This window comes from Streptomyces sp. NPDC046122 (assembly GCF_056429965.1).
In genome coordinates this window covers 119,127-175,416 of sequence record NZ_JBWKLQ010000012.1, presented here as the reverse complement: position 1 = coordinate 175,416, position 56,290 = coordinate 119,127, and the positions used below count along the sequence as shown (strand labels likewise).

The window sequence follows — 56,290 nt, the reverse complement described above, 5'->3', positions numbered from 1 at the left end:
GGGCGAGCGCCTCGGTGAACGTCGCGTACGCCTTCGTGAAGTCGCGCAGGCGCATCTGCAGCGCGCCGAGATTGTGCAGCATGGCGGCCTGGCCGCGGGAGTTGCCCGCGGCCCGGGCGGCGGCCAGTGCCCGCTCGCTGCACTCGCGCCAGTCGTCGAGGTAGTTCCGCGTCTCGAAGAGCACCGCGACGGACATGGTGAGGTCCCACGCGAGGTCGTCCAGGCCGAGGCCGGCCGCCTGGTCGACCACCGCGACCAGCGAAAGCCGCTCGGTCTCCAGCCAGTCCAGCGGGGCGGTGAGCAGCCCGTCGGCGAGCTCGTCGGGCAGCGGATGACGGGGCGTCGCACTGTGGATGATGCTGAAGTCGCCCCCGTAGGCGCGCCGGTGCGCCTGCTCGGCGAGCGAGAGATACGCCCGGAAGGCGCGTTCCCGCGCCGCCTGTCGCTGCTCGGGGGTCTCCTCCGCCTCCGCGCGCTCACGGGCGAACAGCCGCAGCAGGTTCTGGAACCGGTAGCGCGGATGCCCGGTCGCGTCCAGGCCCACCACGTCCAGGAACTGGGCGTCGACCAGCTGCTCGATGAGCCGCTCACCGGTGAGCAGGTCCGTGTCCAGGAGGGCGGCGGCGACCCAGGCGCCGAAGTCCGGCACATCGAGGAGCCCCAGGCTCCGGTAGAGCAGTGCAGTCGGGGCGGACAGGCCGCGGTACGTCAGGGTGAAACTCGCGCGCACCTGCGACTCTCCCGAGCTGAGCTCGTCCAGCCGCAGCCGTTCGTCGCTCAGCCGCCGCACCAGGCGGGACACCGTCCAGTGCGGTTTGGAGGCGAGCCGCGCCCCGGCGATCCGCAGCGCGAGCGGCAGCAGGTCGCACAGCTCGACGAGCCGGTCGGCCGAGGGCGGGTCGGCGGCGACGCGCTCCTCACCGACGATCTTCCCGAGCAGCTCGACCGCCTCGTACGGGGACAGCCTGCCCAGTCGCACCCACGCCTGCGGCGGCCAGGCGAGCATCTCGGACAGCTGCTCCCGGCTGGTGACCAGGACGCAGCATCCTCCGCTGCTGGGAATCAGCGGCCGCACCTGGGCATAGGTCCGTACGTTGTCGAGCACCACCAGCACCCGGCGGTCGGCGAGAAGGCTGCGGTACAGGGCGGCGCGCTCCTCCGGTTCGGCAGGGATCTGCCCGATGGGCACGGAGAGCGAGCGCAGGAAACGGCCGAGAATTTCACCGGCGGTGGTGGGCTCCAGGTGCTCGTCGTAGCCGCGCAGGTCGGCGAAGAGCTGCCCGTCGGGGAACTGTTCCGAGACGCTGTGCGCCCAGTGGATCGCCAGGCACGTCTTGCCGACGCCTCCGACGCCGGTGATCAGCCCGGTGGAGGGGCCGCGTGAGGCCGTACCGACGTCCAGCAGGTCGTCGAGCTGGGCGAGTTCCTCCTTGCGGCCGGCCAGCCCCGGCACGTCCGGCGGCAGCTCCAGCGGGTCGCCGACGGGCTTCGACAGCAGCGCGTCGCCGCTCACGGCCTCGGCCCCGCGCACGGCCAGGGAGGGCTCGTCCTGAAGAATCGCGTTGTGCAGCTCGGAGAGGGCCGGGCCGGGCTCCAGACCGAGCTCGTCGATGAGCCACCGGCGTCCCTCCCGGAAGGTCTCCAGGGCTTCGGCCCGTCTGCCCGACCGGTACTGGGCGGTGATGAGCTGATGACGCGCGCGCTCACGCAGCGGATGCTCGCGGACCATCGCCGCCAGGTCGGGAAGGATCTTCTGGTGGTCGCCGAGCTGCAGATGCACGGCCGTCGCGTTCTCGTACGTGTCGAGCCGCAGCTCCTCCAGCCACTGGGCCTCGTCCTCCACCACCCGCCCGGTCACGCCCGACAGGGGTCTGCCGCGCCACAGCTTCAGCGCGTTCGCGTAGCAGCGTGCCGCCTCGGAGAACCGGTTGTCCCCGACGGCCAGTTCCGCCGCCGCGACGAGCTCGGAGAACTCGTGCGAGTCGAGCCGGTGCATCCCGACGCGCAGCAGGTAGCCGGGATGCGCGGTGGCGATGACCTCTCCGGGGACGCCGGCGGTTTTGAACGCCTTGCGGAGCGCGGCGATGCAGATGGACACCTGGGTGCGCGCCGTGGCCGGCGGGTGATCGCTCCACACGGCCTCGATCAGCGTGTCGACGGGGACGATCCTGCCCGGACTGAGCAGCAGCATCACAAGAATGGTCCGGTGCCGGGGCCCCCCGACGGGCACCCGGGCGTCCCCGGACGTCACTTCAAGGGGCCCTAATACCTTGAAGTTCAGCCGATTCTCCATGCACTCCCCCTGCTCCCGAGCGACGGCAGCGACCGGCCGTGTGACCCGGCAGACCGTCCCACCTGCCGCACCCCCAGCGCTGCCCCGCACCCCCACCCAGCCGTGTCCTGTCGGCCGGGTGCACCTCCCAGGATCGCCCGTCGACGGCAGGAATGCGCGCGTCATGAACGGCGAAGCCGCTGTTATTGAGCCAGTCCCGAGGCAGCCAGGATACGGCGACCCGGCGATCTACCGCCCAGTACGTACGGCTTACTCCAGAGTAAGCGTCAACTGCGCCGCCGGAATGCCGTGGTGCTCCGCAAAGTGCACGGGGAAACGCCGACGGTGTACCGATCGAGGTGATTGAACGCGTAATTGCGCGCGAACGTCTTGGAATCCCCCGCCGGTGGCCCGGGGTGCGCCCCGCGTTCCGTTCACGGGTGCTTGTTCTGCGCCGGTACCGGAATCCGCAGTGTGGCCGTCGCGGTTTTCGACCGAACCGCGGACTGCTTAATGTGAATTCTGTTCATCTTTTATCGGCCGCTTACGGCTGCGGTGACTTCCGGGGCTTCGGCGCTGTCGGCCACTCCGGCGTCGTGCGACGTACCGCGACGCGGGGGCGGCCGGACGGTCGGGGGCGACCCGGCGGGGCGAACGGTGGGAGCGGGTGCCCCTTGCCATGCCAAGTAAGAAGCGCGAAGCTCTACTGGTCCTTACTGAACGCTCGGAATGCGGAGCCCCGCCATGCCCCTTTTACCGGCCACCGGGCCGCAACGCGCCCTCGCCGCCTCCAACTTCGTCAACACCGTGGGCAGTGGTCTCTTCCTGACCGCCGGGGTCCTGTACTTCACCCAGGCGGTGCACCTGCCGGTGACCCGGGTGGGTCTGGGGCTGGGTGTCGCCGGCTTCGTCTCGCTGGCCGTGGGCATCGCCGTCGGCCACCTCGCGGACCGGTGCGAAGCACGCGGCGTCTACGCGGCCACCCTGGTCGTCCAGGCGGTGGCGACGGCGGGCTTCGTACTGGTGGACAGCTTCTGGCCGTTCGTCGTCACCGTGAGCTTGGCGGTCGGGGCGAAGGCGGCCGGTCAGGCGGCCCGCGCTCCGCTCATCAGGCACTACGGAGGAGACCGGCCGCAGGAGTTCCGCGCCCATCTCCGTGCCGTGACCAACATCGGCATCTCCCTCGGCGTCCTGCTGGCGGGCTGGGTCGTCCACATCGGCACGCTCACCGCCTATCACCTCCTGGTCGCCGGCAACGCGATCGCCTTCGCGGCCTCAGCGGCGATCCTGGTCCTCCTGCCACCGGTCACGAGCACGCCCGCGCCCGGCGGTCCCCGGTGGATCGCGCTGCGGGACCGGCCCTACCTGGTGATCACCGCCCTCGAAGGCGTCATGGCCATCCAGTTCAAGGTGCTCACGGTGGCCATTCCGCTCTGGCTCGTGGAGGCGACCACCGCACCGCACTGGCTCGTCGCCGGCACCATGCTCGTCAACACCGTCATGGTCGTCGCGTTCCAGGTGCGAACCAGTCGCGGCATCGACACGCCGGTGAAGGGCGCCGCCGCCTACCGCCGGTCGGGCGCGGCCTTCCTCGTCTCCTGCTCACTCGTCCCGTTGGCCGCCGGGATGCCGGCCTGGGTGGCCGCGACCCTGCTCGTGACCGCCGTGGTGGTGCATACGATCGGTGAACTGTGGCACTCCGCCGCGGGCTTCGAGGTGTCGTTCGTCCTGGCTCCGCGGCATGCCACCGGCCAGTACCTGGGCGTGTTCGGACTGGGCGCCGGGCTGGCCGAAGCGGTGGGGCCGGCTCTGCTCATCGCCCTGTGCCTCACCTGGGGCCGCCCCGGGTGGTACGTCGTGGGAGCGCTGTTCGCCCTGACGGGCCTGGCGGCGCCCCTGGCCGTTCGCGGGGCGCAGCGACACCCGGGCGGCGGGTCGGCCGCGCCCCTGGCGGCCGCGGAAAAGGCGCCGGCCGCCTGACGGCGTACGGTCGGCCGCTCCCCGGCCGGGCGGAGGCGGTCGTCGGCGTACGCGTGCGGGCCGGTCTCACGCGCTCGGGTCGTACGCCAGCAGCCGGGTTTCGGCGGCCGGCAGTCCCTTGGCCCACCAGTGGTCGTAGCGCCGGTACGCCCCGGGGTCACGGGCGGCGAGGAGCGCGGCCAGCGACCCGGCCTCCGCGGCCAGAGCCTCCCACGTGGCGGGGCCCAGCGTGTGGAAGGCGGTGGCCTCGATCCCTCCGCCGACGGGGCGCCAGACCCCGGCGACGTAACCGTCGACCAGCAGGGTGGGCAGCACATCGCCGTTGATGCGCGTCACGTGCTTGCGGTAGGCGGGTGGTACCACCCGGCTCCGGTCGGCGTAGGCCAGCAGAATGCTGTCCCACATCCCCAGCAGCCGCGGCGGCGCCGGGGTGACCCCGCTCGGCCGCGGTGCGCGGGGGACGTCGTACATCACCGTGCCGTCAGGGCCTTCCAGCTGTTCGAGCTCGTCGGTGAGCGCGGCCAACGCCGTTCTGATCCGGGCCCGCTGGATCATCGCGAACTGCGCCATGTCCGCCACCGACGCCGGCCCGAAGCCCTGCAGGTAGCGGCGGATCAGCGTCCGCAGGCCCGCGTCGGCGACGTCCGGGTCCGCCGGCGCCGGCGGCGTGCCGGCCGCCACGTACGACGGCCGGGTCCCGAACGACCAGGGCCCTCCCGTGCCCGCGTGCCACAGCGGCGCGTACTGCCGCAGCATCCGCTGCGCCGCCGGCGCCATCGGGGCGCCGAGCCGCTCCTCCAGCCGGGCCGCCAGCTCCGCGCCGGTCCGGGGGCGGTCGGCGAACTTCAGCAGGTCCGCGACGAGTACGGCGGTCCGGTCCGCCGTGAGCCCGGCCGCCCTGTAGCGCGCGTCACCGAGCCTGGAGGCGTACAGCGTCGGCTCCATGGCCTCACGGAAGGCCCGGTAGTCATCGACGTCGACCGCGTGGAGCGTGAGCCGTATCAGGGTCGCCTTGACCGTCCGGAACCCGGCCAGGGCCGCGTCGAGCGCGGCCGGGTCGAAGCCGCTCAGCCTGTTCCACAGCGCGATGTACGGCGATGCGGGCTGCTGCGCCTGCAGGGCGACCGCACGCCGTACACCGGCGGCGACGTCGAGCGTCTCGCGGCGGAGCAGCAACTGCCGGGCGAGGGTGGCGCGGTTGAGCGCGGGCGCGGAGATCGTCATACCGGGATTCTGTCCGCCCGCCGGGCGACGGGAAAGGCGGGCGCGGCACCCGCCGCCCGGGCGCCGCCGCCCACAGAACACCCAGACCGGGCCGCCGTCCGGGTTACGGCCGCTGGTTGACGTTGATCAGCCAGGTGATGCCGAAGCGGTCCGTGCACATGCCGAAGACATCGCCCCACATCTGCTTCTCCAGCGGGACGGAGACCGTACCGCTGCCGGAGAGCTTGTCCCAGTACCCGCTCAGTTCGCCGGAGTCCTCGCCGCTCACGCTCACCGCGATGTTGTTCCCCGGCTTGTGCTCCATGCCGGGCGGGACGTCGGCGCACATCAGGGTGAAGCCGCTGTCGGTCTCGAGCATGCTGTGCATGATCTTGTCGGAGGCGTCCGCGGCCTGCTCCTCGCCGAACTCGCCGTAGGTGTTGACCGTGAGGGTGCCGCCGAAGACCTCCTTGTAGAACTCCATGGCCTGCCGGGCTTCGCCGTCGAAGCTGATGTACGGATTGAGGCGAGAAGGCACGAGTCTCTCCGTTCCTGATGGAATGTCAGCTTCGACAGCCTAGGCGAGGAACCGCCGACAGGCGGGACGGCTCCCCGGTCGCCGCCTCGGCCGGCCGGGCCGGTGGGCGGACTCCTCACCCGCCGGCGGGGCAGGGGATCACGCCCGGGCGGTCGCGCGGACGGGGTGTCTGCTCAGGACGGAGACCCGGTTGAAGGCGTTGATCGTGATCGCCACCCAGATCACCGCCGAGATCTCGTCGTCGGTGAGGGCCCGGCGGGCCGCGTCGTACGCACGGTCCTGCGCGACGGCGTCCGCGGGCTCGGTGGTGGCCTCCGCCAGGGCGAGTGCCGCGCGCTCCCGCTCCGTGAACACGCCGGTGTCGCGCCAGGCGGCGAGCACGCCCAGGCGCTGGGCGGTCTCTCCGGCGCGTTGCGCGGCCCGGGTGTGGACGTCGAGGCAGTAGGCGCAGCGGTTGATCTGCGACACCCGGATGTTGATCAGTTCCACCAGCGTGCGGTCCAGTCCCGCGCCGGCGGCCACCGCGCGGACGGCTTCCGCCGTCCCGGCCAGTGCGTGGTACGCCTTCGGGCTCTGCTTGTCGATGAAGACCCGCCTGCTCACCGGGCCCGCCGCGTCACTCAATCTGAACTCCCTCACGGGCCGCCTCCGGCCGCTCGCCGTACCGTGCGCCTGAGGTCTATCATCGAATGTGCTTGTTGAATATGCAATTATCTCTGGGGAGAGGGGTGTGCGATGAGCAATGTGGAGACGGATCCCGCCGAGCTGCGCTGCGGCGACGAGCACCGTGACGCGGGGGCGCCGCGGGTCGACGTCCTCTCCGCGCGGGACGTGCCGCTGGGCGGTCCACGGGCGATGACGGTACGCCGCACCCTGCCCCAGCGGGCCCGCACGCTGATCGGCGCCTGGTGCTTCATCGACCACTACGGCCCCGACGACGTCGCCGAATCGGGCGGCATGGCCGTCCCGCCCCACCCCCACACGGGCCTGCAGACGGTGAGCTGGCTGTTCAGCGGGGAGATCGAGCACCGGGACAGCCTGGGCAGCCACGCCTTCGTACGGCCGGGTGAACTGAACCTCATGACCGGTGGGTACGGCATCAGCCACTCGGAGGTCTCCACCGCCCGCACCACCGTCCTGCACGGGGTCCAGCTGTGGGTGGCGCTTCCCGGCGAACACCGCGACGCCGCACGGGACTTCCAGCACTACGCACCCGAACCGGTGCGGGTGGACGGCGCCGAGGTCCGGGTGTTCCTGGGCGCGCTGGCGGGGGACACCTCTCCCGTCCGCACCTTCACGCCCCTGCTCGGCGCCGAACTCGTCCTCGCACCGCGTTCGGCCCTCACGCTCGAGACGCGGACGGACTTCGAGCACGGCCTTCTCGTCGACGAAGGACAGGTCGGCATGGCCGGAACGACGCTGCGCCGGGCCGAGTTGGGCTACCTCGCCCCGGGCGGCGGCACGCTGACGCTGTCGAACGACGCGGACACCGCCGCCCGGGTGATCCTGCTCGGCGGGACGCCGTTCGACGAGCAGATCGTCATGTGGTGGAACTTCGTCGGACGCAGCCACCAGGACATCGTCGAGGCGAGGGAAGCCTGGCAGAACGCGTCCGACCGCTTCGGCACGGTCGGCGGCCACGGTGGCATGCGCCTCCCGGCCCCCGCCCTTCCCCACGCCACCATCGCACCGCGCGCCAACCCGCCCCGCCGCTGAAAGGCACACGATGACGCAGCCCGCCACCGCTCCGACCGTCCGGCGAGTGCACTCCCGGCACCGGTACGAGATCCTCGCCGACGGCGTGAGCGCCGGTCACACCTCGTACCGCGACCGCGAGGACCAGCGCGTCTTCTACCACACCGAGATCGACGACGGCTTCGCCGGCCGGGGCCTGGCCGCGATCCTCGTCCGGCAGGCGCTGGAGGATGTGCGGAGCGCGGGCAAGCGCGTCGTGCCGGTCTGCCCCTATGTGGCGAAGTTCCTCGAGAAGCACGGCGAGTTCGCCGACGTCACCGACCCGGTGACGACCGGGACACTGCGGTGGCTGGACACCGCGCTGACCCGCTGACCGTCCGACCCGCCCGGGGGCGGTACGGGCGCGAGCCCCGCGACGCCCAGCGCCCCCCATGCGCCCTACGGGTTGGTGGTGACTTCGAAGCCCGCGCCGTAGACGTCCCCAGGGTCCGCCGCGTCCCGGGCGCGGAGGTCGGCAAGGATGTTCGCCGAGCTGGTGTAGACGTACGGGGGGAATCCGAGGATGCGGGCCTTCGTGATACCGGCCCACGGCCCGGCGGCCTGGAACCCGTTGGCCTCCGAGGGGTACGCGCTGCCCGGTACGTGCCGGACGGCCGGGCCGCCCGAGTCGCCCGCCTTGTGCGGGGCGTGCGACTGGTAGACACCGCCGGAGTTGTTCGTGATGCGCCCGTACCACACGCCCAACTGGCCGGACACGACCAGCTCGTTGTTGTCGAAGAGCCCGGCGCCGAGGAGGCGCTCGCTGTCGAGCGCGGGCTGCGGGGCGTTCGGGCTGACCGCGCCGCCGGGGACTTCCACCATGCCCGTCTGCTTCAGGTGCGGCCCCTGGGAGGAGAGCGTCACCTCGGGCACCAGCTCGATGATCATGTAGTCCTTGGTCGCGTGCCCCGTCATCGAGCCCTCGGCGCTCTTGAAGTACCGCACGTGACCGATCGGGCCGTACGCGAAGTCCTGGCGGTCGTACACGGGCGCGACGTTCTCGCGGATCTCGCGGTCCGCGTACTCGGCGCCTCCTCCGCAGTGGCCCGCCGATACGGCGATCCTGCGCCCGTAGTCGTCCGTTCCCACGGCCCCGATCGTGCAGAAGGCGTCGGGGGAGGCGGGGTGCGCGAACTGCATGGAGTTGTATACGCGCTTCGCCGCCCTCTCGCCCGGCTCCTGGGCCTGCGCCTGGGCCGCGCCGACCGCCATGGCGGCGGTGACGGCCAGAGCGGTGACGAGGGTGCGCAATGGTCCGAGCATGCGTGGATCCTGTCTGTCGGGGAGCGGGACGGCGAGGTCCGGGATCTCGACCGGGCCGGCCCTCGCCTCGGCGACGACACTCTCCCGTGGCGGCCCGCCGGGGGGCCCGGTCGTCGCAAGTTGGCCGGATCGCCATGGTCGGGTGCTCCCCGCCGGCCGGGGCCGCGGCACGTCATGCACGCGGCCGCCCGCCGCTGCGGGTGATCGGCCGGCGGCCGGCGGTGAGGCGGACGCCGGTGCGAGAGCGGTCCGGGAACACCGGGGCGACCATGGAAGGTATGGAGGCAGCGCAGACGGCGGCCGCTGCGGCGGGCGATTCCCCGCCCGAACCGCAGCGCGATTCCCGTGCGCCGGCGGCGGCGGGAAAGGTGCGGCCGCGGGAAGCGGGGAGGCGCGGGATGAATGAGCCGAACCCGGTCGAGGAGCTCGTCAGCGGCGCGGCCCAGGACGCCGGCGGCTGGCTGGGCGCGCTGCCGGTGGCGCAGGTGGCCACCAGCGCCGACGGAACGATCGTCCGGTGGAACCGGGCCGCCGAGGGGCTGCTCGGCTACAGCCCGCAGGAGGTGACCGGACGGCACATCGCCGAGCTGCTGCACCCGGGCGCGGACAGGAGCCTGGGCCGGTCGTTGTGGGAGGCGGCGTCCGGCGGGCGCGGGGTCATGGGCACGGTCACCGCCTGGCACCGCGACGGGCACCCCGTCGAGCTGGAGATCTGGGCCACCCCCGTCACCGACCGGCACGACGACGCCTCCACGATGCTGCTGTTCGCCGCCGAGGCCCACGCGGCCCGCCGTATTCGCGGATCGTCGGCGGTGTGGGACGGTCTTTTCGCCCGTTCCCCGGTCGGCATCGCCATCCTGGACACGCAGCTGCGGTTCCTCCGGGTCAACCGGGCCCTGGAGCGGATGAACGGCCTGTCGGAGTCGGCCCACGTCGGCCGGCGCCTGTCCCAGCTCCTGCCCGAGGTGAACGCCGAGGACATGGAAAGCGCGATGCGGCAGGTCGTGGACGGCGGGGAGCCGGTCCTCGACCGCCGCCGCATCGGCCGCACCCCCGCCGCGCCCGATCACGACCGGGTGTGGTCGTGCTCGTACGTACGCGTGGAGGACCCGGGCGGCCGGCCCATCGGAGTCATCGCCTCGCTGCTCGACATCACCGACCAGCAGCGCGCCCACACCGAGGCCGAGGCGGGACGGCGCAGGCTCGCACTGCTCAGCGAGGCGTCCATCCGGATCGGTTCCAGCCTGGAGCTGGAGCGCACCGCGCAGGAACTCGCCGATCTCGCCGTCCCCGGCCTCGCCGACGCGGTCACGGTCGACGTCCTGGACACGCTCGCCCACGGCGACGAGCCGGGCATGGGCCTCGCCGGCGGCGTCTCCCTGCGCCGCCTGGGCAAGGCCCCGCTGACCGGCTCCCCGGTCACCGACGTCCTGGCCCCCCTCGGCCGCACCCTCGTCTTCCCGGGCGCCGCGCCCTACACCCAGGCGCTCTCCGACCGCCAGCCGTTTCTGCTGGCCCGCCTCGACGAGAAGGCGATCGCCCCCGCCGCCCGCCACACCAGCAGGCCCGCGCAGCTGCTGCGGCTGGGCGTGCACTCGTTCATGATGGCCCCGCTCTTCGCGCGGGACCTGGTGCTCGGCGTGGCGACGTTCTACCGCACCCGTCCCACCGGTCAGTTCACCGCCGACGACGTGACGCTGGCCGGCGAGCTGGCCGCCCGTGCCGCCCTCAGCATCGACAACGCCCGCCTCTACCACCGGGAACACGACACCGCCCTGACCCTCCAGCGGAGCATGCTGCCGCAGCACATCACCGCGCCCCCCGGGATCGAGGTCGCCCACCGGTACCTGCCCGCCAGCGACGTCAACGAGGTCGGCGGCGACTGGTACGACGTGCTGCACCTGCCCGACGGAAAGGCGGCCCTGCTCATCGGCGACGTCATGGGCCACGGCATCCGGGCCGCCGCCGTGATGGGACGGCTCTCCGCCAGCGTCCGGGCTCTGGCCCGGCTCGACCTCGAGCCCGAGGAACTGCTCTACCAGCTGGAAGCGGCGCTCGACGACCTCGCCGAGCCGATGCTCGCCACCTTCCTCTACGCCGTGATCGACGTGGCCACCGGGCAGTGCCGGATGACCCGGGCCGGTCACCCGCCGCCGGCCACCGTCGGTCCCGACGGCGCCGTCCACCTCCTCGACCTGCCGCCCGGCACGCCGCTCGGCGTCGGCGGCACCCGCTTCACCACCACCGAGACCACTCTGGAACCGGGCAGCCTCCTCGTCCTGTACACCGACGGCCTCATCGAGGCCCGTGACAGCGACATCGACCAACGTCTCGCCGAACTCACCCATGCGCTCGCCCAGCCCCACCCGTCCCTGCCCGGACTGTGCGACAGCCTGCTCACTTATCTCGTGCCGGGTTCGGCCGACGACGACATCGCCCTGCTGATCGCTCGTTACACCGGCCGCCCGACCGCTTCCCACCCGGACGAGGAGCCGTGAGGACACGGACACGAGCCGGCCGGGACCCCTCGCGTGTTACCCGTCGGTAGGCCATGATGTCGGGCAACAACCACACGGCCGGGGGCTGAGGCAGCGGTGACGACGTACGACGAGCAGGCAACGGTGCACGCCTTCCGGGACGACGCCCTGGGAGAGCACGACGCTGTCGGTCTCGCCGAGGCGATCCGGCGGGGTGAGGTCAGTGCCGCCGAGGCGGCCGGGGCCGCGGCGGAGCGGGTACGCGCGGTCGAGGCGCGGCTCAACGCGGTCCAGGTCCACGCCGACGTCCCGGCGCACCTCACCGGGGCGGACGGCGCCTTCGCCGGGGTGCCGACCTTCGTCAAGGACAACACCGACTACCTGGGACTGCCCACCGGCCACGGCAGCGCGGCCTTCACACCGCGCGCCGCGCGACGGCATGCTCCGTTCGGCCGGCAGTTCCTGAGCAGCGGCGTCACGGTGCTGGGCAAGACCCGGCTGCCCGAGTTCGGGTTCAGCCCCACCACGGAGTACGAGGGCGCCGAACCGGTCCGCAACCCCTGGAACACTGCGTACTCGGCGGGCGGTTCGTCGGGCGGCAGCGCGGCGCTCGTCGCCGCCGGCGCGGTGCCGATCGCGCACGCCAACGACGGCGGCGGCTCCATCCGGATCCCCGCCGCCTGCTGCGGGCTCGTCGGTCTCAAGCCGACCCGCGGCCGGGTCGTGGCGAACGCCCAGAGCCGTCAGCTGCCGGTCGACATCGTCTCCGACGGTGTCCTGAGCCGTTCGGTGCGGGACACCGCCGTGTTCCTCGCCGCCGCCGAGCGGTACTGGCGCAATCCGAAGCTGCCGCCGGTCGGGCTGGTCGAAGGCCCTTCGGCCCGGCGGTTGCGCGTCGGGTTCCTGCTGGACTCGCCGAACGGTGTCCGCTCCGACGCCGCCATCCGGGCGGCCGTCACGCGGACCGTGACCGCGCTCGAACGGCTCGGCCACACCGTGGAGCCGGTGGAGCCGGCCATCGACCCGCGCTTCACCGACGACTTCCTCACCTACTGGGGAATGCTGTCGTTCCTCCTCGGCGCCACCGGCCGCACCCTCGGCCCCGACTTCGACCGGCGCCGCATGGACGGCCTCAGCCGGGGGCTGCGCGAGACGTACCTCAAGAACTGGCACGGCACTCCGGGCGTGCTGCGGAGGCTGAAGCGTACGAGGGAGGCGTACGCGGCGGCGTTCCGCGGGCTCGACCTCGTTCTTTCCCCCGTACTCGCCCACACCACGCCGCCGCTCGGACATCTCAGCCCGGCCGTTCCCTGCCCGACGCTGATCGAACGGATCCTCGCCTACGTCGCGTTCACGCCGGTCGACAACGTCGTCGGTACTCCGTCGATCTCGGTGCCCGCCGCGAGCGCGGCCGAGGGCGGGCTGCCCGTCGGTGTCATGTTCTCCGGCCGCCCCGGCAGCGAACGGACGCTGCTGGAGCTCGCGTTCGAGCTGGAGGCGGACCGTCCTTTCCGGCGCATCCAGGACGGCCCGGCCTCGTGATCACCGGCCGGGCACGGCACCGCCCCGCCGGACCGCCTCGTGCGGAGGTCGAGGAGGCCGAGGAGGCCGAGGAGGCCGAGGAGTTTCAGGAGGCCGAGGGGTGCTAGGAAGGCATGTTCTGCTCCGCCCAGACCACCTTGCCGGTGACGGTCCGGCAGGAACCCCACCTGCGGCACAGCATGTTGATGAGCTGAAGCCCCCGGCCGCCCTCGTCGCTGACCTCCGCGTGCTGGATCTGGGGCAGGTCGGGGCCCGTGTCGGAGACCTCCACGACCAGGCGTTCGCCGCGCATCAGCCGCAGCTGACCGGGGCCGTTCCCGTACCGCAGCGCGTTGCCCACGAGCTCGGAGACGACGAGTTCGCACACGTCGGCGAGCTCCCCGAGGCCCCACTCGGCGAGCTGGCCGGTGACGAGGCCACGGGCGGCGGAGGCCGCGGGGCCGTCCTTCGGCAGATCCCACACGCGCAGATCGCCGGGCGGGAGGGAGGAGCCCGCCGCGATGAGGAGCACGGCCTCGTCGAACCGCGCGGCGCCGGCGGGTGCGCAGTCCAGCAGACGCCCCGCCGCGAGCGCCCCGGGGGCGAGGCCGAGCGCCGCTGTGCGCAGGCGGTCCAGCTGGGAGTCCAGGTCCTCGGTCCGGGACTTGAGGAGTCCATCGGTGTACATGACAAGGTGGCTGCCGTCCGGAACCCGCAGCCGCAACGGGTCGTACGGGATCACACCCGCCCCGAGCGGCGCCCCGGTCGGCACCTCCACGAAGGAGGCGGAGCCCGGCCCGTCGACCAGCAGGGGCGGCAGGTGTCCGGCGCTGGCGAGGGTGTAGGTGGAGTCGGCCGGGTCGTAGACCGCGCACAGGCACGTCGCGACCTGTTCGTCCTCCAGGTCGCGGGTGGCCAGGTCGAGTCGCGCCAGGATGCGTTCCGGGGCCATGTCCAGGGTCATCAGGGTGCGGGAGACCGCCCGCAGCCGGCCCATGGTGGCGGCGGCGGGCAGCCCGTGCCCCATGACGTCACCGACCACGAGGGCCGTGCGTCCGCCGGGCAGGGCCACGGCGTCGTACCAGTCGCCCCCCACGCCGTGACCGGCGGTGGACGGCGCGTACTCGGAGTGCACCCGCAGGCCCGGCGTCGACGGGGTCCCGCGCGGCAGGAGACTGCGCTGCAGTGAGACGACGTGCTCGCGCTCGCGTCCGTACATGCGGGCGTTGTCGATGAAGACGGCCGCCTTGGAGGCGAGCTGTTCCGCCAGGGCCAGATCCGTGGAGGAGAACGGCGGCGTGCCGGGGCCCCGGACGAAGTCGGCGCTGCCGAGCAGCACCCCCCGGGCGATCAGGGGCACGGCCAGGTAACTGTGCACCCCGGCGGCGCTCATCTTCACGGCCGCGCTCGCGGAGGGCGCGACGCGGACGAAGTCGTCGTCCCGCATCCGGCTGAGCAGGACCGGCTTGCCCTGGCGCAGGCAGTATCGGTGGAGGAGAGTCTCGTGCTGCGTGTCGCCGCGGACGAAGGTTTCCCCCACCGGCGTCGGCTCCAGGGAGGACAGCTCCTCGATGGCGCACAGTGCCGTGGCCCGCATGGCGGGGATGCCCGTCCCGGTCCACCGGGCGCCCTCGTCGCCGCGCAGTACGCTCTCGAGGATGTCGACGGCCGCGCCGTCGGCGAACCGGGGCACGGTGAACTCGGCAAGCTCCCTGGCGGTGCGCTCCAGGTCCAGGGTGGTGCCGATCCGGGAGGTGGCGGAGTTCAGCCAGGCGAGGCGACTGCGCGTGGTGAACTGGTCCGGCGGCACGAGGCCCCTGCCCCGGCGGAAGCGCGGGCCCGCGCTCCCGGAGCGGTGCGCGGACGCACCGCCGCCTGTCGAGGCCCGGCTGGTCAGGCGCCGTTTGCGGCCGCCGCCGTTCACCGATCCGGCCTCCCGTCGTCTCGATGCCCTTTGCTGCACAGTGTGCCTTGGAAGGGGCCGCCACGCTCCCCGAACGGCAGGGCGGAAAGCACACGTGCCCCTAGAAGAACCCGAGCTTCTTCGGCGAGTACGACACCAGCAGGTTCTTCGTCTGCTGGTAGTGCTCCAGCATCATCTTGTGGTTCTCCCGGCCGATGCCCGACTGCTTGTACCCGCCGAAGGCCGCGTGCGCCGGGTACGCGTGGTAGCAGTTCGTCCAGACGCGTCCGGCCTGGATCGCGCGCCCCGCCCGGTACGCCGTGTTGATGTCCCGCGTCCAGACGCCGGCCCCCAGGCCGTACAGCGTGTCGTTTGCGGTCCTCATCGCGTCCTCGAAGTCGGAGAAGGACGTCACGGCGACGACGGGGCCGAAGATCTCCTCCTGGAAGACGCGCATGCGGTTGTCGCCCTCGAAGATCGTCGGCTGGACGTAGTAGCCGCCGGCCATGTCCCCGCCGGGTTCCAGCCGCCGGCCTCCCGTCAGGACCTTGGCGCCCTCCTGCTGCCCGATCTCCACGTACGACAGGATCTTGTGCAGCTGGTCGCCGGACGCCTGGGCGCCGATCATCGTGTCGGTGTCCAGCGGGTGGCCCGGCGTGATCTGTTCCGTACGGGCGACCGCCGCCTCCAGGAAGTCGCTGTAGTGGCCGCCCTGGATCAGCGCGCGCGACGGGCAGGTGCACACCTCGCCCTGGTTGAGCGCGAACATCGTGAAGCCTTCTAGCGCCTTGTCGCGCAGGTCGTCGTCGACGTTCCAGACGTCGTCGAAGAAGATGTTCGGACTCTTGCCGCCCAGCTCCAGCGTCACCGGCCGGAGGTTCTCGGCGGCGTACCCCATGATCAGCCGACCCGTCGCCGTCTCGCCCGTGAAGGCGATCTTCGCGACGCGCGGGCTGGACGCCAGCGGTTTCCCGGCCTCCTCGCCGAACCCGTTCACGATGTTGACCACGCCCGGCGGCAGCAGGTCGGCGACCAGACTCATCCAGTAGTGGACGGACGCGGGCGTCTGCTCGGCCGGTTTCAGCACGACCGCGTTTCCGGCGGCCAGCGCCGGCGCCAGCTTCCACGTCGCCATCAGAAGGGGGAAGTTCCACGGAATGATCTGCGCGACCACACCGAGCGGCTCGTGGAAGTGGTACGCGACGGTGTCGTCGTCGACCTCGCTGAGCGCACCCTCCTGCGCCCTGAGTACGCCCGCGAAGTACCGGAAGTGGTCGATGGCGAGCGGGATGTCGGCCGCCAGGGTCTCCCTGACCGGCTTCCCGTTCTCCCAGCTCTCCGCGACCGCCAGCTCCTCCAGGCGCGCCTCCATGCGGTCGGCGATCCTCAGCAGGACGTTCGCGCGGTCGCCCGCCGCCGTACGCCCCCACCCGGGAGCGGCGGCGTGCGCCGCGTCGAGGGCGAGTTCGACGTCCTCGGCGGAGCTGCGGGCGACCTCCGTGAAGGGGCGGCCGTTCACGGGGCTCGGGTTCTCGAAATACCGGCCGCGGACCGGCGGGACGTACGCGCCGCCGATCCAGTTGTCGTAACGGGGCTGGTACGAGACGATCGCGCCCTCGCTGCCGGGCGCGGAGTAACGGGTCATCGCGGTGGCCTCCCTCCGGCGCCGCCCGCCGTCGGGCGGCACTCGGCGCGAGGCTAGGAGGCCGTACGTTGCGACCGGGTTGCGGCGGCGGGCCGGCGCGGGCGGTGGCCGGCCCGCAGTGGTCCGGCGTGCCCGGCCGTGACCCCGCGTGCCGTGCCGCGTCCGCCGGATCGCGGGTCCGCCCGCTCGGTCACCTCGCCCTGATCATGTCGGCGCACTTCTCACCGATCATCATCGTGGTGATGCAGGGGTTGACCGCCGGCAGGAAGGGCATCACCGAGGCGTCGGCCACCCGAAGCCCCGCGACGCCCTTGACCCGCAGCTGCGGATCGAGCGGCGAGCGGGCGTCGTCCGCCGCACCCATCCGCACCGTCCCGGCCGGGTGGTAGACGGTGTTGTGGGTCTCGCGGATGTACGCGAACAACTCCTCGTCGGTCGTGGCCCCCGGGCCGGGCGCGAGCTCGGCGCCCGTCCACTCGGCCATCGGCGCCTGTGCGGCGATCTCGCGTGCGAGCCGCAGCCCGTACGTCATCACCCGGACGTCGTGCTCGTGCGTGAAGTACCGGGGGTCGACCTTCGGTTTGTCGCGGTGGTCGCGGCTGCGCAGCCGTACCGTTCCCATGGAGCGCGCCCGGGTGACGTTCGGCGTGAGGCAGAAGGCGTTGTCCGTGGTCGGATAGCCGCGCCGGTAGGTGTTCAGGTCGAAGGGCACGGAGCCGTAGTGGAACATCAGGTCCGGCCGGTCCAGACCGGGCTGAGTGTCGGCGAAGATGCCGATCTCCCACCACTGGGTGGACGACGTGACCATGGGCTGCTTCGCCTCCCACATGATCACGCCCTCCGGGTGGTCCTGGAGATGCGATCCGACGCCGGGGGAGTCGACCCGTACATCGACGCCGCAGTCGCGCAGGTGCCCGGCCGGTCCGATGCCCGACAGCATGAGCAGCTTCGGCGAGTCGATGGCGCCGCAGGCGACGATCACCTCACGCCGGGCCGTGACCGCGCCGGTGTGGATGGTGTCGGGTTCCAGGTACTCGACACCGGTGCAGCGGCGGCCGGCGGGAGCGCCGCCGCTTCCGTTCTCGTCGTCGAACAGCAGCCGTCTGGCCTGCAGCCCGGTGCGCACCTCCAGGTTCGGCCGCTTGCCGAGCACCGGGTGGAGGTACGAGACCGAGGCGGACGACCGGGTGCCGTCGGGGCGGGAGTTGATCTGGAACCAGTGGGCGCCGCGCACGACCGTCGTCCCGGAGTTGAACGGTGTGGTGGGAATGCCGGCGGCCACACACGCTTCGAGCAGCGCCGCGCCGCACGGGTCCTTGGCCGGGACGGTACGGATGGTCACCGGGCCCGAGCGGCCGTGGTGGTCGCCGGGCGCGTCGTTGGTCTCCAGCCGCTGGTAGAGGGGGAAGCAGTCCGCCGCGCTCCAGCCCGTGCAGCCGAGCGCGCCCCACTCGTCGAGGTCTTCGGCCGGCGCCCAGAAGGCGATGCAGGAGTTGTGCGAGGAGCAGCCGCCGAGCACCTTCGCGCGGGCGTGCCGCATGAAGCTGTTGCCGTTCTCCTGGGGCTCCACCGGGTAGTCCCAGTCGTAACCGGACTCCAGCAGGGCCATCCACCGGTCCAGCCGCAGGATGTTGTCGTCTCCCACGTCCGAGGGGCCGGCCTCCACCACGCAGACGGTGACGTCCGGGTCCTCGGTCAGCCGTGCGGCGACGACGGCTCCGGCCGTACCGCCTCCGACCACGACGTAGTCGTACACGGCCGACGGGTTCACTGCGGGCATCGCGTCTCCAGAGTCAGCGGGTCACGGGGCGGCCGACGGCGGGGGAAGGGCGCCCCCGGCGTCGAAGCGGTGCTCGTCCAGGACGCCGGTCTTGTGCCGCTGTACGAACCAGTAGTAGGCGAAGCCGCCGAGGGCGACGATGCCGATGAAGAGGAACGCGCCCCACCGCAGGTACCAGTGCTGCGGCCCGGTGGCGTTGTAGACCTCGGCGCGCGGCCAGGCGAGGTTGACCGCCATGGCCAAGCCCCACAGGACGGCGGCGATGTTGACCGGCAGTCCGAACCTGCCGAGCGAGAAGTTGCCCTCCGCCGGCTGCCACTGGCCGCGCAGCCGCTTGAGCAGCATGGGCGCGGTGACCATGAGGTAGGCCACGTAGATCATGATGATCGCGATGCTCGTGATCACGGAGAAGATCTGCGGCTGGTTGATGTTGATCACCAGGATGACGACGGCCACCACGCCGATCAGCACGGCGGGCACCACGGGCGTCTGGAACCGGGGGCTGACCCGGGCGAGCCGGGAGCCCGCCGGCAGGTTGTTGTCCCGGGCCATGGCGAACATCAGCCGGATGCCGGCGGCGTGCACGGCCAGCACGCAGACCGTGATGGCGACGACCACGGCCCACAGGAAGATCTCGCCGATCGTCGAGCCGAGCGTTTCCAGCACGACGTACTGCAGACCGCCCGTGGACAGCTCCTCCGCGGCCAGGTCCGGCACGGCCATCAGGGCGAACAACAGGATGAGCCCGCCGATGAGGAAGGAGGCGACGAGCGCCCTCAGGATGGCGTGGGGCGCGTTCTTGCCGGGGTTGTGCGACTCCTCGCCGAGCGACGACGCCGTGTCGAAGCCGTACATGACGTACGCGGAGGCCAGCGAGGCGGTCAGGAACGCGCCGAAGTAGCCGAGGCTCTGGCCGCTGCCGAGGCCGTACGTCTCCGTCAGGACGCTGCTGGGGCCCCGGGTGATGTGCGCCGCCAGGAAGACGATCAGTGCGACGGCGGCGATCAGCTCGATGAACACGCCCGCGGAGTTGATCCGGGCCATGAGCTTGACGCCGAAGGCGTTGATGACGGTCGAGAAGAGCACCAGGACCGAGCCGAGGAGCACCGCGTTGGCCGCCGCGTCGGTCTTGCCGCTGCCGTCGCCGACGAACTGGAACCAGTCGTCGATCTGCGGCAGGGTGATCTGGTACGCGAGGGCCACGGCCGACAGCGTCACCATGGTGGCCGTCATCATCATCCAGCCGCCCAGCCAGCCGATGTGCGGGCCGCCCATGGTCTTGGCCCAGTTGTAGACCGAGCCCGCGACGGGATACCGGGCGGCCAGCTCGCAGAAGCACAGCGCCACCATGAGCTGGCCGGCGAAGACCATCGGCCACGACCACCAGTACGCGGGGCCGCCGAAGGACACGCCGAAGTAGAAGAGCTGGAAGGTGCCGGTCAGGATCGAGATGTAGCTGACCCCGGCGGCGAAGGTGTGGAAGTTGCCCAGGGTGCGCTTGAGTTCCGGGCGGTAGCCCAGCTCCCCGAGGGCGTCGTCGTCGTGCTGGGTCTGGGTGCGCGCGGCGGTCTGGGGCTCGGGGGCTTCCGGCGCCCCTCCGGCGGCGTTCGTACTCATTCGAACCACCTCTGCGGAGCCGGGGCGAGGTTGCGCCAGATGTGTTTGGCCTCCTGGTACTCCGCCAGTCCGGCCGGTCCCAGTTCGCGGCCGAAGCCGGACTGCTTCATTCCGCCCCATTCGGCCTGGGGCACGTACGGGTGGAAGTCATTGATCCACAGGGTCCCGGCACGCACCCGGGACGCCACCCGCTGACCCCGCGCCACGTCCTCGGTCCAGACCGCGCCGGTCAGCCCGTAGACGGTGTCGTTGGCGAGTGCGACGGCCTCGGCCTCGTCCCGGAACGTCTCGACGGTGAGCACCGGGCCGAACGACTCGTCCTGCACCACGGACATGCCGGGCGTGCAGTCGTCCAGCACGGTCGGCAGGTAGTAGTAGCCGTCCCGGAGGGCCGGGTCGTCGGGCCGGGCCCCGCCGCAGCGCAGTACCGCGCCCTCCGCGACCCCCGCCGCGACGTACGCCTCGACCTTGTCGCGGTGGGCGGCGGAGATCAGCGGTCCGGTACGGGCGTTCTCGTCGAAGGGGCCGCCGATCGGGATCGCCCGCGCGCGCCGCACCAGTTCCCCGACGAACGCGTCGTGTAGCTCGTCCTGCACCAGCAGCCGGGCGCCGGCCGAACACACCTGACCGGAGTGCAGGAAGACGGCCATCAGGGCATGGTCGACGGCCGCTTCGAAGTCGGCGTCGGCAAAGACGATGTTGGGGTTCTTGCCGCCCAGCTCAAGGGCGACCTTCTTGACCGTCGGGGCGGCGGCCGCCATGATGCGGCGCCCGGTGGCGAGCCCGCCGGTGAACGACACCATGTCGACCCGGGGGTCCTCGGTCAGCGGGGCCCCCGCGGCCGGCCCGGCGCCGAGGACGAGGTTCGCGACACCGTCGGGCAGCCCCGCCTCGGCGAGCAGCTTCATCAGCATGACGGCGGTGTGCGGGGTCAGCTCGCTGGGTTTGAGTACGAACGTGTTGCCCGCTCCGAGCGCCGGAGCGACCTTCCAGGCGGTCTGCAGGAGCGGGTAGTTCCACGGAGTGATCAGCGCGCAGACGCCCACCGGCTCGTGCACCACTCTGCTGTCCACGCCCTTGTTGCCCGTGTCGACGATCCGGTCGGAGCCGCCGGAGGCCGTCAGGTTGCCGAAATAGCGGAAGCAGTTCGCGATGTCGTCCATGTCGTACTCGCTCTCGACGAGCCGCTTCCCGGTGTCCAGGGACTCGGCTCGCGCGAAGGCGTCCTTGTCGCGCTCCAGCAGTGCGGCGACCCGCAGCAGCAGCGCCCCCCGTTCGGCGGCAGGGGTCGTCGGCCAGGGGCCGCTGTCGAACGCGTCCCGCGCCGCGACGACGGCCGCCGCGACGTCCTTGGGGCCCGCTTCGTCGACGGTCGCCACCAGGGAACCGTCGGCGGGGCAGCGGATCTCGCGCACCCCTCCGTCGGCGGCGGCGGTCCAGGCGCCGCCGATGAACAGCTCCGGCATGGGGGCTCCTCCGGGTTCGGCCGGTCGGACGCCGGGGCGGCGCCCCGTCGGGTCACGCAGCGCGGTGTGCCACCGGCGGACAGCGCTCCCTGTACGACACTTCCGGGAACGACACTAAGGAGGCGGGGCGGGGTTCGCAGTACGGAGCGGTCATCCGGCGCAAGCGAGCGAACCGGACACACACTCGCGGCCCCTTCCCCGGCCCCGTCAGGCGCCCTGCCAGGCGTGGAGCTCGCGTACGCGGCTCAGGGCGGCGGGGCGCTGCGGTGCGGGCAGCGCCGAGGCGAGGGCCTCCCAGACGGGAAGGTCGTCCTGGCCCCACGGGCTGTACGCCCAGTCCGCGAGCAGCCCGGGATCCGCGCGGGCGAGCAGTGCCTGCCGCAACTGCTCCGCCAGGCGCTCCCGCACGCGTACCACCTCCGGGGCCCGCGAGGCGGGCAGCAGCGGGCCGGCGTACCCGCTCATGGCGGCGGTCGTCCCGCCGGACGCCAGGCGCCGCCCGACGGCGGCGAAGTCCGTGTCGACGGGCACGGCGAGCCGGTACGGCCGGGACAGGACCAGAGCCGGGCCCACCAGGCGGCGGAGCCGGGCCACCTCGGCGCGCAGGGTGACGGGGGTGACCGCCTCGTCCTCGTACAGGGCGATGACCAGCTCCTCGCCGGTGAGGCCCTCGGGGTGACGGGAGAGCAGCACCAGGATCTCGCTGTGGCGCCGGCTGAGGCGTACCGTGCGGCCCCCGACCGCGAGCAGCGCCTCGTCCCTGCCCAGGGCCACCAGCCGGGGCCGCTCGCGCACAGGGGGTGCGAGGAGCGCGAGCCGTGACTCGGCCGCGCACGCGACCGCCTGGACGAACGCCAGGCTGTGCGGGTGCGCGAGCCCGTTCCCGCCGGTGATGTCGACGGCCCCCAGGAGCCGCCCGGTGTGCGGGTCGTGCACGGGAGCCGCCGCACACGTCCAGGGCTGTACGGGTCTGCTGAAGTGCTCGGCCGCGAACACCTGCACGGGCCGGTCGAGGGCGACGGCGGTGCCCGGCGCGTTCGTGCCCACGGCGGACTCGGCCCAGCGGGCGCCCGGCACGAAGTTCAGCCGCGCAGCGCGCCGCTCGGTCCTGGGGTGCCCCTCGACCCACAGCAGCCGGCCCCGCGTGTCGCACACCGCGAGCAGATGCTCCCCGTCGTGCGCGAAGGCGCCCATCAGCTCGCGGAACAGGGGCATCACCGGCGCCAGCGGATGCTCGTCCCGGTACGTCCCGAGGTCGCCGTCGGCGAGCTCCACACATGCCGTCGTGTCGGGGCTGACGCGGGCCCGCGCGGAACGCCGCCAGGACTCGCCGACGACGGTACGCACCCGCCGCTCCAGTCGCCCCGCCATGGTGAACGCCTCGTGGGCCCGGCGCAGTTCACTGATCCGCGCCCCGGGGTCGGCGCCCGCTTCCAGAGCCACCCATGCATCGCTCACTCCGGCCTCCCGGGCCATCGTGACGGAGCCCGAGCGCCCCGGCAACCACGCCGTCCTCCCGGACGACCGCGGCGCCGCGCACGCTCCGGGACCGGGCTCGACCGGGGCGCGCACCGGCGCGCGCATCCCGTGCCGGGGTGTACCCGCCCCCCCGCACCCCTGGGGCGGGCACCCCCGGAACCCGGGGGCTGCCACCATGGTCGTCCAGGGGTACCCGTCCGTAGTTTCGGGAGCTCGGAGCACTGCTCGGAGCCACCTGAGAACCGGAGACCCCATGCCCCAGGCCGCCGCCGTCGCGGAACCCACGACAGGCTCCGCGGGGAGCGATTTCGCCCCGCTCCTGCGCAGCGTTCGGGATCAGGGCCTCCTGAAGCGACGCACCGGCTGGTACGCGCTGGGCATCGCCGCCAATCTGCTCGCCATGGCCGCCGTCCTCACCGCCGTGGTGTTCGCCGGCGACTCCTGGTGGGCGCTCGCGCTCGCCCCGCCGCTGACCGTGCTGTGGGCCCGTACCGCCTTCGTCGGCCACGACGCGGGACACGCGCAGATAACCGGCGACCGCCGGGTGAGTCTGGCGATCAGCCTCGTCCACAGCAATCTGCTCCTCGGCATGAACCAGGCGTGGTGGAACGACAAGCACGTACGCCACCACGCGAACCCCAATCACATCGACAAGGACCCGGACGTCGGTGTGGGGGCACTGGTGTGGACCGAAGAACAGGCCGCACAGCGGGCGGGCTTCGCCCGTTGGCTCACCCGCCACCAGGCACGCCTGTTCTTCCCGATGCTGCTGCTCGAAGGCATCGCCCTGAAGATCTACGGCTTCCAGTACCTGCGCCGCCTGCCGGTGCGTGAACGCGTACGGGAAGGCTCCCTGCTCGTGGCGCACCTCGTCGGGTACTTCGGCTTCCTGTTCGCCGTTCTGTCGCCGGGCAGGGCCGTCGTGTTCGCGCTCGTGCACCACGCGCTGTTCGGCCTCCACCTCGGCATGGCGTTCGCCCCCAACCACAAGGGGATGGAGATGCCCGACCCCGACGGCGAGCGCTGGGGACATCTGCGCCGGCAGGTCGTGACCTCACGCAACGTACGCGGCGGGGCGCTCACCGACTGGTTCCTCGGCGGCCTCAACTACCAGATCGAGCACCACCTCTTCCCGAGCATGGCGCGCCCGAACCTCCGGCGCGCCCAGCCGCTGGTGCGCGCCCACTGCGCGGCCCTGGGGGTGCCGTACGCGGAGACCGGGCTGATCGACTCGTACCGGCAGGCCCTGCGGCACATGCACGACGTCGGAGCGCCGCTCAGAAACGGTGGTACCGGAAAGAACAGGGCAGGGTAGCGGCCCGGTCGGCGGAACTGTGGCGCGGTCGCGCACGTTGGTGGAGCATGAGGCGGCAGCAGCCGCGAAGGAGGCGTCGAAGATGTCGAAGAGCGCGAAGGTCGCCACCGGTGGCGTCGTGGTCGGAGTCGCCCTGATCTGGCTGGTCGGATTCTGGCCCGCCCTGCTCGTCATGATCGGTGTGCCCGTCGCGGCCTACCTGCTGCTGGACAACTCGCAGCGCCGCAGGCTGCGCGGGATCTCCCGCAAGCAGATCGGCCGCTGAGCCCGCCCCGACCGTGCCGGGATAAGGTCGGAAAGAGATCGAGTACCGGCACGGACGAGGGGGCTTCGACACCATGAGCGGCGCAGTGACGGCGGTCAGCAGCAACGGGGAGTACGCGTTCACCAAGCCGAACCGCGACAGCATCACGCTGGTGGCCGGTCTCGGTGTGGAGGGCGACGTGCACGCGGGGACGACCGTCAAGCACCGTTCCCGCGTCGCGCAGGACCCCACGCAGCCGAACCTGCGCCAGGTGCACCTCATCCACGAGGAACTGTTCGGCGAGCTGAGCCGCGAGGGTTTCACGGTCCGGCCGGGCGAGCTCGGCGAGAACATCACCACCAGCGGCATCGACCTCCTCGGACTGCCCGAGGGCACCCTGCTGCACCTCGGCGCCGAAGCCGTCGTCGAGGTCACCGGCCTGCGCAACCCGTGCATCCAGATCGAGGCCTTCCGGGAGGGCCTCCTGAAGGAGGTCGTCGGCCGGGACGCACAGGGCAACGTCGTCCGCAAGGCCGGGATCATGAGCGTCGTCAAGGTGGGCGGCGCGGTGCGGCCCGGCGACCGGATCGAGGCCGTCCTGCCCGCGGAGCCGCACCGCCCCCTGGAGCGCGTCTGAGCCCCGGCTCAGCCCAGCGCGCAGGAGTTGACCACGTCACCGCCCGCCGGCCTGGCTATCGTCCGGTCCGCGGGCGGAGCGCTGCCCTCCTCGACCCACGCGACGAGCGTGGTGAACGCCGAGCGGTAGCAGGGCAGGATGGGCCGCAGCCGGTCGGGATACGCGTCGTGGAGCGAGTCCACGTGGGTGCCGCCCTCGACGGTGTAGTAGCGGTGCAGCCCGGAGCGGCCCCGCCGGGTCACCATCCGCTCGTACACGTCCGAGTCGGTGGCGATCGGCAGCAGCGTGTCGAGGTCGCCGTGCAGGGTGATCAGGGGCCTGCCGATCCGTCCCGTCAGCGCGACCCGTCCCACCGCGCGACGCACCGACTCGGGGCGCGCGGCGTAGTCGTACTCCGCGTCCGACGCACACGGCGCGAGGATCTCCGGCAGCGTCGCACCGGCCGTGGAGCCGGGGCAGGCCCGGTCGTACGACGGATCGAACTCGGCGCGGTAGATCTTCTGCGTCAGGCCCCAGTACGCCTTCTCGTGGTACGGCCACAGGAACCGCGAACCCGGTGCGAACCCGGCCCGCAGCATGTCCTCGTCGTCCGCCCGGCCGAGACTCCGGGCCACGGTGACGGGCAGGGAGCCGAGGAGACCGCCGCCGTCGGCCGTCCACAGCGCGCCCTCCCAGTCCACCCCGCCGTCGTACAGCTCCGGGTGGTTCTCCAGCTGCCAGCGGGTCAGGTAGCCGCCGTTGGAGATGCCCGTCATGTACGTGCGCCGGGGAGCGTGCCCGTACCACCGCTTGAGCGTGGTGCGGGCCGCACGCGTCAGTTCCGTGGTGCGCCGGTTCCACTCCGCCACGGCGTCCCCGGGCCGCCTGCCGTCCGTGAAGAAGTCGGGGCCGCTGTTCCCCTTGTCGGTCGCCGCGTACGCGAATCCCTGAGCCAGCACCTGGTCGGAGATGAGGGTGTCGGTCGCGTACTGCTTGCGCGTCCCGGGCGCGCCCGTGACGACGAGCCCGCCGTTCCAGTGATCGGGCATGCGGATGACGAACTGCGCGTCGTGCCGCCACCCGTGCGTGATGTTGAAGCGCGAGTCGTCGCGGAAGTAACCGTCGATCTGCGCGCCCGGCACCCCGGAGGGGTTCTTCGTGCCCTTCGCGGACAGCCCCGCCTGGTCGGCCATGTCGGTGTACGCCGTGCCGGCCAGCCCCGCCGTCGTCAGGTCCGGCAGACAGGCCACGCGTTGGTGTTCCGCCCCCGGAACGGCCGGACGGTCCCCCCGAGCGCAGAACGTGGCGTCGGGGGCACGGGCCGCGGCGCCGACGGGGCCGGCGGCGGTCAGAACCATGAGCAGCGCGGCGACGAGCGGGACGCCTCTGGACGGGCGCATGGAAGCCTCCGGGTTCGCTTCGAGACACTTCTGGACGGTTCGAAAAAGGGGGAAGAAGGGGGTGCGGCGCCACATCGTGCTGTCGGACGGACCGTCGAGGCCATGGGCGCGGCCCACACGCCCGGGCGCGCTGGCATGGGTGCCGGACCCGAAAACCCCTTGCCCGCTGATCGACTCTCTGTGACGATGACCGCATGAAGAACGGAAGGGAGGCCACGCGATCCTCCGGTGATCGCTGATGGCCCCGTACGACGCCCCGCACGCCCGGCCCCAGCCCCTGACACCCGAATGGCTGACGGCCCACTTCGACCCCCTGCCCTTCCCCGCGCGAAGGGCCGCACTCGCCCGGTACGGCAGAGCACTCGCCCCGGACGCCTACGCCGCGCTGCACGCCGCCCTCGACGCCGGCGACCCCGGGCAACGTCATACGGCGCTCTTCCTCGCCGTCGTACGCCGGGACATCGGCACGGTCTCCGCGGCCCTCGCGGATCCGCTCCTGCGCCGGCGCGCGCTCGCCGCCGCCATCCGCCTGCCGCTCCATGAACAGGCGCTCACCGCACTCGCCCTGCACGACACCGGCGCCGTACGCCACGACACGTTCCGCGTCCTGCGGGCCGGACGCCGCACCGCACTCGCCGACACCCTGGTGCGGCGTGTCCACGAGCGCCACGGCCCCCGGGACGCGGCGCTGCTGCTGACCGCCTGCTCGGCCCGGATCGCGGCTCTCTGGCTCCGACGCCTGGAACCGCCGGCCGGAGTGCTCGCATCCCTGACCCGCACGGCTCCCCGAGCCGTCGCCGCCTGGCTCGCCGCCGCGCACGAATCCCACAGCGACCAGGAACGCCGGCGCAACACGGCAACCCACAGGACCATCGCCACCGCGGCCGCCGAACGCGACGCGCGGGCCGGGCTGCTGCTGCTCCGCAGGGCCCCCGGCCTGCTCACGGAACGGGCGGCGGTGGCCCTCCTGCGCCACCCTTCCCACGTGCTCCGCATCCTGCGGGCCGCACCCCCCGCACCCGGCGGCGAACCGTACGTACTGCAGTTCACGCCCGGGCCGCTCCCTCCTTCGGTCAGGCGCGCCGTACGGGCGCTGCCGCCCGGGGAACTGGCGGAACTCGTGCGTCTGTGCCGGGCCGCACCGCTCAGGCGCCGCGGGTGGGGCCCGGGTGCGGTGGCGCCCGACGCGCTGCTCCAGCTGCTGCCGGACGACGCGCGGCGCCGGGCCGTCGAGGAGCGCACACGGGGCGACCTCGGGCGCCGCACGACGCTGTCCCACCTGGCCGCCGTCGCCGCTCTGCGGCCCGACGACCGAGCCGCCGCCCTCGCCCCCTGGGTCGAGGAGTTGCGGCACAGCGACAGGTCCTTCCGCCGGGCGGCCGCCGGTCTGCCGCTCGCCTTCGCCGAGCCGCTCCTGCGCGAACAGGCGGAGGACCACCGGCTGCACGTGCGGTTGCCGGCCTGGCCCGCTCTGCTCGCCGCCGCCGAACTCGACGGCGACCCCCGGGAGTACGCCCGGATCGCGGCGTCCTGCGAACGCGCGTGGCACGACCAGAACGAAGTACGCCAGTGCGTTCTCGCCCGGCTGGCCGATGCGCCGCCGCACCTGCTCGCGGCCGTCGGGGAACGCGTGCTGCGCGACGGGGTCATGACCGCCGTCCAGTCGCGCGACTCCACCGCTCCCACCCTCGCCGCCGCCGAGAGGTGGCTGCGCCGCACCGCTCGGAGCGCCGGGGCGCGCGGCGACGGCCCGAGGGCGGCCTTCACCGCCCGGCTGCTGTGCGAGGTGATCGCCGACCCGCGACGGAAGGGACCGCGCGAACCGCTGCGCGTCGACGCCCGTACGGCGCGCTCCGTCTGGTCCTCGGTGGCCACCGGGGAACAGCCGCGTCCGGCAACGCTCACCGCCCTCGCGGAACTGCTCGCCCCGCACCTGGCGGAACTCCCCGCCCTGGAAGCGCTGATGCGTCGTACCGCGGAACAGCACGACGACCCGGACGTCGCCTCCCGCGCGGCGGCGGTGTGGATCGGGCCCCCGGCGACCCGGGAACGCCGCTGCGCGGAACTCGTACGCCTCGACCCGTCCTTCGCGGCGGTCCCACCCGTACTGCGTACGCTCGCCACCCGCCGCACCGATCTGCTCGACGACGTCCTGACAGCCGCCGCGCGCGACGGTCTGCGCGGGCGTCTGAGGCCGCGGGCCACCCCCTGGGCGCCCCGGCTGCGGCCCGGTGACACCGGCCGCTGGCTGCCGCGTCAACGCCGTCAGTGGTCGGCGCACCTCGCGGCGGTCGCCGCCGACGAACGGGCCCCGCTGCGGGAGCGGGCCGACGCGGCGGCGCTCGTGACAACCCCGGACGAACTCACCGCCCTGGCCGAGAGCGCGCCCCAGCCCGTCGCGGCGGCCGCGCTCGGCGCGCTCGGCCGTCTCGGCACGCACGGTACGACCGGACCCGTCACGGCCGGACTGCTGGGCACAGCGCTCCGGCACGCGGGCACGGGCGGCGTCCGGGGACGCGCCGCCATGGCCGCGGTACGCCGCCTCCTCGACGCCGTACCGGACGGCGAGGCCGTCGCGCTGCTGGCGGCCCTCCTGCGCAACCCGGCCCACTCGGTCGGCACCCGGAAGGAGGCGGCCAGGGCGCTTGGATCGTTCACCGGCACAGCCCCTCTGGAAGCGCTCGTCGCGGCCTGGGACGAACCGGCCCAGCACCGGGACGTACGGGTCGCCGTCGCCCCCTTCCTGCTGCGCGCCGTCGGCCGGGCCGGCATCGCCGAGCGGCTGTCGTCGCACCTGCGCACCCCGGCGGTCAGAGAAGCGGTCCTCGGGTCGCGGGCCCCCGGCGCGCCACGGGGGGAGCGCGCCGCCTACGCCGCTTTCCTCGCCGGCCTCCTCGAGGACGGCGACGACGACACGCTGGTGGCCGTCTGCCGCGCCCTGACCACCCGTCTCGGCCCGGAGGGGACCGAGGGGCCCACGGACGCCGTCCGCCTTCTCGCGGAGCTCTTCGTGGACCCGTCCCGGACGGGGGAGGTGTGGCACGAGGCGGTACGGCAGCTCGTGTCCATGCCTCCCACCGCGCACACGCGGACCGTCGTCGCGAGCGTGTTCCGCACGCTCCTGCTCGCGGCGCGCTCGGACGACACGGGCACCCGGGCCGGCGCGCTGCGCCGCATGGACGCCTGCGCCGAGGAACTCGGCGGGCAGCAGCGGCACGCGGGCCGCCGGGCCGTCACCGACGCGGCGATCGACACCCTCGAAGAGGCGGGACTGCTCCGCCGGGCGGTCGCGCTCGCCCTCGAAGCGGCTCTGGGAGCGGTACGCCGGGGAGAGACGGAGCCCGCACGCTGGGAGCGGCTGCTGGAACTGATCGGTGAACGGCCCGAGCGGCTCTCGCTGAGCGGCTCGTTCCACCTCGAACCGGGCGACGGCGTGATGGCCGCGGCCCTCGACGCGTCACGCCTGCTGCGCGGACACGGCTCCGGAGCCGCCGGACGGCTCGCTCTCGCCCTGGTGTGCGCCGCGGGGCGTGCGGCGCGATGGCGCGACCCCTGGCCCGGCGAACTGGCGGCCCTGCGCGAGCACCCGGACGCCGACACGTCCCTGGAAGCGCTCCTCGCCGATCCCGGGAACACGTGCTGAGCGAGCGGGAGTGCCGCCGTCAGGCAGGCCGTACGGCGATCCGGTCGAGAGCCGTCAGCAGGCCGGGCAGCTCGGGTCCCCGCCCCACGGGCAGCACCTCGCCCGGCTCGTCGTCCAGCAGCACGAAGGCGATGTCGTCGGTCCTGGCGACCACGGACCACCCCGGGCCGTCGGCCCGCAGTGTCCGCGCCTCGCCGGACGCGAAGGTCGAGCGCACCCGCCCGGGCGGCGGCGGGGCCTGTACGTAGCCGTGCAGCTCCTCGATCACACGCCGCACACCCCGGTGGGGCGTGTCACCGGAGCCGGCGGACATCTCGCCGTCGTCGATCTGCTCCCGCCAGGCCGCCCACTGGAGGGCGATCTCGTCGGCGCCGAGCCGCCGCTGGGCCGGCCCCCAGGTGCCGGTGTCGGGCGGCGAGAGGAGAACCGGGCCGCTCTCGCCGCCCGCCCCGTCCTCGGGTGCGGGGTCGTGCGGGGCGGGGATGCCCGGAGCGGCCACCGCGAGGTGGAGCGGCCAGCCGGGCAGCCCGGCGACGACCGTGCGCTCGTCGGGCGACAGGTCGTACTCCATGCCGCAGTCCCAGGACGCGATGGCGACCGCCACCAGCGACACGTCGTCGATCACCACGGTCCACCGCGCGCCCGTGCCGTCCTGCCCGAGCACCAGCCCGTACCCGTCGGCGTACGGCTCCAGACCGAGCGCAGCGCAGGCCTGCGGATAGTCGTCACCGAGGACGCTCGGGAACTGCGCGGGCGTCAGCAGCACCGCGGTCAGCACGAACAGTGCGTCCTCGGCGTCCTCGGCACTCTCGGCGGTGTCGGTGTCCGGCCCGGTCACGGCACCCTCCTTCGGATCGGTCGTCGGCGCACCCTAACCAGTGAGTAACCCCCTCGTCGAGGGCGGCGAGGTAACGAGCGGATCAGGCGGCCGGCAGGCCGAGCAGGGCACGGGCCACGCTCTGCGGCGACTCGCCGCTCTCCCGCGCGAGAGCGATCACCGCCCGGCAGGCGAGTTCGTTGACACCGAAGGAGAGGGCCTCCGGCGACACCCAGCCGGCCGCTTCCTCGCTACGGCGCTCGTCGTCCTCCGCACACGCGGCGACGTACACCGCGGCGGCCTCGAAGAGGTTGTGCTGACGCGTTCCCGGGCGCGCCCGCGGCGCACCGGCCGCACCGTCCGTACGCGGCCCCAAGAGCTTGCGGAGTCTGTCCTTCGCGTCGTCGAACATGTGGACCGCCTTCCCCCTGGCTGATTGGTGCACGGATCCTCCATGTGTGTTCTTCCAACGTAGAGTTGGAGGCCGGGCGACAGAAGGGGGCGGTGCGTTGAAGCGCTACGACCGGTTGAAGGAGATCCAGCGCCTCGACCCGGACAAGGACTTCCTGACGATCTACCGGCTCACCGCGACGTACGAGTTCCCCTGGGACTACACCCGCGCACTTGAACTGGCCCTGTACCGCACGTACGCCGTCCCTGCGATCGGCCGCCTCCTCGCCGAGACGGCCGAGCTCACCGACCGTTCCCAGAAGCGCTACGACGACACCGCGCTGCTCCTGGACACCGTCGTGGAGCACGGCTTCGACACCGACGATGGCCGCACCGCGATCCGGCGTATCAACCAGATGCACCGGGCCTACGACATCAGCGACGACGACATGCGCTATGTGCTGTGCACGTTCGTCGTCATGCCGAAGCGCTGGATCGACTCCTACGGCTGGCGACGGCTGTCCGACCACGAGCTGCGGGCAGCTGCCGCGTACTACCGCACGCTCGGACGGCACATGGGCATCACGGACATCCCTCAGTCCTTCGAGGAGTTCGAGCGCTTCCTCGACACGTACGAGGCGGAGCACTTCGGCTGGGACGAGGGGGCGCGCGCGGTCTCCGACGCGACGCTGGCGCTCATGGCGTCCTGGTATCCGCGCCCCCTCGCGCCGCTGGTGCGCGGCGCCGCCCTCGCCCTCCTCGACGACGCCCTCCTGCGGGCCTTCCGCTACGACACTCCGTCGCCCGCCGCCCGGGCGGTGGTCAACGGCGCCCTGCGGCTGCGCGCCCGCGCCGTGCGCCTGCTCCCACCGCGCACCGGGCCCCACTACGCACGGCAGAACCCGGAGATCAAGGGGTACCCGAACGGCTACACGGTCGCGGAACTCGGGACGTTCCCGGCCCCCCGCGCGGGTGGCTGCCCGGTCCCGCACACCGTGCGCCCGGCCGCCGAGTGACGACCGGGCGCGGGCGGCACGGCTCCCGGCTCAGTCCCGGACCGCCAGCGCCAGGTACCTGTCGTCCTCGTCGGTGTAGGACGTCATCCGCCACCCGGCGCCCGCCAGCAGCTTCCGGAGGTTGGGCTCGGCCCTCAGATCGTCCGGTGTGATCCGGCGGCCGTGGCGCGCCGCCAGCGCCGCCCGGCCGACCGGATGGAACAGGGCCAGCAGGCCGCCGGGGCGCACCGCTCTTGCCACCTCGCGCAGATCCGCCGAGGGCTGGGCGAGGTGCGAGATCAGCCCGGCCGCGAAGACGGCGTCCAGGGAGCCCGTCCGTACGGGCAGCCGGGCGACGTCGGCCACGAGCAGCCGGGCGGCGCGATCCCGGCCCGCGTCCACGGCCGCCCGAAGCATGGCCGGCGTGAGGTCCGCGCCCAGCACCGCGCCTTCGGGCCCCACGGCCTTGCGCAGGTACGGCAGCGCGCGGCCGGTGCCGCAGCCCGCGTCGAGCACGGCGTCACCGGCCCGCAGACCGAGATCGGCCACGGCGGCGGCGTACGCCGGCCCGTCGTCGGGGAAGCGGGAGTCCCAGTCCGCGGCGCGGGCCGTGAAGAACTCCTGTACGTGCGTGGGGTCGTCGTGCGTGAGGTCGTTGGCCATGCGTACATCGTCCCTCAGAAGCCCCGGGCTCCGGTGACGGCACCGCAGATCCGGCGCGCATGTTCGAGCGCAGGCCGATCGTTCGGCAATGTATCTCTGTCATATTCGGGCAGCTTTCGAAATGCGCCCCCAATGTGCGCCCCCGTGAGGGCTAGCGTCCCTGAGCCATGGGACACCTGGACCACGCCACCTTCGGCTGGCTGACACCCGCGCTGTCGTACGCGATGGCCGTCATCGGCGCCGCCCTCGCCCTGCGGTGCACCGTCCGCGCGCTGGAAGCGAGCGGACGCTCCCGCCGCAACTGGCTGATCACCGCCGCGTCCGCCCTCGGCACCGGCATCTGGACGATGCACTTCGTCGCCATGCTCGGGTTCGGCGTCGCCGGCACCGAGATCCACTACAACGTTCCCCTGACCGTCCTCAGCCTGATCGTCGCGATCCTCGTCGTCGGCGTCGGCGTGTTCGCCGTCGGATACGGCCGCGACCGCGGCAGGGCGCTGCTCCTCGGCGGCGTCACCACCGGGCTCGGTGTGGCGAGCATGCACTACCTCGGCATGGCAGCGCTGCGCCTCCACGGGTCCGTCTCCTACGACCCGCTCACCGTCGGCCTGTCCGTCGTCATAGCGGTCGTCGCCGCGACCGCCGCTCTGTGGGCGGCCCTGAACATCAAGTCGCCGGTCGCGGTCGCCGTGGCCTCACTCGTCATGGGGGCGGCCGTCAGCAGCATGCACTACACCGGCATGGCCGCCGTAGGCGTCCGCGTCAGTCCATCGGGCGAGGCCCTCCCCGGTGCCACGGCCATGCAGTTCATCTTCCCCCTGGCCGTGGGTCTCGGGTCGTACCTCTTCCTCACCGCGGCCTTCGTGGCGCTGTCGCCCACAGCCCGCGAGCGCGCCGCCTACGCCTCCGCCGAGCGGCCGACCGAAACGGCCGTTCCCTAGAACGGCGCCGCGTCCACCGCACCACTCACCGCACGACCCCGTATCCGGAACGAGGAGGCCATGCGCAGACCCCGCAGGACCCCGGGCGCCGAAACACCACCCCGGTCCGCGCCTCCCGCGCGTGGACGGCGGGCGCACGCCGGCCCGCCCGCCGACGAGAACTCCCGAGCGGCGGGAGGCGACACCCGTACGCGGGCACGTTCCGCCGCCGCTTCCCGGGAACGCCGGCGACTGCGCCCCAGAACGGTGCGGGCGAAGATCGTCTCGTTGCTGATGGTGCCCGTCGTCTCCCTGCTCGCTCTCTGGGCCTTCGCCACCGTCACGACGGCACAGGACGTCGCCGGACAACAGCGGCTCCAACGCGTCGACGAGGAGATACGCCTCCCCATCACCACCACCGTCGCGGAACTCCAGGCGGAGCGCCGTGCCGCGCTCCGCCACCTCGCGTCGCCGGACGACGACCGCGCCGCCGCCCTGCGGCAGCAGGCGAAACGGACCGGCAGCGCGGTGGACGTCCTGCGGCTCGACGACGCGCACACCGTCGCCGACGGCGCGGACCTCCCCGGGGAGGTGGCCTCCAGACTGGGCACGTTCGTGTCCGGCACGGAACGGCTGAGCGCGCTGCGTACCCGGGTCCTCGACGGCGGGGCCGACTGGGACAGGACGTACGCGCAGTACACACGGGTCATCCAGGACGCGTTCGGCGTCCAAGGAGCGCTCACGCGCGTCCAGGACGCGCGGCTCGGCTCCTACGCACGTGTACGGCTCGAGTTCGCCCGGGCCGGCGAGATGCTCGCCCGCGAGGACGCCCTGATCTCCTCCGCGCAGCTCACCCGAAGCTTCGAGGCGCGCCGCCACCGTCAGTTCGCCGGAGCGGCGGCGACCCGCAGAGCCCTCACCGAGTCCGCAGTCGCGGACCTCCCGGCCCCTGAGCGCGAAGCCTGGCGCGCACTCACCCGCGAGCGCGCGTACGGCGGCGTACTCACCGCCGAGGACGAAGTGATCGCCGCGCCGCCCGGCCGGAAGGCCGCGCAAGCCGTTCCCGCCGCGTCCTGGGAAGCCGCCCACACCGCCGTCCGGCGCTCGGCGCGCGACATCGGGGAGCGGGCCGAAAGAGGCGCGAGCGGGCCCGCGGGCCCCCTCGCCCGCGGCGCGTTCACACCGTCCGGAGCGGCCGTACTCCTGGGGCTCGTGGCGGTGGCGGCCTCCCTCGTCATCTCCGTACGCATCGGCCGCCGACTCGTCGGCGAACTCGTCAGCCTGCGCAACAGCGCCCTGGAGATCGCCCGGCGCAAACTCCCGCACGCCATGGACCGGCTCCGCGCCGGCGAAGAGATCGACATCCATGCGGAAGCCCCTCAGGGGCCGCCCTCCGACGACGAGATCGGCCAGGTCGGCGAAGCCCTCGCCACCGTGCACCGCGCGGCCGTCGGCGCCGCCGTGGAACGCGCCGAACTCGCCAGCGGCGTGTCGGGCGTCTTCGTCAACCTCGCCCGGCGCAGCCAGGTCCTCGTCCACCGCCAGCTCAACCTGCTCGACAGCATGGAACGCCGCGCCGACGACCCGGGCGAGCTCGGGGACCTGTTCCGCCTCGACCACCTCACCACCCGCATGCGCCGGCACGCGGAGAGCCTGATCATCCTCTCCGGAGCGGCCCCCGGTCGTGCCTGGCGCATGCCCGTACCGCTCACCAACGTCGTACGCGCCGCCGTGTCCGAGATCGAGGACTACGCGCGCGTGGAAGTGCGCCACCTGCCCGAGGCCGCCGTCGCGGGCACCGCCGTGGCCGACCTGACGCACCTGCTGGCGGAACTCGTCGAGAACGCCGCCCAGTTCTCCCCGCCGCACACCAAAGTGCGCGTGACGGGTGAACCCGTGGGAAACGGCTACGCCCTGGAGATCGAGGACCGCGGGCTCGGCATGGGCCCCCAGTCCCTGTCCGAGGCGAACCGGAGGATCGAGCAGTCCGAGGCGCTCGACCTCTTCGACAGCGACCGGCTCGGCCTCTTCGTGGTCAGCCGGCTCGCCTCCCGCCACGGCATCAAGGTCCACCTGCGCACCTCGCCCTACGGCGGGACGACGGCCGTCGTCCTGCTGCCCGTCGCGCTGCTCAAGAGCGCCGTGACGCAGGCGGCGGACGCGGAGCCGGCGGCCGTTCGCGAGCAGCGGCAGGACGGCGTTCCGGCGCGGGACGAGAACGATCCCCGGTTCGGGCCGTCTCTCGCTTCGCGCGGCGGCCCTGTGCGTACGAACGGGGCCGCCCCCACCGCACAGTCCGCGCGTCCGGCACTCGCCGTACAGCCGCAACCGGAGCCGCAGCCGGAGCCCGGCCCGCGCCGGCCCGCCGGAGTGACGACTCTGCGGCCGCACAGCCGCACGCCCCGGCCGGACGTTCCCGGGAACGACGAGAGCGGGCTCCCGAGAAGGGTCCGGCAGGCCAGTCTCGTTCCGCAACTGCGTGAAGCACCCGCACCGCCCGATCCAGCGTCCTCGGACCCCTCCTCAGACGAGGCCGCGAAGCGACGCACTCCGGAACAGGCGAGGGACCGCATGACGGCCTACCGCAGCGGATGGATCCGCGGCAGAGAAGGAGACCCGAAGTGATCGAGCACGAGCGGACGACCCGCACCGCCCACGGCTCCGGCGAACTCGACTGGCTGCTGGACGACCTGGTGACCAGGGTGGGGGAAGTGCGGCACGCGGTGGTGCTGTCGAACGACGGCCTGGCCGTCGGCGCGTCGAGCGGGCTGAACCGCGAGGACGCCGAACACCTGGCGGCCGTGGCGTCCGGCTTCCACAGCCTCGCCAAGGGGGCCGGCCGTCACTTCCGCGTCGGTGACGTACGCCAGACGCTGGTGGAGATGGACGACGGCCTGCTGTTCGTCGCGGCGGCCGGTGACGGGTCCTGCCTCGCCGTGCTCAGCTCCGCCGCGGCCGACATCGGCCTCATCGCCTACGAGATGGCGCGGCTGGTCAAGCGCGTCGGTGAACACCTGTACACGCCGCCCCGCTTCGCCGCGCAGCCGCCGGCCGCGGGGTGACCGTACGACCGCACAGAAGGCGGGCACCGCACATGACCGAGGACGCAGGCACCGACCCCGCCCTCCAGGGCAGCCACTGGTACGACGCCGAGGCGGGCCCTCTGGTACGCCCGTACGCGATGACCGGTGGCAGGACCGAACCGGGTCCCGGTGGGGCGCGGTTCGACTTCATCGCGCTCGTCGACCTCGCGGAGGAGGCGCCGGACAGCGCCGAGGAATCGCTGCTCGGCCCCGAACACCGCGCCCTGGTGGCGCTGTGCCGCCTGGAGACGCAGTCCGTGGCGGAGCTGTCGGCGGGCGCCGACCTGCCGGTCGGCGTCGTCCGCGTTCTCCTCGGTGACCTGCTCGAGTCCGGCTACGTGAGGGTCAGCCGGCCGGTGCCCCCCGCGCAACTGCCGGACGAACGGATTCTCAAGGAGGTGATCGAGGGCTTGCGCGCCCTCTGAGGCCGACTCCCGCGACCCACCCACCCCGCCCCACCCCCCGAACCCCTGCATGGCCGAGCGGCTTGGGGCGACAGGGACGTACCGATGCTGAAAGTTCTCCTGAGAGAAGTGATCGATGGGCTCCGAGCACTCCGACGACACGGCCGGTCAGACGGCCTCCCTCGCGTTGAAAATCCTGGTCGCCGGCGGCTTCGGGGTCGGCAAGACAACCCTCGTCGGCGCCGTCAGCGAGATCCGGCCGCTGCGCACCGAGGAACAGCTCAGTCAGGCCGGCCGTACGGTCGACGACACAGGAGGCGTCGACCGCAAGACCACCACGACCGTCGCCATGGACTTCGGCCGCATCACGATCCGGTCCGGCCTGTCGCTCTACCTCTTCGGCACACCGGGGCAGGACCGGTTCTGGTTCCTGTGGGACGAGCTGTCCCAAGGAGCCCTCGGCGCCGTCGTCCTGGCGGACACCCGTCGCCTGGAGGACTGCTTCCCGGCCGTGGACTACTTCGAGCACCGCCACATCCCCTTCGTCGTGGCGGTCAACTGCTTCGCGGGTTCACGGGCCTACGGTGCCCACGACGTCTCGCGCGCACTCGACCTGGACCGGGGGACACCGGTGGTGCTCTGCGACGCGAGGGACCGCGACTCGGGCAAGGAGGTCCTCGTACGTCTCGTCGAGTACGCGGGAAGGATGCACACCGCACGGCTGCTCGACTCGGTCGGCTGAACCTCCCTCACATGTCCGGCGCCCCACCCGCCCCACGCGTACCGGTGGAAACACGTGCTTGCCGCGACGACGACAGTGGGTAAGGCTGGTCAACGACCAGGGCAACGGGGAACGAAGGAACGGGGAGGCCCAAACATGGCCATGGACAAGGGACTCGACTGGCTGCTGGACGACCTGACCCAGCGGGTCGAGCACGTGCGGCACGCGTTGGTGCTGTCCAACGACGGTCTGGTGACCGGGGCCAGCACGGGTCTGGCGCGGGAGGACGCCGAGCATCTGGCCGCCGTGTCATCGGGTCTGCACAGCCTCGCCAAGGGGTCGGGCCGGCACTTCAGGGCCGGCAAGGTCCGCCAGACGATGGTCGAGTTCGACGAAGGGGTTCTGTTCGTCACAGCGGCCGGCGACGGCAGCTGCCTGTGTGTGCTGAGCGCCGCCGAAGCCGATATCGGGCAGATCGCGTACGAGATGACCCTGCTCGTGAACCGCGTCGGTGAACACCTCGGCGTAGCCGCGAGGCAGCCGGGACTGGGTGCGGTAACCGAGTTCTGACCTGCGCGTTCTCGCCCGGCCGGGAAGTTTTCCACAGGCCGGGCGGGCTGCGCGCGATCCGGGCTACGGTCGTCACCGAGAGTATTCGGATCTCACGGGGGAGACGATCATGACCGTACAGGCAGCACACCGCACCGCCGCGGTCACGCAGACGGCGAAGCCCCTGCCCGTGTCCCGGGCCGTCCAGGAACTGGGCTTGAAGCGCGGGGAGTTCGACCTGGCCGTCCTGCTGGGGCATGTCCGTGCGTCGGTGGAGAGCGACGGCAGTCACCGCAGGGTCGCCCGTGCGGAGATCGACAGGCTGCGGGCGGCGGACCCGACTCTGGAAACGCTGCGTGAGCGGGTGCGGACCGTGGGGACCACCGAGGGGGCACAGATGATGGGCACCAGCCCCGCGCGGTTCGGCAGGCTGGCCCGTGCCGGGTACATCACGCCCGTCAAGTTCTGCTTGAACCGCTACCGGGCCGTCGTCTGGCTGTATCTCGCGGAAGAGCTCCGGGAGTTCGCCGACAATCACCCCGCACTTCTCACCGGCAGGTCACCGCAGAAGATGCGCGACGTGCTCGACGCGGGGGCGGACCGCCGCGCCCGCAACTGGCGAAGCCGGCGCATGAGCCTGCTGACGCGGCAGACTGACGACCTCTGGGAGCAGGCGGCGATCACCAGTTCCGTCCTGAGTGCCGCCCAGCTCGCCGAGGTCGTCGACGACCCCTACGAGCGCGCCTACCTCCACAAGCTCCGGCCGGGGCTGGTGGAGCGCCACAACGAATCACCCTCCGCGCGCGAGGCCATGGACCGGTTGCTGCGGGCCGACGAACCGGACGAGGTCCTCTGGCAGCGGGTGAGCCTCGCGCTGCTGCTGGACGAGGCGCGCGAGCACCGCGGCGCGCCGCGCCCGGCAACGAGCCGCCCGCTCCCTCCGCCGCCTCCCGACCCGGAAACGTCAAGGGGGCTGCGTGCGTGGCTGCGCCGCAGGGTCTGGGAGCCCATGGGCGTCTGACGGCCGCCGAAGTGCGTTCGGCGCATGACGGGACGCGAGCTTTTATCGGCCGATAAAGCTTTTGCTTGGGGCTAGGATCGGATCGGAGTGGTGACCAAAGCAGTGGATGGGGTCAGAGACGGATGCTCGCGGTGGACGTGCGGCAGTCGCTTCGCAAGGGTCAGACCGTTGCGGAGGGGGCTGCCCGGTGGTGGCGCTTCTCCTCGCAGACGGTCGGCAGGCACGGAGACTTCCTGCTGGCCTTCGTTGACGGCGGAGTCTGCGTGGGCGCCTTCCGGATCGTCGGATCCGAGCCGGACGTCACCGCGGGCGGCAAGTACGTTTTCGACCTGGCCCCCGCCACGCGGTTCCAGTGGGCACTGGGGCATCGGCTTCCGCTGCCTCCGGGCCGCAATCCCGCCCGTATCCTCACCGGTCGGCACCTGCGCGAGTTCCTGGACGCCGACCCGCACCGCACCTCAGCGACCGACACCGACTGACACCCGACCGGGACCCGACCGACACCGAAGGAGCGAGCGCCGCATGGCGAGCAAGCCCGACCCCGTCGACGCCCTCCTGAAGTCGGGGCCGCGCCGCACTCACCTGCCCGAGCCGGCCGAGCGTGCCAGGCTGCGCACCGACTACGGCCTCACGCAGGCGGAGATCGCCGCCGCGCTGGGGGTCACCAGGACCACCGTGGCGGGATGGGAAGCCGGCCGCAGCGAACCGCAGGGCCCCACTCGAGCCGCCTACGCGAAGCTGCTCGAAGGCATCGCCACCCAACTGGCAGCCACGCCGCCTCCCCCGACCGCTCCCACGGCGGCCGCGCCACGACCGGGCACGTCGGCCGAAGAGCCGCAGACCGCTCAGGGCACTGAGCCCGTCCGGACCACTGAGCCCGCCCCGACCCCTGAGGCCGCCCAGGCCACCCCTTCCGCTCAGGACGCACCACCCGCCCCGACCACTCGTCCCGCTCAGCCCGTGCAGCCGGCTGAGTCCGCCCGGGCCGCTTCTGGCGCGTCGGAACGGTCGAGCGCGTCCCCGGCACGACGTGTCGCCTCGGCGCCACCCGCCGCCCGCACGCCGGCGGGTCCTCCGGCGTCGCGTCGCTCCTCGGCCGGGAAGCCCGCGTCGCGTGAGCCCGCAGCCGCGCAGGCGGCGTTCGATCCGGCCTTCGCCCACGGCCCGCTCGCGGTGCTGGACGGTGACGGGGCGGCGTACTGCGTGGGCGGACTGGTGCTGGACTGCCCCGCGACGACGGTCCCGGGCCTGGTCGACTGGGCCCTCAACGAGGCGCGTCTGGGAGCGCCCCGGCTGAACCGCAACGGCAAGGACGCCGACCCGCTGATCGTCGTGACCGCGGCGGCCGCCGAGCGGCTCGGCCTGCCGGCCGAGCTGGAGGACCGGCGGGGCCTGCGTCTTCCCGCAGATCACACCGTCAACAAGCAGATTGCCCGGGCCCACTGGCAGACCACCAAGCGCGGCTTCGGACCGTGGGCCAGGGTCTACCGCCCGGCGCAGGCGGGCCGGCGCCAGTGCGTCCAGTTCGCGATCGTGCCCTGGGGCGCGCTCGACCCCCGCGCGTGGGGTGATGCTCCGAACCTTCCAGCGGCAGACCTGGCCCAGGTCCTGGGCGCGTACGCCACCAGAGTCATCACGCCGCGCGGCTCCTGCGCCGTCTCCGGTCTCGAGCTGATGACGGCGCTGCGTCCGCCCACCCGCGCCGTCAAGGACGCGACGACGGGCACCTGGTCGTCCGGCCCCAACCCCGGTGCGCTCACCGCCCCGGTGGACCCGGCGCCACCGGAGGCCCCGGACGAACACCCCGTCGTGGCCGCCCTGTATCCGCGCGGCCACCGGCGCACCCCTGCCGAGGTCCTCGACGAGGAGGCGTACGAGTGGATCCGCGACCCGGAGCTGCTCACCGACGAGGAGTGCGACAAGCCCTACGCGGTCGGCATCGACGTCAACATGGCGTTCGCCGCCGCCGCGAACCGGCTGAACGTGGGCATCGGCCCCGCGGCGCACTTCCACCATCCGGCGTTCGACCCGAAGCTGCCCGGCAGTTGGCTCGTCGACCTGTCACACATCGACATCGATCCGCGCCTCCCCAACCCGTTCACACCGCACGGCGAACGGCCCGCGGGACCGGCCTGGTACGCGACGCCGACCGTCGCCTACGCGGTGGAGCTCGGGCACGAGGTACGGCCGGCCGAGGCGTACGTGCGGCCGCAGAACGCCGCGTACCTGGACGCCTGGTACACGCGGCTGCGCGACGCGTACATGGTGACCATGGAGCGGCTCGGGGTCGTCCCCGGCATGCGTGAGGCCGACTTCCTCAAGGCCATGGACGAGCACAAGCACATCGACGCCCAGGAGGCCGCCGTACTGTCCGCCGTCAAGGCCACGGTCAAGGGCGGCATCGGCAAGCTCCGGGAACGCCCCCAGGGCATCGGATACCGCCCCGGCGAACGCTGGCCGGCACTGGAACGCCCGACCTGGCGTCCCGACATCCGCGCGGCCGTGATCTCCGCCGCCCGGATCAACATGCACCGCAAGATGATGAAGCTGGCGAGTGTCGGACTGTTCCCCATCGCGGTCCTCTCCGACTGCGCGGTGTACCTGTCCGACGGTCCCTCGCCGCTGGACTTCCTGCCCCGCACGCCCGATGACAAGCCGCTGCCCGGCGGGTTCCGGCTCGGCGTGTCACCCGGCATGGTGAAGTGCGAGGGCAGCCGGCCGATGATGTGGGCGGTGCATATGCTCGACCAGGGCCTCAATCCCGCCCGGCACATCAAGGGCGGCGACGCGTCCGCCGACGGCGAGTAGGGGAGGAGGGGGCAGCGATGGGCATCCTGGGCGACAGCCTCGACAAGGCGGAGGCGAACACGTTCACCCGGCCTCTGCCTAAGTCCGCGCAGGCGCGGATGCGTTTTCTGGTGAAGCACGAGAAGGGTTCCACCAAGGCCGTGGCGGAGCGGCTGGGCGTCTCGCAGCGCACCGTGGAGCGCTATCTCACCGGCCAGTTCAAGCGGCCCCGCAGAGACCTTGCCGACCGCCTGGTCGCGGAGGTGGCCAAGAACTGGCAGCCCCGGGTTCGTCAACGGGCGAAGCAGCAGGCCGCGAGCACCACCGGCATCGTGATCGAGACCCGCGCGCGGTTCGGATTCACCGCAGCGCCGGGCACCACGGACGACAGCCGGCTTCGGCTGATCACCCAGCACCTGCCGCCGGCGTACGCGAGCCGCCTCTTCGACGCGCAGGCGGCGGGCGCGAGCGAACAGCAACTGCAGCGCATCGCCGCGGAGGCCCTCCAGGAGGAGTACTTCAAGGACCGCGGGCGCCGGGCGCCCGGTCTCCAGGTCGAGCTGAACGACATCGACTACGTCGAGTTCGACTACCGCTAGGCCCGTCGACCCCGCCGACCCCGACGAGCCCCCGGGCATAGTTGGTGTGTACCTGCCGCTAGAGTGCGTTGCTTGTCGACGTGCCGTACGGCGGAGGGGGACGCATGAGTGGGCAACTGCGGGACACCGCAGGTGAGTTGGCCGACGTGCTGTGGCGGGAGCACACCGTGTACCGGGACCGCGCGGGGGGAGTGGTCATCAGGGGCGAGCATGTGCAGCGCTGGATCAGCCTCGCGCCGGCAGGCGGCCGGGGCGAGATCCTCGTCCGCGCCGGCCGGATCCTCGACGGCGGTACGACGGCCCCGGCCCGTTCGGAGGCGATAGTGCCGCTGGCCGCCGGGGCCGGCGAACTGGCCGCGACCTGCCGCCGCCTCCTCGCGGAAGCCGCCGTCGACACCACCCCGCGGGCGCCGGGCCGCTCCGGCAAGCCGGGAGACCCCGGCCGTCCCAAGAGCTCCGGCAGGTCCGGCCGGTCCGGGAGGTCGCGCGCGCCCCGGCGACGGGGAAGTCACACGAGCTTCAGCTCCTTCGTGGTCCTGGTCTGCGTGGCAGGCGTCGTCGCTCTCTACCTCTACAGCGCCGGAGTGTTCGGCAGGTAGGCGGCTCGCCCGTTCCCGGTCCACTCCCGGCGGTCGGCCTCACACCGGTCTGCGGGCCTCGATGAGGAAGCGGGTCGAGTGAGCCACGAACGGCCCCTCGTCCACGATCTTCTCGTGCAGTTCCCGGAGCCGGTCGCGGTACTGGTCGACGGTGAAACCGGGCACCATCCAGATCACTTTCCGAAGGAAGTAGATCACCGCGCCGATGTCGAAGAACTCGACGCGCAGCCGTTCGAACCGCAGGTCGACCACCTCCAGGCCCGCGGCCTCGGCGTCCCGGCGTTCGTCGTCGGGGTGCCGGGCGCGGCGCACCTCCTCGGGCTGTCGGCCGAGGAAGTACTCGACGAGTTCGAAGACGCTGGAGTGGCCGACGTGCTGGGAGAGGTACGTGCCACCGCGCTGGAGCACCCGGGCGATCTCCTCCCACCACACCGTCGCGGGGTGACGGCTGGTCACCAGGTCGAAGGCGCCGTCCGCGAACGGCAACGGAGGTTCGTCCGCATCCGCGACCACGACGGCGCCGAGCGGGTGCAGCAGCCGCGTCGCCTTGGCGACGTTGGGCGGCCAGGACTCCGTGGCCACCATCGTCGGCGGCAGCTTCGGAGCGCCGGCGAGGACCTCCCCGCCGCCGGTCTGGATGTCGAGCGCCGAGGACGCGCGGGCCAAGCGCTCGCTCATCGCCCGCTGGTACCCCCAGGAGGGGCGCTCTTCGGTCGCCCGGCCCTCGAGCCAGGAGAAGTCCCAGCCCTCCACCGAAACGGCTTCCGCCTCGGACACGAGTTCGTCAAAGGTGCGTGACATACCCGGATGATTGCCTCGGCAATCAACGAAGTCAAAGCGATATGCGATGCGTTCGCCCGGTGAGGAGCCCTGCTCGCCGTGATCGCGTCCATGCTGCCCCCGTCCCGGCCATCACCGGGCGGTCTTCGCACGGCACGACCGCGGCTGCTCCGCACCTTCCCCTGACGCGCGGTCCGGCGTCGCGGACAATCTTCACGCGCCGCCACCGAATGCACGCGCTCCAGTCGGTGGAAACCGGCGGGCCGGCCCACCGGGCAGACACCGACGCGGGATGCCGGCACCCGTGAGCGCCGCGCGACGGCGGCGGCGTTCGTACCGCGCCCGGCTTCGCTCTGCGGTGTCCGAACCGTGCCCGGCTTCGCGCTCATGCCGGGCGGATCGCCCACGGGTCGAGCCGGCCGCACACTCCGACGACCCCTCGCGAAATCCTGTTGACCGGGCCGCCGCCCCACCACAGGATCTGCCCATGGACACCACGACCGCCGCCCCTTCGCCGCTGACCTCCGCCGCCCTTCCGGTGCGGGTCCAGCAGCAGGCCGGCCGATCGCGAAGGCCGACGCTCGTCCGGTCGTGATCGCCGCCCTGGTCGCGGGGCTCCTCGCCGGTTATGGCATCGCCGTGCCGGTGGGGGCGGTCGCCGCGTATCTGGTGTCGCTCACGGCTCGTACGTCCCTGAAGATCGGTGTCTGCGCCGCGCTCGGCGTGGCGACCGCCGACGGTCTGTACGCGCTGATCGCCGCCGTCGGCGGATCCGCGCTCGCCCCCGTCATCCAGCCGGTCGTGCTTCCGCTGCGCTGGATCTCGGCATGCGTACTGATCGCCCTGGCGGTCCGCGGCGGCGTCAAGGAACTCTTGCGATACCGCGAGCGCCGGGCGGCGACGCGGGACGACGACGGGGAGGCCGGCGCCGCGCGGGCGTATCTGGGGCTGCTGGGGATGACGCTGATGAACCCCACCACCGTCATCTATTTCGCGGCGCTCGTGCTCGGCAGCAGGAGCGCGGACCCTCCGGGCCACGCGGAACAGGCCGTGTTCGTGCTCGCCGCGTTCACGGCGTCCGCCAGCTGGCAGCTGCTCCTCGCCGGGGGCGGGGCCCTGCTCGGCCGGGCACTGACCGGCAGCCGCGGGCGACTCGTCACCGCCGTGGCTTCGAGCGCACTGATCATCGCCTTCGCGCTCCACCTCCTCGTGCACGGCACGATCGCTCCGGCCTGACCGCTCGCCCTCCCCGGTGACCGCGAGGAGCGCCGGCCCGAGCGGGCGCCCGGACCTCACCCGAATGGACGACGCGTCCCTCCCGAGTACTGCGATTCCCAGCCGGCTCAACGTGCGGAGCCCCGGCTTTGCGGTTACTCGTAGGTCATGGCATCGAAGTGGCAGCAAGAGCACGGAGACGACGAGCCCGGCCGCGAGAACCGCTCCCCGGACACCGGTCCGGACGGGGAGTCCGGCCGCCGCGCGGGCCCCGACCCCGAGGTGGAACGGAACGCTCCCGACAAGCCCACCCAGCTGGGCAAGAAGTCGTGGGGAGCGGTGCTCAAGCGCACGATGGCGGAGTTCAAGGACGACGAGCTCACCGACCGGGCCGCCGCGCTCACGTACTACGGCATCCTCGCGCTCTTCCCCGCCCTGCTGGTGCTGGTGTCGATCCTGGGCATCGCGGGGGAGTCGGCGACCAAGACCGTTCTCGACAACATCGCGAAGCTGACGCCCGGCTCCGCCCGCACGGTCATCACCGGTGCGGTCGAGCAGTTGCAGGCCAGTGGGAGCGGCACGGGGTCGGTCATCGCGATCGTCGGTCTCCTCGGCGCGCTCTGGTCGGCCTCGGGCTACGTGGCCGCCTTCATCCGTACCTCGAACGCCGTCTACGACATCCCGGAAGGCCGGCCCGTCTGGAAGGTCACGCCGCTGCGCCTGCTCCTGACCCTGGCGCTGATGATCCTGGCCTGTGTCAGCGCGCTGATCGTGGTGTTCTCCGGCAACCTCGCCCGGCAACTGGGCAAGACGCTGGGGATCGGCGACAGCGCCCTGAACGTCTGGTCGATCGCGAAGTGGCCGGTGCTCGTCGTGCTGGTCACCATCATGATCGCGCTCCTGTACTGGGCAGCGCCGAACGCACGGGGCCGAGGCTTCAAGTGGGTCACCCCCGGCAGCTTCCTGGCCCTGGTGATCTGGATGGTCGCCTCGGCCGGGTTCGCGCTCTACGTGGCGAACTTCGGCTCGTACAACAAGACGTACGGCGCCCTGGCCGGTGTGATCATCTTCCTCGTCTGGCTGTGGATCACGAACCTGGCCATCCTGCTGGGGCTGGAGTTCGACGCGGAGATGACGCGCGAACGCGCCATCGCCGGCGGGCACCCCGACGACGAGGAGCCGTACGTCGAACCGCGCGACACGCGGAAGTGGACCGATCAGGACCGCAAGCAGATGGGCAGCGACTGACTGTGCCGGAGCGCCTGGGCAGGGGTGCCGACGGGGTCGGCATCACACGGTCGGCAGACACCGTGACGCGTTTCCTCCACGACCTCCGCCGCCTCGACCGGCAACTCACCCACCGGGCCGCCTCATGGGACTCGCCGCTGGCCCGGCGCGTGCTGCCGGCGGTGGAGTCGGCGGCCGAGCGGACCAAACTCTGGTGGGGCGCCGCCCTGGCCATGGCGATCCTGGGCGGCGCGCCGGAACGCAGGGCCGCGGCCGGGGGAGTGGCCAGCATGCTGTCCGCGCAGCTGATCGCGAACGCCGTGTTCAAGCAGCTGTACGAGCGGCGCAGACCGCCCGCGGACATGATTCCGCACAACGGCGCCGAGGAGCGTCCGGACAGCTCGTCCTTCCCCTCCGGACACACCGCCGCCGCTGTGGGGTTCACCGTCGCGGTGGCCTTCACCTCGCCGTGGCTCGGGGCGGCGGCCGCGGTGCCCGCCGCGATGGTCGCCGTACAGCGCGTCCAGGCCGGAGCACACTACCCCAGTGACGTCGCGGCGGGCGCGGCCATCGGTGTCGGAAGCGCCCTGCTGGTGCGTCACGCGCCGCGCCTGCTGCTGCGCCTGCTGCTCTAGTGCGCCGCGTACGGGCGGGGCAGATCCGGTCATCGGGTGGATATGTCCCTTCCCCGCGCGTGGGGTGTCGGCTGGCGGGCACCCGAAGGAGCGGTTACGACTTGGAACGACAGCCACCAGCGAGCGGGCCGGCGGCGCCACCCACGGCGCCGGCCGAGATGCGGCAAGGAAAGGCAGGTCACGAGGATGAGCACGACAGTGGGCCAATCGCCCCGCAGGGAGACCGAGGAGTCGGTGGGCGACCTGGTCAAGCACGCGTCGGAGCAGATTTCCCAACTGATGCGGCAAGAGCTGCGCCTGGCGCAGGCCGAGATGCAGCAGAAGGGAAAACGGTTCGGGCTCGGCGGCGGCCTGCTGGGCGGAGCCGGTGTGGTGGGCCTCCTCGCGCTGCAGGCCGCGGTGGCCACCGCGATTGTTGCTCTGGATCTCGTCTGGCCGCTGTGGCTCGCCGCGCTGGTCGTCACGGGCGCGCTCCTCGTACTGGCGGCCGTCCTCGCCCTCATGGGCAAGAAGCAGGTCGGCCGTGCCACGCCGGCCGCCCCCGAGCAGGCCATCAGCAGCGTCAAGGCCGACGTGGCCGAGATCAAGGAGAGGGCACGGCGATGACGGACAAGGCAAAGGGCGACGGTTCCTCGCCGAACCCCGAGGAGTTGAGGGCCCAGGTGGAGCGGACCCGCGAGGAGCTCGGCCGGACGGTCGAGGCGCTGGCCGCCAAGGCCGACGTCAAGGCGCAGGCGCAGCAGAAGGCCGCGAAGGTCAAGGGGATGGTGCACGACAAGGCCGCGTCCGCCAACCAGCAACTGTCGGGCACGGCCCACGTGCTGGGGCGCAAGATGCACAACCGGGACGCGGAACCCGGCGCCCACGCGGCGTCGCACAGCAGCCGCAATGTGTTGGTGATCGCCGGTCTCGCGGTGGCGATCGCCGTGGTCGTCGTCGCCACCCGACGCAGCGGGCGGTGCTGATGAAGGCGTCGAAGGTCGTCTACAAGCCGGTCGGCATGGTGCTGGGCGCCGTGAGCGGCGCCCTGGCCGGTGCGGTGTTCAAGCAGGTGTGGAAGGTCATCGGCCACGACGAGGACGCCCCCGACGCCACCGACGAGGAACGCGGATGGCGGGAAATCCTGATCGCGGCGGCCGTGCAGGGCGCGATCTTCGCCGCCGTCAAGGCGGCGGTGGACCGCGGCGGCGCGACCACCGTTCGGCGCCTCACCGGAACCTGGCCCGGCTGACGGCCTGTCCCGCACGCCGACGGGGCGCGCGGAGTGCTCGTGGGGCCGCAGGTCCTCAGAGTGCGACGCGTCGCTCGTCGGCCGCGATGGGCAGGTCGTTGATGCCGGCGTAGCGGCGCCGCATCAGGCCGTTCGCCTCGAACTCCCAGTTCTCGTTGCCGTAGCTGCGGAACCACTGGCCCGTCGCGTCGTGCCACTCGTACTCGAAGCGGACGGCGATCCGGTCACCGGTGAAGGCCCACAGGTCCTTCCGCAGGCGGTAGTCCAGCTCGCGCCGCCACTTGTCGCGCAGGAAGCCGACGATCTCCGCGCGCCCGCGCAGGAACGTGTCGCGGTTGCGCCACTCGGAGTCCTCGGTGTAGGCGAGCGCCACCCGCTCCGGGTCGCGGCTGTTCCAGGCGTCCTCGGCCGCCCGCACTTTCTGGCGGGCGGTCTCGGCGGTGAAGGGCGGGAACGGCGGCCTCGCGTCGGACATGACTCTCCTCTTCGGATGCGGGAGAATGATCGTTCTCCCTCGCTTCCGCTAGCCTAGGAGAACAGTGATTCTCTTGCAAGGAGAAGTGGACATGGAAACCGCGGCCCAAGAGACCCGCATCCTGGACGCCGCCGAGGCGCTCTTCTACGGCCGCGGCCTGCAGGTCGTCGGCCTGGCGGAGATCCGCGACGCGTCGGGAGCGTCCCTGAAGCGCGTGTACCAGCTCTTCCCTTCGAAGGACCACTTGGTGGAGGCCTACCTGCGCCGGCGTGACGTGCGGTGGCGGGCTTCCCTGGCACAGTACGTCGAGTCCCGGCGCCCCGGGGAGGACCGGATCCTCGCGGTCTTCGACTGGCTCCGTCAGTGGTTCGAGGAGCCCGGCTTCCGCGGCTGCGCCTTCGTCAACTCCTTCGGGGAGCTGGGCGCCACGTCGGACGCCGTCGCGGCGGCCGCCCGGGACCACGTCGAGGCGCTGAAGGACTTTCTCGTCGGGCTGGCCGGCGAGGCGGGCCGCTCCGCCGGCCTTGCCCGCTCGCTCCTCCTCCTGGTGGAGGGCGCGATCACCACGGCGGCCGTATCCGGGGACAGCGCCGCGGCGGACGACGCGAAGGAGACGGCCCGCGCGCTGCTGGCCCAGGACTTCGCCCGTACCGGCAGCCGCTCTCCCGCGCGGAGTTGACCGCGCCGCCCGCGCCCTCCGGGCCTGTCACGGCCTGCGGTCGACGAGGAACGGCAGGAGCGGATGTGTCACTGACAGCCGCCGACGCCAACGGGTATGCATGGAGTGTCCAGTCGGCCGGCTCCCGAACCCTGGTGCGGTAAGGGGCCCTTGGGTCGCCTGCTCTCTCGCGGCGGACCCCGTTGTGGATCAAGACGGCTGCCGCGCACGGAGGATTGGTCACGTCCGGGGATTCTTCCGGGCGACCGGCAGGAGGTAGTCGCCCGGGGCGTCTCGGCGCCGCGCGGGCGAGTGGGGGAGCGACTGCCGGCAGCATCGGGCGGACCGGCCGTCGAAGCCGGTCCGCCTGACACGACGAGCGGATCGTCCGGTCCGGCGCGCCCGTCCCGTCGTCCGGCGAGGCGACGCGGTGGTTCGGCAAGGGGGTGGGCGACTCGCCGCCCTTCAACCCGTGTGCGCGGGTACGTGGACGGTGCCGCTGCGGCTGATGGTCAGGGGCGGGCTGCAGGCGCCGTGCGGCAGCTCGGGCGACGTGATGCGCACGCGGTACGGCCCCTCGGGCAGCTCCGGCACCACGACGGAGGCGCGCAACGCGCGGGGGTCCACCTGCGAGGCCAGCACCGCCGCCTCGCGCCACTTCCCCTCGTCGGTCCTGCGCTCCAGCGTGACGCAGCACGGGTATCCCAGGCCCCCCGTGATCCGCCAGCTGATCTGCCGTCGCTCGACGCAGGTCCAGCATTCGCCTCCGGTGGGCGCCCGTACGAGCAACGCGTCGGAGGCCGGTTCGGGCGAGGTGGGGCGGGGTGGGAGTACGGCGTCGGTCGCCCGCTTCAGTCGGGCTCGGGCCAGCGCGATCCAGCGCATCGTCTTCCTTCCGTGGTGCTCCTGCGGCGGCTGCGGACCACCCGGCGCGGGAACGGTTCCTCGTCTTCGTGATGTGGGTGTTTCCGTCCCGAAAGCGCCCGACACGGGACCAAGGTCCCGTACGGCCGGGGCCTTGGTCCCCCTCACCGTCGCGGCCCCGCCGTCCCCACCCGGTCCGTCAGCGTTCGCGCGTGTCGGAGGCGGAACCTACGATCAGCGAGAACGGATCTTGATGCGCGCATCCGGGAGGACGTCACCGTGAAGGTCGTGGACGGCAGGGCGGTGACGGCCCCGTGAGCTTCTCCCTGCCCGGCCTGCCGGATCTTCCGCACGACGTGGACGGCCTGAAGGCGCTCATCGAGGGCGAGGTCGCCGCTCTGCGCGCCGACGTACGGCGCAAGGCGGAGGAACGTCTCCCGCTCGCGAGCGCCATCACCCACGCGTCGCCGATGAGCAGCCAGTCCCTGGAGACCTTCACCTCCGGAAGACCGGGTGCGGAGAGCGGCCCCGCGGCCGCCGGGGCGAACACCTCCGGCGAGATCTGTCAGGAGGGCGCGGCGGGCCATGACCCGTGGGCGTGCCTGTGCTCCAGCATGTCGGCCATCCCCGTCTCGGCGGCTCTGCTGGACCCCGTCGTCGACGAGGGCGGCGAGATCACCGACTTCGTCATCCGGGCCGGCAACCACGTCCGCTCGTCGGAATGGCTCGAAGCGCCGGACACCCAGGTGGGGCAGCGGTTCCTGGAGGCCCGGCCCGGAGCCGCGACGAGCGGGCTGCTGTCCGCCCTGACCTCGGTCTTCAAGTCCGGCCGCGCCCTCAACGGGCTGACCGTCGACTACACCGAGGAGCGGCACGGCCGGCTGCGCCGGGCCCCCCTCCTCTACTACGCCGCCTCCTGCGGCGACCACCTGCTGACCACCTGGGTCCCGGCGCGCAGCGAGGCGGAGATCCTGACCCTCGACGCCCAGCACATCGCGTCGATGGGGTGGGGCCACTGGGACCTGCTCTCCGGGCAGGTCAGCTGGTCGGAGGGGTTGCACCGGATCTTCCGTACGGACACGAGGATGCCGTGGTCCCTGACCGAACTGTGCGACGCGGTCCTGCCCGGTGAGGTGGCGGCGCTCGCCGAGCTGATCACCGCCGTCCTGGCCGGTGAGGAGCCGTCCTGGACGCGCATCCGCTTCCGGGTCTTCGGCGAAGTGCGGACCCTGGACCTCCTCGGCAGACCCGTCGCCGGGATCGACGGCCGCCCCTGGGCCGTGCACCTCGTGGCGCGCGACCTCACGCCCCAGATGCGCAGCCGGCGCCGCCTGGCGGAGACCCAGCGCGAGACGGAACGTCTGCGCCAGCAGGCCGAGGCGGAACGGCACATCGCCTCCGTCATGCGCGAGGCCCTTCTGCCGACGCACTCGGCGGAGCTCGCGGAGCTGGGCCTCACCGTGGCCGCCGCCTATCTGCCGGCCGAACCCGACGCCGCCGTAGGGGGCGACTGGTACAAGTGCAGGCGGCTGCCCGACGGGCGCGTGCTCGTAGCCATCGGAGACGCCGTCGGCCACGGTCTGGACGCCGTGGCCCGGATGGCCCAGCAGCGACACGCCCTCGCCGGGCTCGCGCAGACCGGCGCCTCGGCGGGCGAGATGACGACGTGGCTGAACGAGCTGGTGTGCAGTGACTCCTCGGCGATGACCGCGACCATGGCCACCGGACACATCGACCACGACCGCGTCCTGCGCTGGGCGTGCGCGGGTCATCCGCCCCCGCTGCTGCGGCGCGGGCAGGAGGTGTCCGCGCTGCCGACGGACCACCTCGGCCCGCTGCTCGGCACGATGCCCGGTTACCCGTACGAGACCGCGGAGGTGCCGCTGCGCAGCGGCGACCTGCTGTTCCTCTACACCGACGGCGTGGTCGAACGGCGGGGCGAGGACATCACCGTGGGCATCGGCAACCTCGGCCGGAGTCTGTCCGGCCACGCGGGTCTCTCGCCCCGGCGGACCCTCGACCGGATCATCGCCGACTACACGCGTTCGGCCCACGACGACGACGCGTGCCTGCTCGCCATCCAGGTGGAGTGACCGGCCGCCGCCGGGGTCACGGGCCGTTGTCGCCGAAGCGCAGTACGAAGCGCTTCTGCCCGGGAGTCTCCACGGCGCGCGGGTGGTAGTGGCGACGCGTGTACGCCACGGCTTCCTCCGGCGGAACCCCGTCGAGGACGGCCAGGCAGGCGAGCGCCGTGCCCGTACGTCCGACACCGCCGCCGCAGGCGACCTCCACCCGCTCGTGGGCAGCCCGCTCGAGCGCTTCGCACAGTACGTCACGGGCCCGGCGGCGGTCGCTCGGCAGGCGGAAGTCCGGCCAGCGCAGCCAGCGGGCCTCCCACGCGGCGGGCGGCGGTTCCTTGCCCAGCAGGTGGACGGCGAAGGAAGGCGCCGGCCCGGCGGGCAGCGGACGGCGCAGGCCCCGGCCGCGTACGAACAGGCCCGAGGGCAGCCTCATGACTCCCGCGCCGGACGGGTCCCAGTTCTCGCTCATGCGCCCACTCTAGGAGCGGCGGCCGGAGGCGGGTAGGGGAAACGGCCGTCCCCGGCCGCCCGCACCCCCGCGCGCATGTGTGAACATCCGCGTCCGTCCGAGTGGCACCGTGAAACTGATGAGGCGTCAGCGGGCGCCGATGCAGCGGGCGCGCACCAGCGCGTCAGATCTTCCTCTAGGAGAGCAACATGCGTATCCGCACCGCGTTCGCCGCCACCGCCCTGGCCACCGCCGCCGTCCTCGCCGGCGCAGGCACCGCCAGCGCCGACGCCTACGCCGAGGGAAAGGTGAAGCACTCGCCCGGTGTGCTCTCAGGCAACCTCGTGCAGATCCCGATCCACGCGCCGATCAACGTCTGCGGCAACACCGTCAACGTCATCGGCCTCCTCAACCCGGCCACCGGCAACCACTGCTTCAACAAGTAGTCGCTGCCACCGCGCCGCGGGGGGGGGGGGGGGGGGGGCCCCCCCCCCCCCACCCCCCCCCCCCCCCCCCCCCGCGCCCGGCCGGCTCAGGCGGCCGACATCTTCGGCATCTCGCCCTGCGTCGTCTGCAGGTCGATCACGGCGAACGCCGCGCCCTGCGGGTCAGTCAGCGCCGCGAATCGGCCGAACGGGCTGTCCATCGGCCCGAAGTGCAGCGTGCCGCCGCACTCCGTCGCCTTCGACACCGCCGCGTCGCAGTCCTCGACGGTGAAGTACACCTGGACGTACGGCGGGATCTCGGGCGGGAACTCGTCCGTCATCGTCATCCGCCCCAGAACGGGGTTGCCGTCGACGTTGAAGACCTTGAAGTCCATCGCCTCGTCCTCCACCCGCTGCACGGTGAACGGGAAGACGGCGGGGAAGAACGCGTCCGACTTCTCGGGCGCGCGTGTGAAGACCTCTGCCCAGGCGTACGCGCCGGGCTCCCCGTGCTTTTCGAAGCCCTCGTGCCGGCCGGCCTGCCAGACGCCGAACACCGCGCCGCTCGGGTCCTTCGCGATCAGCATGGACCCGAAGTCGCCGACCTGCATCGGCTCCATCAGCACCTCGCCGCCGTTGTCGGTGATCTTCCGGGCGGTGGCGGCGACGTCCGGCGACGCCAAGTACAGACACCACGCCGGCGGGGCGTCCTGGCCCGGCATCGGCGGGACGACGGCGGCCACCGCCTTCCCGTCGGAGTACGCCTGGGTGTAGTCGCCGTACTCCGACGAACTCTCACCGAAGGTCCAGCCCAGCACGTCGCCGTAGAAGGCCTTGGCGCCTTCCACATCGGTGAACATCGCGTCGGCCCAGCACGGAACACCCTCTGGTTGTGCGGCCATCGTTTCGCTCTCTCCTGCTCGATGATTAGTCCCGTTGACCACGGTATCCAGTGATTTGTTCCCATGCAGTTCTCCCGTCGCGACCCCGGTTCCCACAGGGACCGAGGCGGGCGGCGGCGAGGGCGGGCCAAAGGGGTGACAGTGCGCAACCAGGCGGGTGACTCCCCGCCCGTGGCGATCACTCCGGGGCCCTTCCGTGCGTTGAGGTGGGCTCGCGCTCACGCCCGTCGCCCAGGGCCGGGCCGTCCGAACACATCAACAGGAGGTTCCATGCTCCGTTTCCGTGCCCGACAGCTGTCCGCCGCCGTGACCACCGCCGCCCTGGCGGTGACCGCCACGGGCGCCTTCGCCCTCAGCGCCCAGGCGGCCCCGGCGCCGAAGGCCGAGTCCAAGGCGAAGGTGCTCAACTGGCTGGCGCACAAGCACTCGGACACCATGCCGCGCAAGCTCCGCAAGGGCTCCGACTGGACGTCGTACGCGTACCTGTACGACGTCAAGAAGGGCAAGCCCGGCAAGAAGATCGGTGACGCCACCTCCCACTGCAGCGCCGTCGAGGTGACGCCCCACAGCGTCGTCGCGCAGTGCCAGGGCGTCATGCGCACCGACCGCGGCAGCATCACCGTCAGCGGCACCGTGGATCACCAGGGCCCGGGCCCGTACGGAGGCGACGCGGCGATCACCGGTGGCACCGGCGCATACGAGGACGCCGAGGGGCAGGTCGAGGCCGTGTTCTACGGCGACTACGCCAAGCTGCGCGTCAGCCTCGACGACTGACGCACCGTACGCCGGCCGCCCGTCCCCTGCACCGGGGGCGGGCGGCCGGGTGATGAGCGACGGATGGTGCCTGAGTTACAGAAGAGAGGGAAGGAGCTTGAAGTGCCTGAAGTTACCGACCCTCTGCTGAACCTCGTCCGGTGGCACAAGGAACCTGTAGTCGTACAGACCGTCAGATCCACCGTCGCCGCCGTGATCTCCTACGTCGTCGCCCTCATGCTGAGCAGCGAGCCGGCGCCGCTGACCGCGCCCCTGACGGCGCTGCTCGTCGTCCAGGTCACCCTGTACGCGACGCTCACCACCAGCATGCGCCGCATGAACTCGGTGGTGGCGGGCGTGGTCATCGCCATCGGCTTCAGCTCCCTGGTGGGACTGACCTGGTGGAGCCTGGGGCTGATCATCCTCGCCTCGCTGGTGATCGGCCGCTTCGTCAAAGCCGGTGAGTTCGTGCCCGAGGTGGCGATCAGCGCCATGCTGGTGCTCGGCGTGACGCGGGTGGCCGCGACGGCCTGGGACCGGGTGCTGGAGACGCTGATCGGGGCGGTCGTGGGGCTGCTCTTCAACGTCCTGTTCGCGCCCCCGGTGTGGGTGCAGCCCGCGAGCGCCGCCATCGAAGGCCTCGCCGGCCGGATGCGGGACCTGCTGATGCGCCTCGGTGAGGAGGTGCGCGGCCACACGACCGTGGCGGAGGCCGCGGAGACGCTGCACGACGCCCGCCGGCTCGACCACGACATCGTCCAGGTCGACGCCTCCCTGCGGCAGGCGGAGGACAGCCTCCGGCTGAATCCCAGGGTCAAGGAGGGCCTGCTCTTCCGGGTCGTCCTGCGCACCGGCCTGGACACCCTGGAGATCTCCGCCGTGGTGCTCCGCACGGCGTGCCGCACCCTGACCGACCTCGCCAAGGAGCGGACGGAGGAGTCGCTCTTCCCGG

The 56,290-nt window shown here is 72.4% G+C and carries 52 protein-coding genes (2 of these 52 only partly in view); 32 read left to right on the top strand and 20 right to left on the bottom strand.

What is annotated here, in order from left to right; translation table 11 throughout:
* Positions 1-2,293, bottom strand: the 5' portion of a protein-coding gene (locus AC07FK_RS26600) for an AfsR/SARP family transcriptional regulator (RefSeq protein ID WP_479107466.1). 701 nt of this gene lie to the left of the window's left edge; the window shows 2,293 of its 2,994 coding nt (coding positions 1-2,293); it begins with the start codon at positions 2,291-2,293; its stop codon lies off the left edge, out of view.
* A gap of 723 nt (positions 2,294-3,016) precedes the next feature.
* On the opposite strand from AC07FK_RS26600, the gene AC07FK_RS26595 reads away from it, so the two are divergent.
* Positions 3,017-4,252: an MFS transporter gene (locus AC07FK_RS26595; RefSeq protein WP_479107465.1), complete on the top strand. Its 1,236-nt coding sequence runs from the start codon at positions 3,017-3,019 to the stop codon at positions 4,250-4,252.
* A gap of 66 nt (positions 4,253-4,318) precedes the next feature.
* On the opposite strand, the gene AC07FK_RS26590 is transcribed toward AC07FK_RS26595, so the two are convergent.
* From AC07FK_RS26590 to AC07FK_RS26580, 3 genes are all read right to left on the bottom strand, one after another.
* Positions 4,319-5,476, bottom strand: a complete 1,158-nt coding sequence (locus tag AC07FK_RS26590; protein WP_479107464.1) for a winged helix DNA-binding domain-containing protein — start codon at positions 5,474-5,476, stop codon at positions 4,319-4,321.
* A 103-nt stretch (positions 5,477-5,579) separates the two neighbouring features.
* Positions 5,580-5,993: a VOC family protein gene (locus AC07FK_RS26585; RefSeq protein WP_479107463.1), complete on the bottom strand. Its 414-nt coding sequence runs from the start codon at positions 5,991-5,993 to the stop codon at positions 5,580-5,582.
* Positions 5,994-6,131: 138 nt separating this feature from the next.
* The gene (locus tag AC07FK_RS26580) at positions 6,132-6,617 is read right to left on the bottom strand and encodes a carboxymuconolactone decarboxylase family protein (protein ID WP_479107462.1); all 486 of its coding nucleotides are present in this window, start codon (positions 6,615-6,617) and stop codon (positions 6,132-6,134) included.
* A 111-nt stretch (positions 6,618-6,728) separates the two neighbouring features.
* Here AC07FK_RS26580 and AC07FK_RS26575 point away from each other — a divergent pair, with 111 nt between their 5' ends.
* Both AC07FK_RS26575 and AC07FK_RS26570 read left to right on the top strand, forming a co-directional pair.
* Complete coding sequence (locus AC07FK_RS26575; protein ID WP_479107461.1) at positions 6,729-7,709, top strand: pirin family protein; 981 nt, start codon at positions 6,729-6,731, stop codon at positions 7,707-7,709.
* 10 nt (positions 7,710-7,719) lie between these two features.
* Complete coding sequence (locus AC07FK_RS26570; protein WP_479107460.1) at positions 7,720-8,061, top strand: GNAT family N-acetyltransferase; 342 nt, start codon at positions 7,720-7,722, stop codon at positions 8,059-8,061.
* A gap of 65 nt (positions 8,062-8,126) precedes the next feature.
* Here AC07FK_RS26570 and AC07FK_RS26565 read toward each other — a convergent pair whose 3' ends face one another.
* Positions 8,127-8,990, bottom strand: a complete 864-nt coding sequence (locus AC07FK_RS26565) for a hypothetical protein (protein WP_479107459.1) — start codon at positions 8,988-8,990, stop codon at positions 8,127-8,129.
* 398 nt (positions 8,991-9,388) lie between these two features.
* Between AC07FK_RS26565 and AC07FK_RS26560 the strand changes: the two genes are divergently transcribed.
* A complete protein-coding gene (locus AC07FK_RS26560; protein WP_479107458.1) occupies positions 9,389-11,488 on the top strand; it encodes a SpoIIE family protein phosphatase in 2,100 nt (699 codons plus the stop codon).
* A gap of 96 nt (positions 11,489-11,584) precedes the next feature.
* Positions 11,585-13,009, top strand: coding sequence for an amidase (locus AC07FK_RS26555; RefSeq protein WP_479107457.1), 1,425 nt, complete (start codon positions 11,585-11,587; stop codon positions 13,007-13,009).
* 103 nt (positions 13,010-13,112) lie between these two features.
* Here AC07FK_RS26555 and AC07FK_RS26550 read toward each other — a convergent pair whose 3' ends face one another.
* The 6 genes from AC07FK_RS26550 to AC07FK_RS26525 form a co-directional block, all read right to left on the bottom strand.
* Positions 13,113-14,912: an ATP-binding SpoIIE family protein phosphatase gene (locus tag AC07FK_RS26550; protein WP_479107456.1), complete on the bottom strand. Its 1,800-nt coding sequence runs from the start codon at positions 14,910-14,912 to the stop codon at positions 13,113-13,115.
* Between the two features lie 100 nt (positions 14,913-15,012).
* Positions 15,013-16,536 (bottom strand): acetaldehyde dehydrogenase ExaC, encoded by a 1,524-nt coding sequence (gene exaC / locus AC07FK_RS26545; RefSeq protein ID WP_479107455.1) that lies wholly within the window; start codon positions 16,534-16,536, stop codon positions 15,013-15,015.
* A gap of 190 nt (positions 16,537-16,726) precedes the next feature.
* Positions 16,727-18,316 carry a GMC family oxidoreductase gene (locus AC07FK_RS26540; RefSeq protein WP_479107454.1) on the bottom strand — a complete coding sequence of 530 codons (1,590 nt, stop codon included), beginning with the start codon at positions 18,314-18,316 and terminating at the stop codon, positions 16,727-16,729.
* A 21-nt stretch (positions 18,317-18,337) separates the two neighbouring features.
* A complete protein-coding gene (locus AC07FK_RS26535; protein ID WP_479107453.1) occupies positions 18,338-19,933 on the bottom strand; it encodes an APC family permease in 1,596 nt (531 codons plus the stop codon).
* A complete protein-coding gene (locus AC07FK_RS26530) occupies positions 19,930-21,399 on the bottom strand; it encodes an aldehyde dehydrogenase family protein (protein WP_479107452.1) in 1,470 nt (489 codons plus the stop codon). The genes AC07FK_RS26535 and AC07FK_RS26530 overlap by 4 nt, the downstream gene beginning before the upstream one ends.
* Before the next feature lie 207 nt (positions 21,400-21,606).
* The gene (locus AC07FK_RS26525) at positions 21,607-22,857 is read right to left on the bottom strand and encodes a GAF domain-containing protein (protein WP_479107451.1); all 1,251 of its coding nucleotides are present in this window, start codon (positions 22,855-22,857) and stop codon (positions 21,607-21,609) included.
* A gap of 274 nt (positions 22,858-23,131) precedes the next feature.
* Between AC07FK_RS26525 and AC07FK_RS26520 the strand changes: the two genes are divergently transcribed.
* The 3 genes from AC07FK_RS26520 (at position 23,132) to AC07FK_RS26510 (ending at position 25,074) form a co-directional block, all read left to right on the top strand.
* Positions 23,132-24,193 carry a fatty acid desaturase family protein gene (locus tag AC07FK_RS26520; protein WP_479107450.1) on the top strand — a complete coding sequence of 354 codons (1,062 nt, stop codon included), beginning with the start codon at positions 23,132-23,134 and terminating at the stop codon, positions 24,191-24,193.
* An 82-nt stretch (positions 24,194-24,275) separates the two neighbouring features.
* Positions 24,276-24,458 (top strand): hypothetical protein, encoded by a 183-nt coding sequence (locus tag AC07FK_RS26515; protein ID WP_453406082.1) that lies wholly within the window; start codon positions 24,276-24,278, stop codon positions 24,456-24,458.
* Positions 24,459-24,531: 73 nt separating this feature from the next.
* Complete coding sequence (locus tag AC07FK_RS26510) at positions 24,532-25,074, top strand: MOSC domain-containing protein (RefSeq protein ID WP_479107449.1); 543 nt, start codon at positions 24,532-24,534, stop codon at positions 25,072-25,074.
* Positions 25,075-25,082: 8 nt separating this feature from the next.
* Here the strand turns inward: AC07FK_RS26510 and AC07FK_RS26505 are convergent, their stop codons facing one another.
* On the bottom strand, positions 25,083-26,453 hold the full coding sequence (locus AC07FK_RS26505) for a tannase/feruloyl esterase family alpha/beta hydrolase (protein ID WP_479107448.1): 1,371 nt from the start codon (positions 26,451-26,453) through the stop codon (positions 25,083-25,085).
* Between the two features lie 238 nt (positions 26,454-26,691).
* On the opposite strand from AC07FK_RS26505, the gene AC07FK_RS26500 reads away from it, so the two are divergent.
* Positions 26,692-30,096 (top strand): hypothetical protein, encoded by a 3,405-nt coding sequence (locus tag AC07FK_RS26500; RefSeq protein ID WP_479107447.1) that lies wholly within the window; start codon positions 26,692-26,694, stop codon positions 30,094-30,096.
* 19 nt (positions 30,097-30,115) lie between these two features.
* Here the strand turns inward: AC07FK_RS26500 and AC07FK_RS26495 are convergent, their stop codons facing one another.
* On the bottom strand, positions 30,116-30,934 hold the full coding sequence (locus AC07FK_RS26495; protein ID WP_479107446.1) for a hypothetical protein: 819 nt from the start codon (positions 30,932-30,934) through the stop codon (positions 30,116-30,118).
* A gap of 82 nt (positions 30,935-31,016) precedes the next feature.
* Complete coding sequence (locus AC07FK_RS26490; RefSeq protein ID WP_479107445.1) at positions 31,017-31,325, bottom strand: hypothetical protein; 309 nt, start codon at positions 31,323-31,325, stop codon at positions 31,017-31,019.
* A gap of 97 nt (positions 31,326-31,422) precedes the next feature.
* Here AC07FK_RS26490 and AC07FK_RS26485 point away from each other — a divergent pair, with 97 nt between their 5' ends.
* Complete coding sequence (locus AC07FK_RS26485) at positions 31,423-32,319, top strand: oxygenase MpaB family protein (RefSeq protein WP_479107444.1); 897 nt, start codon at positions 31,423-31,425, stop codon at positions 32,317-32,319.
* A 30-nt stretch (positions 32,320-32,349) separates the two neighbouring features.
* Here the strand turns inward: AC07FK_RS26485 and AC07FK_RS26480 are convergent, their stop codons facing one another.
* Positions 32,350-32,961: a class I SAM-dependent methyltransferase gene (locus tag AC07FK_RS26480; protein ID WP_479107443.1), complete on the bottom strand. Its 612-nt coding sequence runs from the start codon at positions 32,959-32,961 to the stop codon at positions 32,350-32,352.
* A gap of 167 nt (positions 32,962-33,128) precedes the next feature.
* On the opposite strand from AC07FK_RS26480, the gene AC07FK_RS26475 reads away from it, so the two are divergent.
* From AC07FK_RS26475 to AC07FK_RS26425, 11 genes are all read left to right on the top strand, one after another.
* The gene (locus AC07FK_RS26475; protein WP_479107442.1) at positions 33,129-33,902 is read left to right on the top strand and encodes an MHYT domain-containing protein; all 774 of its coding nucleotides are present in this window, start codon (positions 33,129-33,131) and stop codon (positions 33,900-33,902) included.
* Positions 33,903-33,962: 60 nt separating this feature from the next.
* On the top strand, positions 33,963-36,506 hold the full coding sequence (locus tag AC07FK_RS26470; RefSeq protein ID WP_479107441.1) for a sensor histidine kinase: 2,544 nt from the start codon (positions 33,963-33,965) through the stop codon (positions 36,504-36,506).
* A complete protein-coding gene (locus AC07FK_RS26465) occupies positions 36,503-36,943 on the top strand; it encodes a roadblock/LC7 domain-containing protein (protein ID WP_479107440.1) in 441 nt (146 codons plus the stop codon). The genes AC07FK_RS26470 and AC07FK_RS26465 overlap by 4 nt, the downstream gene beginning before the upstream one ends.
* 32 nt (positions 36,944-36,975) lie before the next feature.
* Positions 36,976-37,389: a DUF742 domain-containing protein gene (locus tag AC07FK_RS26460; protein WP_479107439.1), complete on the top strand. Its 414-nt coding sequence runs from the start codon at positions 36,976-36,978 to the stop codon at positions 37,387-37,389.
* Between the two features lie 115 nt (positions 37,390-37,504).
* Positions 37,505-38,110, top strand: a complete 606-nt coding sequence (locus AC07FK_RS26455) for a GTP-binding protein (protein WP_479107438.1) — start codon at positions 37,505-37,507, stop codon at positions 38,108-38,110.
* 135 nt (positions 38,111-38,245) lie between these two features.
* The gene (locus tag AC07FK_RS26450) at positions 38,246-38,659 is read left to right on the top strand and encodes a roadblock/LC7 domain-containing protein (protein ID WP_479107437.1); all 414 of its coding nucleotides are present in this window, start codon (positions 38,246-38,248) and stop codon (positions 38,657-38,659) included.
* 109 nt (positions 38,660-38,768) lie between these two features.
* Positions 38,769-39,659, top strand: a complete 891-nt coding sequence (locus AC07FK_RS26445; protein WP_479107436.1) for a DUF6397 family protein — start codon at positions 38,769-38,771, stop codon at positions 39,657-39,659.
* Between the two features lie 137 nt (positions 39,660-39,796).
* The gene (locus tag AC07FK_RS26440) at positions 39,797-40,138 is read left to right on the top strand and encodes a hypothetical protein (protein ID WP_479107435.1); all 342 of its coding nucleotides are present in this window, start codon (positions 39,797-39,799) and stop codon (positions 40,136-40,138) included.
* 43 nt (positions 40,139-40,181) lie between these two features.
* A complete protein-coding gene (tap, locus tag AC07FK_RS26435; protein ID WP_479107434.1) occupies positions 40,182-42,467 on the top strand; it encodes a telomere-associated protein Tap in 2,286 nt (761 codons plus the stop codon).
* Positions 42,468-42,484: 17 nt separating this feature from the next.
* A complete protein-coding gene (tpg, locus tag AC07FK_RS26430) occupies positions 42,485-43,045 on the top strand; it encodes a telomere-protecting terminal protein Tpg (RefSeq protein ID WP_479107433.1) in 561 nt (186 codons plus the stop codon).
* A 104-nt stretch (positions 43,046-43,149) separates the two neighbouring features.
* Positions 43,150-43,644, top strand: a complete 495-nt coding sequence (locus AC07FK_RS26425; RefSeq protein ID WP_479107432.1) for a hypothetical protein — start codon at positions 43,150-43,152, stop codon at positions 43,642-43,644.
* Positions 43,645-43,683: 39 nt separating this feature from the next.
* Here the strand turns inward: AC07FK_RS26425 and AC07FK_RS26420 are convergent, their stop codons facing one another.
* A complete protein-coding gene (locus tag AC07FK_RS26420) occupies positions 43,684-44,445 on the bottom strand; it encodes a class I SAM-dependent methyltransferase (RefSeq protein WP_479107431.1) in 762 nt (253 codons plus the stop codon).
* Between the two features lie 570 nt (positions 44,446-45,015).
* Here AC07FK_RS26420 and AC07FK_RS26415 point away from each other — a divergent pair.
* The 6 genes from AC07FK_RS26415 to AC07FK_RS26390 all read left to right on the top strand — a co-directional run bounded on the left by AC07FK_RS26415 (position 45,016) and on the right by AC07FK_RS26390 (position 48,732).
* Complete coding sequence (locus tag AC07FK_RS26415) at positions 45,016-45,660, top strand: LysE family transporter (protein WP_479107430.1); 645 nt, start codon at positions 45,016-45,018, stop codon at positions 45,658-45,660.
* 147 nt (positions 45,661-45,807) lie between these two features.
* The gene (locus AC07FK_RS26410; protein WP_479107429.1) at positions 45,808-46,887 is read left to right on the top strand and encodes a YihY/virulence factor BrkB family protein; all 1,080 of its coding nucleotides are present in this window, start codon (positions 45,808-45,810) and stop codon (positions 46,885-46,887) included.
* A gap of 62 nt (positions 46,888-46,949) precedes the next feature.
* Positions 46,950-47,501: a phosphatase PAP2 family protein gene (locus AC07FK_RS26405; protein ID WP_479107428.1), complete on the top strand. Its 552-nt coding sequence runs from the start codon at positions 46,950-46,952 to the stop codon at positions 47,499-47,501.
* Positions 47,502-47,687: 186 nt separating this feature from the next.
* Positions 47,688-48,107 carry a phage holin family protein gene (locus AC07FK_RS26400; RefSeq protein WP_479107427.1) on the top strand — a complete coding sequence of 140 codons (420 nt, stop codon included), beginning with the start codon at positions 47,688-47,690 and terminating at the stop codon, positions 48,105-48,107.
* Positions 48,104-48,466 (top strand): DUF3618 domain-containing protein, encoded by a 363-nt coding sequence (locus tag AC07FK_RS26395; protein WP_479107426.1) that lies wholly within the window; start codon positions 48,104-48,106, stop codon positions 48,464-48,466. Before AC07FK_RS26400 ends, AC07FK_RS26395 begins: the two co-directional genes overlap by 4 nt.
* Positions 48,466-48,732, top strand: a complete 267-nt coding sequence (locus AC07FK_RS26390) for a DUF4235 domain-containing protein (protein WP_479107425.1) — start codon at positions 48,466-48,468, stop codon at positions 48,730-48,732. Before AC07FK_RS26395 ends, AC07FK_RS26390 begins: the two co-directional genes overlap by 1 nt.
* 55 nt (positions 48,733-48,787) lie before the next feature.
* Here AC07FK_RS26390 and AC07FK_RS26385 read toward each other — a convergent pair whose 3' ends face one another.
* Complete coding sequence (locus AC07FK_RS26385) at positions 48,788-49,207, bottom strand: nuclear transport factor 2 family protein (RefSeq protein WP_479107424.1); 420 nt, start codon at positions 49,205-49,207, stop codon at positions 48,788-48,790.
* A 91-nt stretch (positions 49,208-49,298) separates the two neighbouring features.
* On the opposite strand from AC07FK_RS26385, the gene AC07FK_RS26380 reads away from it, so the two are divergent.
* Complete coding sequence (locus AC07FK_RS26380; RefSeq protein ID WP_479107423.1) at positions 49,299-49,886, top strand: TetR/AcrR family transcriptional regulator; 588 nt, start codon at positions 49,299-49,301, stop codon at positions 49,884-49,886.
* Positions 49,887-50,330: 444 nt separating this feature from the next.
* Here AC07FK_RS26380 and AC07FK_RS26375 read toward each other — a convergent pair whose 3' ends face one another.
* Complete coding sequence (locus tag AC07FK_RS26375) at positions 50,331-50,750, bottom strand: hypothetical protein (protein WP_479107422.1); 420 nt, start codon at positions 50,748-50,750, stop codon at positions 50,331-50,333.
* Between the two features lie 293 nt (positions 50,751-51,043).
* Here AC07FK_RS26375 and AC07FK_RS26370 point away from each other — a divergent pair, with 293 nt between their 5' ends.
* Positions 51,044-52,822, top strand: a complete 1,779-nt coding sequence (locus AC07FK_RS26370; RefSeq protein WP_479107421.1) for a PP2C family protein-serine/threonine phosphatase — start codon at positions 51,044-51,046, stop codon at positions 52,820-52,822.
* Positions 52,823-52,838: 16 nt separating this feature from the next.
* Here the strand turns inward: AC07FK_RS26370 and AC07FK_RS26365 are convergent, their stop codons facing one another.
* Positions 52,839-53,279, bottom strand: a complete 441-nt coding sequence (locus AC07FK_RS26365; protein ID WP_479107420.1) for a protein-tyrosine phosphatase family protein — start codon at positions 53,277-53,279, stop codon at positions 52,839-52,841.
* A 188-nt stretch (positions 53,280-53,467) separates the two neighbouring features.
* On the opposite strand from AC07FK_RS26365, the gene AC07FK_RS26360 reads away from it, so the two are divergent.
* Positions 53,468-53,704: a chaplin gene (locus AC07FK_RS26360; RefSeq protein ID WP_479107419.1), complete on the top strand. Its 237-nt coding sequence runs from the start codon at positions 53,468-53,470 to the stop codon at positions 53,702-53,704.
* 86 nt (positions 53,705-53,790) lie between these two features.
* Here AC07FK_RS26360 and AC07FK_RS26355 read toward each other — a convergent pair whose 3' ends face one another.
* The gene (locus AC07FK_RS26355; protein WP_479107418.1) at positions 53,791-54,585 is read right to left on the bottom strand and encodes a VOC family protein; all 795 of its coding nucleotides are present in this window, start codon (positions 54,583-54,585) and stop codon (positions 53,791-53,793) included.
* A gap of 270 nt (positions 54,586-54,855) precedes the next feature.
* Here AC07FK_RS26355 and AC07FK_RS26350 point away from each other — a divergent pair, with 270 nt between their 5' ends.
* Entirely contained in the window at positions 54,856-55,359 is a 504-nt protein-coding gene (locus tag AC07FK_RS26350) for a hypothetical protein (protein ID WP_479107417.1), read from the top strand.
* Positions 55,360-55,461: 102 nt separating this feature from the next.
* Positions 55,462-56,290, top strand: the 5' portion of a protein-coding gene (locus tag AC07FK_RS26345; RefSeq protein WP_479107416.1) for an FUSC family protein. 404 nt of this gene lie beyond the right edge of the window; the window shows 829 of its 1,233 coding nt (coding positions 1-829); the start codon lies at positions 55,462-55,464; its stop codon lies beyond the right edge, outside the window.

Bases quoted from the DNA above. Each gene is read 5' to 3' on its own strand.
- AC07FK_RS26520 (WP_479107450.1), top strand. From the start codon at position 23,132: ATGCCCCAGGCCGCCGCCGTCGCGGAACCCACGACAGGCTCCGCGGGG.
- AC07FK_RS26395 (WP_479107426.1), top strand. From the start codon at position 48,104: ATGACGGACAAGGCAAAGGGCGACGGTTCCTCGCCGAACCCCGAGGAG.
- AC07FK_RS26570 (WP_479107460.1), top strand. From the start codon at position 7,720: ATGACGCAGCCCGCCACCGCTCCGACCGTCCGGCGAGTGCACTCCCGG.
- AC07FK_RS26505 (WP_479107448.1), bottom strand. From the start codon at position 26,453: ATGCGCCCGTCCAGAGGCGTCCCGCTCGTCGCCGCGCTGCTCATGGTT.
- tpg (WP_479107433.1), top strand. From the start codon at position 42,485: ATGGGCATCCTGGGCGACAGCCTCGACAAGGCGGAGGCGAACACGTTC.
- AC07FK_RS26590 (WP_479107464.1), bottom strand. From the start codon at position 5,476: ATGACGATCTCCGCGCCCGCGCTCAACCGCGCCACCCTCGCCCGGCAG.
- AC07FK_RS26540 (WP_479107454.1), bottom strand. From the start codon at position 18,316: ATGCCCGCAGTGAACCCGTCGGCCGTGTACGACTACGTCGTGGTCGGA.
- AC07FK_RS26455 (WP_479107438.1), top strand. From the start codon at position 37,505: ATGGGCTCCGAGCACTCCGACGACACGGCCGGTCAGACGGCCTCCCTC.
- AC07FK_RS26400 (WP_479107427.1), top strand. From the start codon at position 47,688: ATGAGCACGACAGTGGGCCAATCGCCCCGCAGGGAGACCGAGGAGTCG.
- AC07FK_RS26385 (WP_479107424.1), bottom strand. From the start codon at position 49,207: ATGTCCGACGCGAGGCCGCCGTTCCCGCCCTTCACCGCCGAGACCGCC.
- AC07FK_RS26390 (WP_479107425.1), top strand. From the start codon at position 48,466: ATGAAGGCGTCGAAGGTCGTCTACAAGCCGGTCGGCATGGTGCTGGGC.
- AC07FK_RS26355 (WP_479107418.1), bottom strand. From the start codon at position 54,585: ATGGCCGCACAACCAGAGGGTGTTCCGTGCTGGGCCGACGCGATGTTC.
- AC07FK_RS26350 (WP_479107417.1), top strand. From the start codon at position 54,856: ATGCTCCGTTTCCGTGCCCGACAGCTGTCCGCCGCCGTGACCACCGCC.
- AC07FK_RS26475 (WP_479107442.1), top strand. From the start codon at position 33,129: ATGGGACACCTGGACCACGCCACCTTCGGCTGGCTGACACCCGCGCTG.
- AC07FK_RS26365 (WP_479107420.1), bottom strand. From the start codon at position 53,279: ATGAGCGAGAACTGGGACCCGTCCGGCGCGGGAGTCATGAGGCTGCCC.
- AC07FK_RS26535 (WP_479107453.1), bottom strand. From the start codon at position 19,933: ATGAGTACGAACGCCGCCGGAGGGGCGCCGGAAGCCCCCGAGCCCCAG.
- AC07FK_RS26420 (WP_479107431.1), bottom strand. From the start codon at position 44,445: ATGTCACGCACCTTTGACGAACTCGTGTCCGAGGCGGAAGCCGTTTCG.
- AC07FK_RS26560 (WP_479107458.1), top strand. From the start codon at position 9,389: ATGAATGAGCCGAACCCGGTCGAGGAGCTCGTCAGCGGCGCGGCCCAG.
- AC07FK_RS26380 (WP_479107423.1), top strand. From the start codon at position 49,299: ATGGAAACCGCGGCCCAAGAGACCCGCATCCTGGACGCCGCCGAGGCG.
- AC07FK_RS26575 (WP_479107461.1), top strand. From the start codon at position 6,729: ATGAGCAATGTGGAGACGGATCCCGCCGAGCTGCGCTGCGGCGACGAG.
- AC07FK_RS26565 (WP_479107459.1), bottom strand. From the start codon at position 8,990: ATGCTCGGACCATTGCGCACCCTCGTCACCGCTCTGGCCGTCACCGCC.
- AC07FK_RS26530 (WP_479107452.1), bottom strand. From the start codon at position 21,399: ATGCCGGAGCTGTTCATCGGCGGCGCCTGGACCGCCGCCGCCGACGGA.
- exaC (WP_479107455.1), bottom strand. From the start codon at position 16,536: ATGACCCGTTACTCCGCGCCCGGCAGCGAGGGCGCGATCGTCTCGTAC.
- AC07FK_RS26480 (WP_479107443.1), bottom strand. From the start codon at position 32,961: ATGGCCAACGACCTCACGCACGACGACCCCACGCACGTACAGGAGTTC.
- AC07FK_RS26425 (WP_479107432.1), top strand. From the start codon at position 43,150: ATGAGTGGGCAACTGCGGGACACCGCAGGTGAGTTGGCCGACGTGCTG.
- AC07FK_RS26500 (WP_479107447.1), top strand. From the start codon at position 26,692: ATGGCCCCGTACGACGCCCCGCACGCCCGGCCCCAGCCCCTGACACCC.
- AC07FK_RS26375 (WP_479107422.1), bottom strand. From the start codon at position 50,750: ATGCGCTGGATCGCGCTGGCCCGAGCCCGACTGAAGCGGGCGACCGAC.
- AC07FK_RS26510 (WP_479107449.1), top strand. From the start codon at position 24,532: ATGAGCGGCGCAGTGACGGCGGTCAGCAGCAACGGGGAGTACGCGTTC.
- AC07FK_RS26490 (WP_479107445.1), bottom strand. From the start codon at position 31,325: ATGTTCGACGACGCGAAGGACAGACTCCGCAAGCTCTTGGGGCCGCGT.
- AC07FK_RS26410 (WP_479107429.1), top strand. From the start codon at position 45,808: ATGGCATCGAAGTGGCAGCAAGAGCACGGAGACGACGAGCCCGGCCGC.
- AC07FK_RS26445 (WP_479107436.1), top strand. From the start codon at position 38,769: ATGACCGTACAGGCAGCACACCGCACCGCCGCGGTCACGCAGACGGCG.
- AC07FK_RS26595 (WP_479107465.1), top strand. From the start codon at position 3,017: ATGCCCCTTTTACCGGCCACCGGGCCGCAACGCGCCCTCGCCGCCTCC.
- AC07FK_RS26470 (WP_479107441.1), top strand. From the start codon at position 33,963: ATGCGCAGACCCCGCAGGACCCCGGGCGCCGAAACACCACCCCGGTCC.
- AC07FK_RS26360 (WP_479107419.1), top strand. From the start codon at position 53,468: ATGCGTATCCGCACCGCGTTCGCCGCCACCGCCCTGGCCACCGCCGCC.
- AC07FK_RS26450 (WP_479107437.1), top strand. From the start codon at position 38,246: ATGGCCATGGACAAGGGACTCGACTGGCTGCTGGACGACCTGACCCAG.
- AC07FK_RS26460 (WP_479107439.1), top strand. From the start codon at position 36,976: ATGACCGAGGACGCAGGCACCGACCCCGCCCTCCAGGGCAGCCACTGG.
- tap (WP_479107434.1), top strand. From the start codon at position 40,182: ATGGCGAGCAAGCCCGACCCCGTCGACGCCCTCCTGAAGTCGGGGCCG.
- AC07FK_RS26515 (WP_453406082.1), top strand. From the start codon at position 24,276: ATGTCGAAGAGCGCGAAGGTCGCCACCGGTGGCGTCGTGGTCGGAGTC.